Consider the following 56,441-nt stretch of genomic DNA (forward strand, 5'->3'; position numbering starts at 1 on the left):
GGCGAGTGGCAAGCAGCGAGCGATAGACCAGCGAGGCGAACCAGCCCGGGTCACGCTCGGCCGCGCTGCTGCCATGCAGGCGGCCGCTGCGCGCCAGCAGCCAGCCGGCCGGTGACAGCACGCGCGCCTGCACACCCGTAGGCACCAGCTGCGCCAGCTCGCCGGACAGCACCGCCGAGTAGCGGCGCAATGGGCGCGACTCGACGGCCTGCCGATCGCCGCCGCTGCTGGCGTCATAGGCGCCGATACCCAGGCGGCTCGGCGCCGGTTGCCTCGGCAGGCGCAGCTCGACCTGGTAGCCGCTGCCGTCCTCCTGCCAGCTCGCGCCAAGCTGATCGGGCAGGCCGGGCACCGGCGGGTCCAGCGGCAATGCCTGCAGCGGCCCCGGTGCCGCGCTGGCCAGCAGGTAGCGCCGCTGGCCGGCGGCGTTGCCGAGGGCGAGAATCAGATGGTCGGCCAGCAGCGCGTTCGCGTCTTCGGCATCGGCGCGGGTGCGGTGGGTGTCGGCCACCTGCGCATGCAGGTAAAAGCCGTCCGCATCCTCGGCCAGCAACAGCTGTCCGCGTCGCGCGAACGGCTGGCTCCATGGCGTCAGCGGTGCCCAGTCGTCGCCGTAGCCGTCGACGGTGATCGGCGTCTCGGCGCGCTGCACGTACCAGGCCCGGCTCCCGTCCGGCAGCGCTTTCCCGATGACGGCGAGGCTGCGCGCCACCGCCCGCGCAGACGCCGTCAGCGCCTGCGCCTGGCCGTCGCGCAGCAGGTTCTCCATCTGCCGCACGTACAGCCAGCCCGCCACCGGCAGGGCCAGTGTGCACAGCGCGACCAGCAGCAGCTTGCGACGCAGGCTCATGGCACAGGGGTCTGCGCGTGCTGAACATCGATGGTGGACTCGACCAGGTCGTCGCACAGCAGCCGCTGCAGCAATGCGCGCAGGGCCGCGGCATCTCCCGCTGGCGTCAGATGGACACCAGCGAGGTTGCTTATGCCGCAGGCGGGGGTGGTGATCACGGGCACGCCGGCGGCAATTGCCTGCAGCAACGCCCGCGGCGCGTGCTCGACGTGTGCGGGCAATACCACTACGGCAGCGTGAGAGAGCCAATCATCGCGATAGTGGCCCTGCTCCAGCGCAATCCCTCTCCACAGCAGAGGGTCGCTGGCAGCGGAGCCGAGGATTCGCAGTCGACACGGCAATCCACGCAGCGCCTCGGCCAGCTCGCCAGCGCCTTTGCGGGCGAGTGCGCTGGCAGGGAACACCACCAGCGGCGGGTGCACTGCGCCGCGGCTCGCGACGGACGTGGGCATGTCCCACGACAGGAGACGCACTGCGAGCCCGGGCGCGCGACTTGACCAGTGTGCTGCAACGTCGGTATGCGCAGTGATCAGTCGGCGCGCGCCGCGCAGGGCAGCGAGCTCGGCTCGCAGCAGCGCGTCGGGGGCGCGAAAATCTCGCAGTGCGGCACGTGATGTTTCCGGATCGCCAGCGCGCGCGCCGGCCTGGTCCAGTCGACGCTGGATCTCGTCCATCGGCAGCGCCCTGGCAAGTACGTCATACGTCCGCCCGCCAAGCGCGCCCTGCAGCAGCAGATGAGGCAACAGCCCCTGATCGACGACAAGATGCGTGTGCTCGGGTCGAAGATCGCGCCCATACGCGCGTGCAAGCCAGCGCTGGCCGTCCAGCACGCTGGCCTGCCGCTTTCCCGGCTGATTTGCATGCAGGCGCAGCCAGGCCGCGCGGCGCCAGCCGATCCAGACCAGGCGTAGCGCCCTCCATCTCCCGCGACGTACCCGCTCGGGCGAATCGGCCGTTGTCTTGGCGGGCCGGCGGCGAAGCAGACGTCCAATCGAAGCGTGCGGCGTTATCGGCCGCATCCGCTCGGCGGATCCCGCCTGCGTCTGCAGCCATCGCTCGAATTCCGGCACAGCGTCATCGAGCAGCCAGGCGGTGCGTGCACGACCCTGATCGGACAGAGACCGGTGCCGGAAGCAGTCGGCCTGGTCGCAGTTAAGGCAGCTGCGAGCGAGCGCTGAGGTAGACGCCACCGTTGCGGCATTTATCGAACCCGGATTTGTATTGCCCGTCGCTACCCGCAGTGCGAGCACCAGCTCGGTGGCGGTCAAGGTCAGCTCGATACGCCACGCCACCGGCGCGCGAATCCGCAGGTCCACGTAATTCCAGAACACGGTCGCATCGAGTGGCTCACCTTCCCCCGCACCTGCGCGCATGGAATGCGCATGCCGCTCGATCAGCTCGAAACCCGCGCGGTGGGCGCAGGTCGCAAGCGCATTGGACAGCTGACAGATGCCGCCGGCGATGGTGGGAATGATGCAGCCTGCGCGCACTTCGCGCCCCGCCACGAAGCCGCGCGAGCGAGCGGGGCGACCGAGCTGCCGCCAGAAGCTGAGCGTTTCGCCGGCAGGAATTTCGAGCCCGTCGAATGCCTTCGCCGCCAGGCGCAGGTTGTGCACCTTGCCTGCAGTAAGGATGAACTCGCTCTCCGGCTCTGACGGCCACAGCGGCGAGCGCCACTGCGCAACCACCGATGCCGCCGCCAGCGTATTGCCGGCGCGCCAGCGTCGGGACCGGCCGCCGAAGCAGCCGCGCAGACCGTGCAGCAGGACGTGACCCCGTGTGCGCAGCCAGAAGCCAGCTGCCTGCGCGCGTGTCGGCGTCGACCATGCAGGCGCTTGCGGGATCATCTGGCGTTCTTGGAATCCGTGCGATAGCGCGACGCCACCACCACCCGGAAGAAGTCGGCGAGCAAGGCCGCGGCGCCGGGATCGCCATCGTCGAAGCTCATCGACCAGCTCAGGCGCGCGCGTGCACGCTTGCCCGGCTCGCAGAACACCAGGATGTCGTCGATCCGGTCGCTGCCCTGGTAGAGCGAGGCCTTGCACGCCATCGTCGGGTGCCTCACCTCCAGGCGCGACACGGTGCCGTTGGGATCGAGCTGGAGATAGCGCTTGCGATCGGTCTGCACCTCGTCGTCGAGCGTCGCCAGCTTGCTCGGCCATACGTTGAGCACCATCACGCGTTGCGGCTTGCCGCTCCACTCGCCCTGGTACAACACCGCATCGACCCCGATGGCGCGGGCATAGGTGCAGCAGTCGCGCGTCCAGCCGGGTGGGGTGGCGGCAGCCACCGTCCACGCCGGCACGTTGCCGTCGCGCGCGCCCCGGGCAAGCTCGTCATTGGGCGCGGTTGCCGCTTGAGTCAGTGCCGCGACGCCGGCCAGCGCCAGCAGCACGAGCGCGCGCGGCATCAGGGCTTCCACCGGTAGCCCACGCCGTGCACAGTTTCGATGGCATCGAACTCCGGCGCCACCGCGATGAACTTCTTGCGGATGCGCTTGATGTGCGAGGTGATGGTGGCGTCGTCCACCACCAGCTCGGCCTCGCGCATCAGCTGGTCGCGGTTCTTCACGTGGCCGGGGAAGCGCACCAGCGTATGCACCATCCAGAACTCGGTGACGGTGAGCGGTATCTCCTCGCCGTTCCAGGTGATGCGCATGCGCTCGGATTCGAGCTTGAGCGGGCCGTGCTCGATCACCGTCTCGCTCGCCGCCGGCGCCTGCAGCGAGGCGATGCGCCGAAACAGCGCGGCGATGCGCGCGGCCAGCTGATGCAGGCTGGTGTCCTTGCTGAGGTAATCGTCCGCGCCCAGGCGCAGGCCGGAGATCACGTCGAAGTCCGAGTCGCGTGCGGTGAGGAAGATGATCGGCAGCGTGGCCGACTTCGCCCGCAGTTCGCGGCACAGGTCGAAACCGCCTTCGGGCTCGTCGCCCAGGCCGATGTCGATGATCACCAGCTCCGGCAGGCGCATCGCGAAGGCGCTGGAGGCGTCCTGTCGCGAGCCGTAGCCGCGGGTGTCGTAGCCAAAGCGGTTCAATGCCTCGACGTAGTTGGCGCGGATCAGCGGTTCGTCTTCGACGATGGCGATGCTGCGGCCCATGGGACTTCCTTGGCGTGGCGTGGTGGGTGGCGCGCAGCGTGCTATGCGCAACCGGGCGAAGCAAGCCACCGGGAGCCGCTGCCCGCAATTTGCCCCAAGCCATCGCTCTGCGCGCCGCAACGGGTCCCCGGCTGCGCCGCTGGCGGGCGCCTCATGGCCATCACCGCCCCCACTCCTCCGAGAGGTCCGACCATGGCCCGCGCGCCCACCGACCCTGCTGCTGCCAATGCCGAGTTGCATGCCTTTGAACCGCTGCGCGTGTCGCTGGCGATCGGTGCCCTGCTGCTGGGCCTGTTGATGGGCCTGCACTAGGAGCCCTGCTGATGACATTGCACCGCCCACTCCCGTTCGCCTGCGTCACCGATGCCATGGATGACATCGCCGCCCCCTTCGCCACCACACAGGGAAGCGTGGTGGCGCCGGGCTCGCACGAGCCTGATCCAGACTGGCAACCGCTTTAGCGCCGCGCGAGCGGTTGCGGCGTGTTCTTCCCCGACCTTCATGGCCGTTCCTTTTCCCCTCCTCCCGAGGGGAATTTTTTGCCCGGCGCAGGAAAATACTGAACAGCCGGGAACCATCGCCGTCCGACGCGGCTCCAATGCTTCGAGTGGCGTCGCGCCATTGCCGTGGAAACCGCCGTGGCGCGCTGGTTGGCGCAGCGGCGGGCGGCGCCCACTCTGGTGATCTCCCCTGACGTCCGACGACGTTTGTCCCGGTGCCACGTGGCTCCGGGACTTTTTTTGCCGGTAGCGCGACGGTCAGCCGATCGCGGCACGCATCGCGGCGATGGCCGCGGCGTAGTCCGGCGTGTTGAAGATGGCCGAGCCGGCAACGAAGGTGTCGGCACCGGCCGCCGCGATGGCGCCGATGTTGTCCGCGCTGACGCCACCGTCCACTTCCAGCCGGATCGCGCGGCCGCTGTCGTCGATGCGACGACGCACCTCGCGCAGCTTGTCCAGCGCGGAGGGGATGAACTTCTGTCCGCCGAAGCCCGGGTTCACCGACATCAGCAGCACGAAGTCGAGCTTGTCCAGCACGTGGTCGAGCCAGCTCAGCGGCGTGGCCGGATTGAACACCAGGCCGGCCTGGCAGCCGGCGTCCTTGATCAGGCCGATGGTGCGATCGACGTGCTCGCTGGCTTCCGGATGGAAGCTGATCGAGTTGGCGCCGGCATTGGCGAAATCCGGCACGATGCGGTCGACCGGCTTGACCATCAGGTGCACGTCGATGTGCGCGCTGATGCCGTAGTCGCGCAGCGCCTTGAGCACCATCGGGCCCATCGTGAGGTTGGGCACGTAATGGTTGTCCATCACGTCGAAGTGGACCCAGTCGCCGCCGGCGGCGAGCACCTTGGCGGTGTCCTCGCCGAGCCGGGCGAAGTCGGCCGAGAGGATGGACGGAGCGATGATGGGAGCCTGCTTGCTCATGCCGTGACCTGTGTGGTGTGGGGTTGCAGCCGGCCGCCCGGAGAACACTGCAGCGGCGACGGACGGTGATTGGATCGCCGGCGCCGCGGGGCGACCGGCACGATCGGGCGCGGTTACTTGAAGCCCTTCTCGGCCTTGATCCGCTCGTAGGCGGCATTGATCTCGCTGGCGCGCGACTCGGCGCGCTTGCGCATGTCTTCGGGCAGGTCGCCCAGGCGATCGGGGTGATGCTCGGAAATCAGCTTGCGATACGCGCGCTTGATCGCGCGCTCGTCGGCATCGCGGCCGATGCCGAGCACGGTGTAGGGATCGGGCCCGCCGGTGGAGCGATGCGGCGGCACGTAGCCGCCGTTGCCCGCGCCGCCGCGGGGGCCGCTGCCGGCGTTCCAGGCATAGCCCTTCATCGCCATCAGCGCCATCAGTTCCATGTCGCTGATGCGCATGGCAAAGGCCAGCTGGCGCAGGATCGCCATCTTCTCCGGCGGCGGATTGCCCTCGGCGAGCACGGTTTCGATCACCACGTCCAGCACCGGGAAGGCGTGGTCGCGGCGCAGGCCCACCCAGTCACGCAGGCCGTTGATCGCGGGGGCCACGTCGAACTCCGGCTGCTTGCCGGCGTTGAAGCTGGAAATGGCTTCCTGCCGTTGCGCCGGCTCCAGGCCCATGCGCGCCATCAGCCGCTCGGCCACGGCGATCTCCGCCGGCGACACGCGGCCGTCGCTCTTGGCCACCGCGCCGAGCAGCGCGAACAGCGGGCGAATGAACCCGCCGGCCTCGGGAATGGCACTGCGGCGCTGGGTGTAGCGCATGTTGTCCAGCACGAAGCCGATCAGCGCGCCGACCACCGCACCGGGCAGGCCGCGGCCGATGAACAACCCGATCACCGCGAACCAGAAGGTGTAGGTGTAGCTCATGGTTGAGCCACCGGGGTCTGCGCGCTGTACCACTGGGCCAGCGCGTCGAGTTCGGCGTCGCTGACCGGGCCGATGGCCGCACGCATGATCGGCACGTCGCGGCTGCCGTCACGGTAGTGGGCGAGCGCCGTGCGCAGATATTCCAGCCGCTGGCCGGCCAGGTTCGGCGCACCGGGTATCTGCGCCATGCCGCGCTCGCCGTGGCAAGCGGCGCAGAGCCCGAGACGGGCGGGTTTGTCAGGCATCGCGGCCCGGGCGGGCGCCACAGCGGCCAGGCACAGCGCCGCGATCAGTACGGTTCGCATCGGCAACACACGGCATGAAAGACGCGCCAGTCTAACAGCGGCCCCGACGGCCGCGGCCGGGCAGGTGCTGCCGTTACACTATGCCGCGCTGCCCGACCGGAACCGACCCCGTGCCCACTACCCTGCTGCAATCGAACCTGCCCGGCCTGGAATTGATCCACCGCGGCAAGGTCCGCGACGTATACGCGCTCGACGCGGAGCGTCTGCTGATCGTCGCCACCGACCGCCTGTCCGCCTTCGACGTGGTGTTGCCCGATCCGATCCCCGGCAAGGGCGAGATGCTGACGCAGATCTCCAATTTCTGGTTTGCGAAGACCGCGCACCTGGTGCCCAACCACCTGCTCGACGTGCCGCTGGCCGAGGTGCTGCCGCCCGGCACCGATCTGGCCCTGTACGCGAAGCGCGCCGTGGTCACGCGGCGGCTCAAGCCGGTGCCGGTGGAGGCGATCGCCCGGGGTTACCTGATCGGCTCGGGCTGGAAGGACTACCAGCGCACCGGCGCCGTCTGCGGCATCGCGCTGCCGCCCGCGCTGAAGCAGGCGCAGCAATTGCCGGAGCCGATCTTCACGCCGTCGACCAAGGCCGCCGTGGGCGACCACGACGAGAACGTTTCCTTCGAGGCGGTGGTGGACGCGGTCGGGCACGAGCTGGCCGTGAAGGTGCGCGACGCCACGCTGGCGATCTACCGCTGGGCCGCCGCCTACGCCGCCGAGCGCGGCATCATCCTGGCCGACACCAAGCTCGAGTTCGGCACCGATCCGGGCGGCACGCTGTACGTGATGGACGAAATGCTTACGCCGGACTCCTCGCGCTACTGGCCGGCCGACCAGTACCAGATCGGCCTCAGCCCGCCCAGCTACGACAAGCAATTCGTGCGCGACTATCTGGAGACGCTGGACTGGAACAAGACCGCGCCGGGCCCGCACGTGCCGGCCGAGGTGATCGCCGGCACCTCCGCCAAGTACGCCGAAGCGCTGCAGCGCCTGGCCGGCATCCGGCTCGACTGAGCCGACCCCGACCGGAGGCAACGCCATGCGCAGCATGCAGGACTGGCTCGACAGCTACAGCGCGGACCACCAGAACCCTGTCAACCAGCGGCTGCACTGGCTGTGCGTGCCGCCGATCGTGTGGAGCGTGATCGCGCTGCTTTGGACCATCCCCGTGCCGCCGCGCTTCCTGCAGCCGGGCGCGTGGGCGGTACTGGCGATGGTGCTGGCGTTCGGCTGGTACTGGAAACGTTCGCACCGGCTTGCAGGCGCCCTGCTGGTGGCTTTTGCCTTGCTGGCACTGCTCACCGGGTGGGCATTCAACCAGCTCGGCGCGGCGAACCTGCGCTGGCTGGCGCTGGCAGTGTTCGTGGTGGCGTGGATCGGCCAGTTCGTCGGCCACCAGTACGAGGGCCGGCGGCCCAGTTTCCTCACCGATCTCTCCTACCTGCTCATCGGTCCCGCGTGGCTGATGGAAAAGCTGCTGCGGCGGCTCGGATTCAAGGCCAACGCATGACCACCCTGCTCACCCTGCTCAGCACCCTCCTGTGGTGGGTGCTGTACAGCTCGATCTTCGCGCTGTTCTTTTCCCTGATCGCCTGGCCGCTGCTGCGCTGGGCCGAGCGCAGCAACGTGGTGTTCAACCGCGTCTACCTCGCCTGCCTGCTGTGGACGATGGCCGGCATGGCGCTGGTGGCGGGCGTCGCCATCCACGAGGGGCGCGTGCGCCCGCCGTATGGCGCGCTGCTGGCGTCCAACGCACTGCGCGGCGTGCTGGTGGTGGACATGCTGGTCGGCGCGTTGCTGCTGTGGCGGCTGATCCCGCGCGTGGACGCGCGGCGGATCCGTCCCACCAGTGCCTGCATGGCGGTGGCGGCCGTGGTGGCGGTGGCGTTCGGCGTGGCGACCAGCCTGGCCTGACCGGCGAGGCGGCATCGCGGCTCAGGCCGACTGCCGTTCCAGCCAGCGCCAGCCGTAGAACGCCGGTACGCCCAGCGCGATGATCAGCAGACTCATGCCGGCATCACGCGGTGCGTGGATCGAGGTGGCGATGATCACCCCCAGCACCGTCGCCACGAACAGCATCGGCAGCCACGGATAGAACGGCACGCGGTAGGGCGAGGGCTCCTCGGCCAGATAGCGCCGGTACCAGAACAGCGTGGCGATACCGAAGGCGTGCGCCAGCCATTCGCCCACGGTGGTGTAGTCGAGCAACTGCCCGAAGCTGCCGGACAACGTGAGCACGATCGCCCAGGCGCCGAGGGTCGCCAGCGCCACCTGCGGCGCCCGGCTCACCGGATCGAGCCGGCCCACCGCGCTGAAGAACATGCCGTCCTTGCCCATCGTCTGCAGCACGCGGGCGCCGCCGGCGATGGCGATCGCGCAATAGCCGAAGGTGGAGCAGGCAATGCCCAGGGCCATCAGGGTGGCGCCGCGTTCGCCCAGCAGCGCGCGCATGAGATCGGCCGCCGGCGCCTGGCTGGCGGCCAGGCCCGCGTGCCCCAGGCCCGCGAGATAGGCGAAGTTGACCAGCAGATAGCTGCCGACCACGCCGGCCATGCCCAGCCCCAGTGCTCGCGGCAGGGTGCGCTGCGGATCACGCACCTCCCCGGCCAGGTCATTGAGGTAGTGAAACCCGCCGTAGGAGAACAGCACCGGCAGCAGTGCGCCGAGGAAGGCGCCCGGCGCCACCGGGTGCACCTGGTCGATGGCCAGCGCGGTGCCCAGGTGCCCGCGCGCCAGCACCAGGCCGACCACCACCAGCAACATGATCGCGGCCAGCTTGAGCACCGTGAACAGGTTCTGCATCAACGCACCGGCGCGAATGCCGAACAGGTTGATGCCCACGATGAAGCCGATCGCTCCCACCGCCACCGGCTTCACGAAACCGTCCGGAAAACCCAGCGCCGCGCAGAAGTAGTCGGCGAAGGTGGTGGCCACGGCCGCCACGCTGCCCGGGTAATTGATCAGCGCCATGGTCCATCCGAACAGGAACGCCGGCAGCTTGCCGAACGCCTCGCGCAGGTACACATAGGTGCCGCCCGCCTGCGGCCGACGCGCGCCGAGCTCTGCATAGCAGAGCACGCCGGCGAGCGTGAGCAGTCCGCCGATCGCCCAAAGCAGCAACACCTGCCAGCCACCCGACGTGCGCTCGGCCACCGTCGCCGGGGTGCGGAAGATGCCGGCACCGATCACGCCGCCGATCACGATCGAGGCGGCGTCCCAGATGCCGAGGCGGCGAACGTATGCGGGGGCGGTGGATTCGGTGGTCATGCGATGGGCGTCACTGGCGGCAAAACATCGGCGCATAGCCTGACACGGCGGCCGCCATTTGTGCCGCTGCAAGGGGCTCTCGACCCTCGGCGGAGGGTCGTCACGCACATGCGGCTATCGACGGGTCCCGCAGCCGATGTGGTCGGAGCCATGGTCGGCGATGGCAGCAGTCCAGGGCTGCAGCGTGCTGGTGCGGTTACGCGAAGCCTCGTTCATGGACACCGTCTTGCGTCATGGGCAACGCGAACCGCGCCGGTCGACCGTCCGCCCGGCAGACGATTGCCGCATGTCAGCAGCACGCGGGGCTTGCAGGCGGTCTGGAGCCGAAGCGGGCGGGTAACCGGCGCGCTTGCGGGAGGCGGCGCGGCACGCGCTTCCTGTGCGCAGGCGGGAAAGCCAAAGCAGGATTTCGCGCAGACGGATGTCGGCCGGCTCTCGTCGGGCGTGGCAGGCAAGCGGCGTATGTCGGCCTTACCGCACCCTGCGGATCACGAGGTGCTGGCGCCCGCGGCCGCTAGAATCGGCCCCTCATCGCCCGTCCGGATCCACCGTGCCCCACGCATCCACCCCATGTTGAACACGCCTCCCGCACCGATGGCGAAGCGGCCCACGCGCCTGGGCCACCGCCTTTCGCTGGCGGCGGCGCTGATCATGCTCGGCGTCGCGGCGTGGCTGATGCACCGGTACCTGCTGCAGATCCGCTGGCGCGACTTCGCCGCGGCGTGGGCACGCCTGCCGGCCAGCCACATCGCCGGGTCGTTGCTGGCTGCCGGCGTGAGTTTCGCGATGCTGGCGCTGTTCGAGATGCAGGCGGCGCGCCTGACCGTTCCCGGCCGCCTGTCGATGCGGCGCGCCGCGTTCGGTGGCGCGGTCGCCAACGCGTTGGCGAACACGCTCGGCTTTCACGCCATCACCGCCAGCGCCGTGCGCTACCGGGTCTATGGGGCGGCCGGGCTCGGTGCCGGCGACACGGCGCGCATCGTGGGCGTGGCCGGGCTCGGCGTGGGGCTCGGCTTCGCCGTGGTGATCACCGGCGCGCTGTGCTGGGAGCCGGCGATCACCCACGGCTGGGGGCGCTGGCCCGGGCTGGCGCTGCTGGCGGCGCTGGCCGTGCTGCTGGCATGGCTCGGCCGGCGGCCCCGCTCGCTGCGCCTGTTCGGCTGGACGCTGGTGTTCCCCGATGCGCGCAACGCCGCATTGCAGATGCTGATCGGCGCCGTCGAGATGACTGCGGCGATCGCCGCGTTGTACATCCTGCTGCCGCCATCGATCGCGCCGCCCTTCGTCGATTTCCTGCCGATCTACGTCGGTGCGGTGCTGGCCGGGCTGATCAGCCACGCGCCGGGCGGGCTGGGGGTGTTCGAGAGCATCGTGCTGGCATCGTTTACCCAGGCGCAGCGCCCCGATCTGCTCGCGGCCATGCTTTGCTACCGGCTGACCTACAGCCTGCTGCCATTCGTGCTCGGCAGCCTGGCGCTGGCAGCGCACGAGGCGCATCGACGTGTCACCCGTCGGGGCCCGTCGCCTGCCGCGGCTCAGTTGGACGGCGGATAGCGACGGATCAGGCGCTGCTGGCGGAGATGGTGGCGCAACAGCGCCCAGGCGCCGATCGGCTGATGTCCGCGCGCGCGATTGGCCGCGCCGATTGCGAACAGCGCGCGCTGCTTGGCGAAGACCATCGCGTAGACCTGCCGCACGCTGTACTTCGGATCCCATGCGTGCACGGCCTCGGAGCCGGCGCCGTTCACCTCCATGATGGTGAAGCGGCCCTCGCGCAGGTCGGCCAGGGTGGCGTAGCGCACGTCGAAACGGCCCACATGGAACTGTGGCATGTCGCGCGCCAGCGCCTCGACGGTGTCCAGCAAGGGCTCCGTGGCGAACGGCGAACCATCCTCGTAACGACCGCCGATGCGGGTCGAGCCGATCAGCGACAGCCGCACCACTTCGCCCTGCGCCGGCACGCGCAGCGGGTCGAAGTCGCACTGGTGCTCACGCGGCCGCGCCACGGCGCGGCGCAGGCGCTCGTCGGCCGCCACCAGTTCGCCGAGCGTGCGCAGCCCGTCGCCGACCACCTGCGGATAATGGCGCAGCAGGATGCCGAGCAGGCGGCCGCGTGGCTGATCCGGATGGCGCAGGTAGTAGATGCCCGCCTCGCCCGGCTCATCGAGGTAACGCTGCAGCATCAGCGTTTCGCCCGCGGGGAAGCCGGCAAGGTAGTCGGCAAGTGCGGCAACATGGTCCAGCCGCCGCACGCCGAAGCCGCACCAGCCCAGGTCCGGCTTGGCGACCACGGGAAAATTTAGCCCCGCCGCCTGCATCTCGCGCCGTGCGTGATCCAGCGGGTCGCTGCCTGCGACCGGGAACAGCGCATACGGCGCCACCCGGGCCCGTGCGAATGGGCCCATGCCGGCGAAGTACTCCGATTTCGTGTCACCCACCAGGCCCCCGGCGGTGATCTGCGGATTGGCGGCGGACGGCAAGGTGAAGCTGCGGTAGCGCACCCCGAGCCACGCCCACTGCAACACCATCGGCACCAGGTTGAGCCATTTGGGAATGCGCTCGATGGTGCCCGGCCGCGGTTCTGTTGCGGCCGTCACGGTGATGCCGGGGGGGCAGGCGATCGCCGGCTCAGTCACGGCCGAGGATCTCGTACTGGATCGGCTTGAAGGCGAAGTTGTTCGACTGCCCGGCCGAGCAGGCGGTGAGACCGATGAGCAGATCCATCTGCGCCTCGAACACGATGTGGTCGCCGGGACGGCTCAGCGGTGGCTCCACCGTGATGGCGCCGGTGTCCGGATTGACCGGCACGTTCATGAACACGTTGAAGGCGGTCGGGATGGCATCTGCCGCGACTCCGTACGGCGCCAGCGCGGCGGCGAGGTTGCCGAAGCAGCCGCGATGCGGCTCGGCCTCGCCATAGATGATGCGGAACATCTCGGCCGAGCACGGCGAGAGCAGAAAATCGTGGCGGCCCACGGTGTCCTCCACGATCCGCAGCATCACGCCGGAGCGGTTGGAGTAGATCGGATCGCCGGTGGAGAGGTAGATGCGGCTGGCGTAGTCGATGCTGCGACCGGAGGAAATCGCCTCGCCCAGATCGGCGCGGTTGAATGCCACCAGGTCCGCCACCTGCTCGCCTTGCGGATCGATCACCTTCAGTCGCTCTCCGCGACGCAGCTCGAAGGCGACGCCGCTGCGTGGCGCGATGGTGTGGATCATGCGCATCCGCCCCCGTGGCTGCCGCTTGGCGTGCCGGCCGGGAGGCGGCCGTTGCGCAGGCCCGGCGCAGGATACGGGTGATGATGTCCTTGCATGGGTGCTCCTGGTGAAGTGGCCGCTGCGACGGCCGCGCGTGCTGCCCATTGCAGCCTGTCGCGGGCACGCTACGGACGCGAGCGCTGAGCCGATGTGAATGCCCGCGGGCCGCCGCGCGGGCACCGGCACCGGCTCGCTAGAATGGCGCCATCGTCCCGCCGAACCGCTTCGTGCCTCCCACGCTCCGCAAGATCCTGCATGTCGACATGGACGCGTTCTACGCGTCGGTGGAGCAGCGCGATGATCCGTCGCTGCGCGGCAAGCCGGTGGTGGTGGCATGGCGCGGGGCGCGATCGGTGGTCTGCGCGGCCAGCTACGAGGCGCGTCCGTTCGGCGTGCGCTCGGCGATGCCCGCGGTGCGCGCCGAGCGGCTGTGCCCCCAGGCGATCTTCGTGCCGCCGGACTTCGCCCGCTACAAGGCGGTATCGCGGCAGATTCGCGAGATCTTCGCCCGCCATACCGACCTGATCGAGCCGCTGTCGCTGGACGAGGCCTACCTCGACGTGACCGTGACCCGCAGCGCGCTGGGGTCGGCCACGGCAACCGCCGAAGCGATTCGCGCGGCGATACGCGAAGAAACGGGGCTGACCGCCTCGGCAGGCGTGGCGCCCAACAAGTTCCTGGCCAAAATCGCCTCCGACCACCGCAAGCCGGACGGGCTGTTCGTGGTCCGTCCGCACCAGGTGGACGCCTTTCTGCTGCCGCTGAAAGTCGCCCGGCTGCCCGGCGTCGGCAAGGTCATGGAGAGCCGGCTGGCCGAGTTGGGGATCACCACGGTGGCGCAGCTGCGCACGGTGCCCCTGGCGGACATGGAGCAGCGCTTCGGACGCTGGGGCCGCCGGCTGCACGAGCTGTCGCTGGGCATCGATCACCATCCGGTGCAGCCTGAGCGGCTGACCGTGCAGGTGTCGGCCGAGGACACCTTCGAGCACGACCTGCTGCTGCCCGAGCTGGAGCCGCACATACGTCGCCTCGCCGAGAAGACCTGGGCCGGGCATCAGCGCGAACAGGGTCGCGTCGCCCGCACCGTAGTGCTGAAACTCAAGACCGCCGATTTCCAGACCCTCACCCGCAGCCTCACGCCGGCCAGCCGCCCCACCTCGGCACAGGCGCTGGCCGACCTCGCCTGCGCGCTGCGAGAGCGGGTGGACCGAGCGCCCGACACCCGCTATCGACTGGTCGGCGTGGGCCTCTCCGGCTTCGTGGAAGAGGACGCCTACGCGGCGCAGAGCGACCTGTTCGGGCCGCTTCCGGGGGGCTGAGTCCACGGGCACTCCCAGTGCTTGCTATTAAATAGTGCGCTATGTATATTGCAGGCATGGTCAAGACCCAACGCCCCGACGACAGCCACGCTCTGCTGCAACTCGACCGGCAGGTCTGTTTTTCGCTGTATGCAGCGCAGCTGGCGATGACCAAGGTGTACCGCACGCTGCTGGCCGACCTGGGCCTGACGTATCCGCAGTACCTGGTCATGCTGGTGTTGTGGGAAACCGACGCGATGACCGTGTCGCAGATCGGCGATCGGCTGTTCCTCGATTCGGCCACGCTCACGCCGCTGCTCAAGCGACTGGAGGGCGCGGGGCTGGTGCAGCGCCGCCGTGCCAGCCACGACGAGCGTCAGGTGGTGATCTCGTTGACGCCGCAGGGTGAAAGCCTGCGCCAGCGTGCAGCGGACGTTCCCGGCGCGGTGTTTTGCGCGACCGGCTGCGATCGCGACGAGCTGCTGGCCTTGAAGTCGCAACTGGACACACTGCGCCGACAGCTGTCGGGCGCGCAGTAACCAATGCGCATCGAAGCCCCACTCGCTCAATCAAGTAGTACGCGATTTCATCGCACACACTAACAGCGGCAGGTCTGCCGCTCATCAAAGGAGTCATCCATGTCAATCGATACCGTTCTCTACCGTGCACATGCCAAGGCCACCGGCGGCCGCGACGGCCAGGCCACCTCGTCCGACGGCGTGCTCGACGTCAAGCTCAGCACGCCGCGCGAGCTCGGCGGCGCCGGCGGCAGCGGCACCAACCCGGAGCAGCTGTTCGCGGCCGGTTACTCGGCCTGCTTCATCGGCGCCATGAAGTTCGTTGCCGGGCAGCAGAAGATCGCCCTGCCGGCCGACACCACCGTCGAGGGCAGTGTCGGCATCGGCCAGATCCCGGCGGGCTTCGGCATCGAAGTGGCTCTGACCATCACCATTCCGGGCATGCCGCGCAGCGAGGCCGAGGCGCTGGTCGCCAAAGCACATGAGGTTTGCCCCTACTCCAACGCCACGCGCGGCAACATCGACGTGACGCTGACGGTGGCTTGATCGACCCGCGGCGGGTGCTCCAGTGGGCGGGCGCAATCTACACTCGCGCCACATGCCCGCTGCCCTGCCGCCCGTCGATGATCCGGCCCCCTGCCCCGGCCTTCCCCCGCCGGGGCAGTGGTGCCTGTATCTGATCGAATGCGCCAACGGGGCCTGGTACGCCGGCATCACCAATCGGCTAGCGCATCGCTACGCTGCCCATGTGGCCGGGCGGGGGGCGCGTTACACCCGGGCCAATCGGCCGCGACGGCTGCTCGGCTGGCGGCCCTGCGCCGACCGGCGCGCCGCAGCGCGTGCGGAATGGGCGATTCGGCAACTGCCACGCGACCGCAAGCTCGCGTTCCTGCGCCTGCCGGAAGGGCTCGACTGCAGCCCGACAGACGCGGCCAACCCCCGAAAGTAGGCCTATTTCGGCCAAATGGATACCCGCTCGGACCGGTCCACGAAAAAAATGTGTGGACAAGGGGGGTGTACCCCGGGGTACTCTGGCTGAGTAGTGCTTGGGGCAAACTCGTATGCACTGCGTATCTTGCGGCGAGTCTGCCCCACTCCGAGCCGTAAACCTCTCATGTGTCAAAGGTTAAAGTGTTATGTCAAATCGCCAGAGCGGTACTGTCAAGTGGTTCAACGATGCCAAGGGCTTCGGCTTCATCAGCCCGGAAAGCGGTGACGACCTGTTCGTCCATTTCCGCGCCATCCAGGGCACCGGCTTCAAGTCGCTGCAGGAAGGCCAGAAGGTGACCTTCATCGTGACCAAGGGCCCGAAGGGCCTGCAGGCCGACGAGGTTCAGGCAGTCTAATCTGCCTGCTCGGCTCGCCCACTCGGCTTGCCGAGTGTGAAAAAGCCCGCTTCGGCGGGCTTTTTTTTATGCCCGTGATCCGGCGGAACGCGTTGACCCTGCGCGCTCAGGTTTTCCACCCGGCGCCGCGACGCCGGGTGGACAATTGGGCTGCCCTACTTCTTCTTTTTCGGCAGGTACAGATCGGTGATGGTGCCTTCGTAGACTTCCGCCGCCATGCCGACCGATTCGCTCAGCGTCGGATGCGGGTGGATGCTCAGGCCGATGTCGGCCGCCTCGGCGCCCATCTCGATCGCCAGCGTGATCTCCGAGATCAGGTCGCCGGCGTGCGTGCCGACGATGCCGCCGCCGACCACGCGATGGGTTTCCTCGTCGAAGATCAGCTTGGTGAAGCCTTCGGTGCGGTCATTGCCGATCGCGCGGCCGCTCGCAGCCCACGGGAACTTGCCGACCCCCACCTTCAGCCCCTTTTCCTTCGCCTCGCGCTCGGTCACGCCGACCCACGCGATTTCCGGGTCGGTGTAGGCGACCGACGGGATCACCCGCGCATCGAAGTGACTCTTGAGGCCCGCCACCACTTCGGCCGCCACGCGCGCCTCGTGCGTGGCCTTGTGCGCCAGCATCGGCTGGCCGACCAGATCGCCGATCGCGAAGATGTGCGGCACGTTGGTGCGCATCTGCGTGTCGACGTTGATGAAGCCACGCTCGGTGACGGCCACACCGGCCTTGTCCGCGCCGACCTTGCCGCCGTTGGGCGAACGCCCCACCGACACCAGCACGCGATCGAACAACGCGGTGTCGGGAATCGAATCACCCTCGTAGCTGACCTCGATGCCTTTCTTGGTGGCCTTGGCGGCAGTGACCTTGGTCTTGAGGTGAATCCCCTTGAGCTTCTTGCCCAGGCGCTGCGCCAGCGGCTTGATCAGGTCGGCATCGGCACCGGGAATGATCTGGTCCATGAACTCGACCACGGTGACTTCGCTGCCGAGCGCGGAATACACCGTCGCCATCTCCAGCCCGATGATGCCGCCGCCGACCACCAGCATCTTCTTCGGCACGTCCTTCAGTTCCAGCGCACGGGTCGAGTCCAGGATGCGCTCGTCGTCCCACGGGAACATCCCCAGCTTCACCGACTGCGAACCGGCGGCGATGATCGCGTGCTCGAAGCGGATCAGCCGGGCTCCCTCGGCCGTCTGGACTTCCATCTCGTTAGGCGACACGAACGTGCCCACCCCCTGCACCGTGCGCACCTTGCGCTGCTTGGCCATGCTGCTGAGCCCACCGGTGAGCTTGCCCACCACCTTGGTCTTGAAGTCGCGCAGCTTGTCGATGTCGATGCTCGGCTTGCCGAAGCTCACGCCGTGTGCGGCCATTGCCTCGGCCTCGTCGATCACCGCAGCGGCGTGCAGCAGCGCCTTGGACGGAATGCAGCCGACATTGAGGCACACGCCGCCCAGCGTTCCATAGCGTTCGACCAGGACAGTGTCCACGTCCAAGTCTGCAGCGCGGAAGGCCGCGGTGTAGCCGCCCGGGCCGGAGCCGAGCACCACCAGCTTGCACTCGATGTCCGGGGTGCGTCCCGATGCACCCGCCGCCTTCGGTGCAGGCGCCGCGGCGCCGGCTGCAGCCGCAGCGGGCGCCGCCGTCGGGGCGGGCCCCGGTGAAGACTCGGTTGAAGGTGAAGGTGAAGGTGACGGTGCGGGCGTCGCTGCCGCGCTGTCGGCTACCTCCAGCACGGCGATCAGCGCCCCCTCGGACACTTCGTCGCCGACGGCGAGCTTGAGCTCCTTGACGGTGCCGGCGGCGGTGGACGGAATTTCCATCGTCGCCTTGTCCGACTCCAGCGTGATCAGGCTTTGATCCTTGGCGACGGTATCGCCGACGCTCACCAGCACCTCGATCACCGGCACGTTGTCGTGACCGCCGATGTCGGGAACCTTGATCTCGAGAGTGTTGGCCATGGTGTGTTTCCTTCTGGGTGCAGGGGTCAGCGCGGGGCGCCGGATGACGGATCGGCGGGGAGACCGTCGGCAGCGCCGGACGATCGCTCCTCGATATCGCGTTCGACGTCGCGTGCGGCGTCGTTATGGGTAGCCGCGCCAATGTCCCCGTCGGCGTCGGCTTCACTGCGCCCGGGCGGCTCGGTGTGACGCGCCCAGCTCTTTACGTGCAGGTCGCGTTGCGGAAACGGAATCTCGATGCCGTACCGCTCCAGCGCGGTATGCAGCGCCCAGTAGTAAGCGGCGGTGATGGCGCCGACGCGGCGGGTGGCGTCGGCGTTGAGCCAGACCACCAGGGCGAAATCCAGCGAGGAGTCGCCGAAACCGGTCAGCCACACCTGCGGCGCACGCGGGCCACCCAGGCTGAGCGTGAACGGCACCTCGGCAGCGGCTTCCAGCGCGGCCTTCTTCACCAGCTCCTTGTCGGTACCGTAGGCCACGCCGAAGGGGATCTTCTGCCGACGCGCCACTTCGCGCAGGGTCCAGTTCACCACCCGCCCGGTGACGAACTCGGAGTTCGGCACCAGGATGTCGATGTCGTCGTTGGTGCTGATCAGCGTGGCGCGGATGCGGATCTCGCGCACGTGGCCGTGGATGCCTGATGCCAGCTCGACGAAGTCGCCCACCTTGAGGCTGCGGTCGAACAGCAGGATCAGGCCAGACACGAAATTGTTGAAGATCGCCTGCAGGCCGAACCCAAGGCCCACGCCCAGCGCGCCGGCGAACACCGTCATCTTGGCGATCGGGATGCCGGCCACGCCGAGCCCCCACAGCACGCCGATCACCAGCATCAGGTAGCGGACCAGGCGCTCCACCGTGTACAGGGTCGACTGGTTGACGTGCCGGTTGCGCTGACCGTAGCGGTACAGCAAACGCTTGAGCACCGAGATGCCGACCAGGAACAGCGCGAACACCAGCACCCCGGCCAGCACCGAACCCACGGAGACCTGGATGCCGCCGAAGCTGAAACCGCGCTCGAGCAGGTTGCTCACCCGGTCCGCGCCCCGCTGCAGCGCCGTGGGATCTTCTGGATCAGGCACCACGCCGCGCGCCGTCAGGAAGTCGGAAAGCCGCACCGGACCGGACCGTCGTCGTTACAGCAACAGGCGGCGGATGTCGCCCAGCTGCTGGGCCAGGAACGCGGCGAAGCGTGCCGCCAGTGCGCCATCGATGACGCGGTGGTCGTAAGACAGCGACAGCGGCAGCACCAGCCGCGGCGCGAACTCCTTGCCGTTCCACACCGGCTTCATGGCCGCCTTGGACACGCCCAGGATCGCCACCTCCGGCGCATTCACGATCGGTGTGAACGCGGTGCCGCCGATGCCGCCCAGCGAGCTGATCGAGAAGCAGCCGCCGGACATGTCAGCCGGGCCGAGCTTCTTGTCGCGCGCCTTCTTCGAGATCTCGCCCAGCTCGCGCGCCAGGTCGAGCAGGCCCTTCTTGTCGCAGTCGCGGATTACCGGCACCACCAGACCATCGGGCGTATCCACGGCAATGCCGATGTGAAAATACTTTTTCAGCGTGAGCTTTTCACCGGCTTCATCAAGCGACGCATTGAAGCGCGGGAACGCCTTCAGCGCCGCCACCACCGCCTTGATCTGGAACACCAGCGGGGTGACCTTCAGATCCTTGTTCTCCTCGCCGAGCTTCTTGCGGAACGCCTCCAGCTCGGTGATGTCGGCATCTTCGTGCTGGGTGACGTGCGGGATCATCGCCCAGTTGCGCGCCAGGTTGGCACCGGAAATCTTCTGGATGCGCGACAGCGGCTGCTCCTCGATCTCGCCGAACTTGGCGAAGTCCACCTTGGGCCACGGCAGCAGGTTGAGCCCGCCAGCGCCGGCCAGCGGTGCGCCCGCGACCGGCCGGGCGCCCGACGCCAGCGCGTGCTTGACGTAGGCGCTGACGTCTTCGCGCTGGATGCGCCCGCCGCGCCCGGAACCCTTCACCTGGGTCACGTCCACGCCCAGCTCCCGCGCGAAGGCGCGGATCGCCGGGCTGGCGTACGGCGCATCCCCGGGCATCACGATCCTTGCATCGAACGGCGGGCGCGCCTGCGGCGCCACATCACCTTCGGGCGCGTTGCCGGGAAGCACGCCACGCGCCGCCACCGGCGCCGGCTTCTCCTCGACCTTCGGGCCACCCTGGCCGATCGGCTTGGCCGCCGCGGGTGCCGGTGCCGGCGCAGCGGCGGCGCCCTCGGCCTGCACCAGCGCAATCAGGCTGCCTTCGGCCACCTCGTCGCCCACCGCGAGCTTGATCTCCCTGATCACGCCGGCGAACGGCGCCGGTACTTCCATGGTGGCCTTGTCCGACTCCAGCGTGACCAGGCTCTGGTCCTTGCTGACGGTGTCGCCGGCTTTCACCAGGATCTCGATCACCGGCACGCTGTCGAAATCGCCGATGTCCGGAACCCGCACTTCACGCACGCCGCCGTCCGCCGTGGCCGCGGGAGCGGATGCGGCCGGAGCAGGTGCGGGGGCGGGGGCGGGGGCAGCAGCCGCCGCGGCGGTGGGCGCTGCCGCGGGCGCCGATGCAGCGGCCGCATCGTCGGCCTCGATCATCGCGATCAGCGAGCCCTCGCCCACCTCGTCACCGACCTTGAGCTTGAGCTCCCTGATCACGCCTGCGAACGGCGCCGGCACTTCCATGGTGGCCTTGTCCGACTCCAGCGTGATCAGGCTCTGCTCCTTCTCCACCCGGTCGCCGACGCTGACCAGCACCTCGATCACCGGCACCTTGTCGCCGCCGATGTCTGGAACGAGTGCTTCTTTGAGAGCGGCCATGGGGACTCCTGGAGTGCGGGGCGGGATGGGGAGCGGGCCGCGCGGAACGGGCCTCGGCAAGGCTTCCATCATAACCAAGGCGCGCAACCGGCGGGACTGAAAACGTGTGCAACGGCTCCGTTCGCCCACGTATGGCATGACCTTGGGCGCATGTCCGCGACCGATGCAGGCCCTAAGCTCGAGCACACGGACGCCGCTGCCGCGGCGCAGGAGGGACCCATGCTGGCCATTCGCGACCTCTCCAAGACGTACGCCAACGGCGTGCGCGCCCTGCGCGAGGTCACGCTGGACGTGCCGCACGGCATGTTCGGCCTGCTCGGTCCCAATGGCGCCGGCAAGTCGACGCTGATGCGCACCATCGCCACGCTGCAGGACCCCGATCGCGGCAGCATCACGCTGGACGGGCAGGACCTGCTGGCGGACAAACCCGCCGCGCGCCGACTGCTCGGCTACCTGCCGCAGGAATTCGGTGTCTATCCCCGGGTCTCGGCCGAAGCCATGCTCGACCACTTCGCCGTGCTGAAAGGCGTGGTCGCGCGCGGCGAACGGCGCGACCTGGTGCAGACGCTGCTGCGCAAGGTCAATCTGTGGGACGTACGCAAGCGCAAGCTGGGCACGTTTTCCGGCGGCATGCGCCAGCGCTTCGGCATCGCCCAGGCACTGATCGGCGACCCGCGCCTGGTGATCGTGGACGAGCCCACCGCGGGCCTGGACCCGGAAGAGCGCAATCGCTTCCTCAACCTGCTGGCGGAGATCGGCGAGCGCACGGTGGTGATCCTCTCGACGCACATCGTGGAAGACGTCACCGACCTGTGCCCGCGCATGGCGATCATCGGCCAGGGCCAGGTGCTGCTCGCGGGCGAACCGCTGGAGGCGATCGCCAGCCTGCAGGGCCGCGTATGGCGGCGCACGATCGAGAAACACGAGCTGGACGGCTATCGCGCCCGCATGACCATCCTCTCCACCCGCCTGCTGGCCGGTCGCACCCAGGTGCACGTGCTCGCCGACGGCTCGCCCGGCGAGGGCTTCGTGGCCGTGGCGCCGGACCTGGAGGACGTGTACTTCGGCCGCCTGCGTGCGCAGGCCACCGCCAAAGCCGCCTGACCCACGTCCGCGCGCAGGAACGCCCGCATGCTTTACGAAATCTTCCGCTTCGAGTGGCGCCAGCAGCTGCGGTCTCCGCTGCTGTGGATCGTCGCGGCGGTTTTCGGTGCCATGGCCTTCACCCTGACCAGCACCGACGCGGTGGCGCTCGGTGGCGCCACCGGCAACGTGCTGCGCAACGCACCGATCGTGACGGTGCGACTGATGGCGGTGCTGACCGTGTTCAGCATCTTCCTGGTGGCGCTGTTCTTGGCCGGCGCAGCGCTGCGCGATTTCGAGCAGCGCACCGCCGAGCTGATGTTCACCACGCCGGTGTCGCGCAGCGCGTACCTGGGTGGGCGTTTCCTCGCCGGCTACCTGGCGTGCCTGGCGATCCTGGCGGTGTGCGCGGCCGGCCTGCTGCTCGGCTCGCTGATGCCGTGGCTGGAAGCCGCGCGGCTCGGGCCGGCGCGCGCGGTCGGCTATCTGTGGTCGTTTGCGGTGATGGTGATGCCGTCGATGCTGTTCATCGCCGGGCTGCTGTTCCTGCTGGCCACCACCACGCGCTCGCTGCTGGCCACCTACGTCGGCGTGGTGATGTATTTCGTGCTGCAGCTGGTCAGCGGCATGCTCACCCGCGACGTCGACAATCACGTGCTGGCCGCGCTGCTCGATCCGTTCGGCGGACGCACGCTGGCGATCGTGACGCGCTACTGGTCGGCCGACGAACTCAACCACCTGCTGCCGCCACTGACCGGCCTGCTGCTGTTCAACCGCCTGCTGTGGGGCGGCGTCGGACTGGCGCTGTTCGGCGCGGCAATGGCGCTGTTCCGGGTCGATCGCGAGGGTCTGTCATTGCCGCGACGCAAGCCGCGACCCGAGCCGCCGATGCTCGGCGCGGCGAGACCGGCCATGGCAGGCGTGGCCAGCGTGACGCCCGCGGACGGCTGGCGCGTGCGCGTGGCGCAGCTGCGCGCGCAGTGGGCGTTCGACACGCTGGCGGTGCTGCGCGGCGTGCCGTTCCTGATCATGCTGATCCTGGCGCTGGTCAACGTGCTGGCGATCCTGGCGCTGTCCGGCCAGATCTACGGCACCGCCACCTACCCGGTCACCCACCGCATGCTCGAGACGGTGCGGGGCGGCTTCCAGGTGATGCTCTACATCATCCTCACCTTCTACGCCGGTGAGCTGGTATGGCGCGAACGCAGCGCGGGCGTGGCCGAGGTGAGCGATGCCTTTCCCACCGCGGACTGGGTGCCGCTGGTGGCCAAGCTGCTGGCGCTGTTCGCGGTGGTCGTGACGTTCCTCGTGGTGGGCGCGGCGGTGGCGCTGGGCTGGCAGCTCGCGCACGGCTACACCGCGCTGGAGCCCGGCCTCTACCTGGCCACGCTGGCACTGGACGCGGTGCCGTACCTGCTGCTGTCGACGCTGGCAGTGTTCGTGCAGGTGCTGTCCAACAACAAGTTCCTCGGCTACCTGCTGACGATCGTATGGCTGGCGGCCAGCCTGATCGGCTTCGACCTGCTGCACTGGGACCATCACCTCTACAACTTCGGCACGGCACCGGCCACGCCGTATTCGGACCTCAACGGTTTCGGCCATTTCCTGCCCGCTGCCCTTTGGTTCTACGGCTACTGGAGCTGTCTGGCGGTGGCGATGGTGGCGACCGCGGCGCTGTTCTGGGTGCGCGGCACCGGGCAGTCGTGGCGCGAGCGCCGGCGTGAGGCACGCGCGCGCTTCCGCGGCGCGGTGCGCGTGGTGATGGTGGCGGCGCTGCTCGCGTTCGCCAGCCTCGGTGGGTGGATCTTCTACAACACCAACATCGTGAACACCTATCGCAACAGCGAGCAGGCCAGCCGGGAGAGCGCCGACTACGAGAAGAAGTTCGCCCGCTATCGCACCCTGGCCCAGCCGCGCATCACCGCCGTGGACGCGGATGTCGACCTGGACCCGCGCGCCCGCCGCCTGCGCATCGTGGCGCACATGACGCTGGTGAACCGGCACGACACGCCGATCCGTGAGCTGCACGTCAACACCGACACCGACTTCACCACCACGCTGTCGTTCGCCGCGCACGACCTGGTGGAGCAGGACGCGACTCTCGGCTACGCGATCTATCGCCTCGAGACGCCGCTGGCGCCGGGAGCCTCGATGCCGTTCGACGCCACGCTCGAGTACGCACCGGAAGGCTTTGCCAACAGCCCGCAAGGCAGCTTCCTGGCCCACAACGGCACCTTCTTCAACAGCACCGTGCTGCCACGGTTCGGCTACCAGCCGGACCGACAGCTCACCGACCGCAACTCCCGCCGCAGGCAGGGACTGCCGGGCGACGTGCCGCGCATGCCGGCGCTCGGCGACGAGGCCGCGCGGGCCAACACCTACATCAGCAACGATTCGGACTGGATCCATTTCGAGACCACCATCGCCACCGCCGACGACCAGATCGCGATGGCGCCGGGATATCTGCAGAAGGATTGGCACGCGGGCGGCAAGCACTACTTCCGTTATGCGATGGACAAGCCGATGCTGGATTTCTTCTCCTGGATCTCGGCGCGCTACGCGGTGCAGACCGACCGCTGGCGCGACATTCCGATCGAGGTCTACTACAACCCGGCGCACCGCTGGAACGTGGACGACATGATCCGCAGCGCGAAGGATTCGCTGGCCTACTACGAGGCGCATTTCACGCCGTACCAGTTCCGCCAGCTGCGCATCCTGGAGTTTCCCAACTACGCCAGCTTCGCGCAGTCGTTCGCCAACACCATTCCATTCTCCGAGTCGGTAGGTTTCATCGCCGACCTGCGCGACCCGGCGAAGATCGACTATCCGTACTACATCACCGCGCACGAAGTGGCGCACCAGTGGTGGGCGCACCAGGTGATCGGCGCGAACATGCAGGGCTCGACCATGCTCAGCGAGTCGCTGGCGCAGTACTCGGCGCTGATGGTGATGAAGCAGCGCTACGGGGCGCAGCAGATGCGCCGCTTCCTGCGCTACGAGCTGGACAACTACCTGGCCGCGCGCGCCGGCGAGCCGGTGCAGGAGGAGCCACTGGCCAGGGTGCAGAAAAGCCAGACCTACATCCACTACCAGAAGGCGTCACTGGTGTTCTACGCGTTGCAGGACTACATCGGCGAGGACACGCTGGACGGCATCCTCAGGCAGTTCCTGCATGACAAGGCGTTCCAGCAGCCGCCCTTCACCACCTCGCAGGAGTTCATGGACTACCTCAAGCGCGGCACCGATCCGAAGTGGCACGCGCTGATCGACGACCTGTTCTGGAAGATCACCTTCTACGACAACCGCACCACGGCAGCGACCGCACGCAAGCTCCCCGATGGCACCTACGAAGTGACGCTTGCCGTGCACGCGGGCAAGGCCTACGTCGACGGCACCGGCCGCGAGACTGCCGCCACCCCGGACGAGCCGGTGGATATCGGAGTGTTCGGCGCCTCGCCCGGCAAGGGGCTCGATGGCCCGCCGCTGTACCTGCGCAAGCGGGTGCTGCCGCCGGGCGACAGCACCCTGACCGTAGTGGTCGATGCATTGCCCGCCGAGGCAGGCGTGGACCCTTACAACAAGCTGATCGACCGCATTCCCGCCGACAACCGCCGGGCGGTGACGCTGCCGTAGCGCTGGCCGCGGCGCGGGGGGGCGTCAATCCGCGGGGCGGGTGGTGACCGGGACGCTGCCCTGCACCACGGTGAGCTCGCGCTGCGGGAACGGAATGCTGATGCCAGCGGCGTCGAACGACTCCTTGATGGCACGCAGCAGGTCGGTCTGCGCCGCCCAGAAGTCCGCCGACGTGGCCCAGGCGCGGATCACCAGATCCACCGAGCTCTCGCCCAGTGCATTCGTCCACACGCCGGGAGCGGGATCTTTCAGGATGCGCGGATCCGCCTCGAACAGCCGCTCGATCTCGGCGATTGCCGCGCCGATGGAATCCTTGTATCCGATGCCCACGGTGAGCTCGAACCGACGGGTGCCGCGGCGGTTGAAGTTGATGATCGCGTCGGCGCCGACCTTGGCGTTGGGAATCACCGCCTCACGGCCATCGGGCATCACCAGCTGCGTGTACATCAGGTTGATCGCATCGACTGACCCGAGCGTGCCGCCGATATCGACGAAATCGCCGACACGGAAGGGCCGGAACAACGCCAGCAGGACGCCCCAGGCGAGGTTGCTGAGCGATCCCTGCAACGACAGCCCGATCGCCAGCCCGGCCGCCCCCAGCGCCGCCACGAGCGGGGCTGAAGGCACGCGGAGAATCTGCAGCACATACACCAGCAGCAGCGCGATCAACACGCCGTAGAGCAGGTTGCGCAGAAAGCTGGTCAGCGTGACATCGAGCTTGGCGCGGCCCAGCGCGCCTTCGGCGACGTGCGCGATGCGCCGCGCCACCCAGATGCCGAGCAGCAGCACGACCAGCGCCTCCACCACGTGCAACCCGATTTGCGTGGCCTGGTCCAGGTAAAAGGAAAAATCGTGCGACGCAGGAGCGGTCGCGGCGGCGTCCGTGGGTGCGAATACGACAGCGCGCATGGGCGTGGCCTCCTTGAAGAATCGCACCAGCGTAGCAGCGGGCGGATCGACCGGGACAGCCAGGTGCGTCTCGGCAGCGCGTGCGCCGGGCAAAAAAAACGCCGCTCGCAGGGGGACTGCGACCGGCGGGGGGAAGTGTGGTGCGCGTCAGCGGGTGGCGACGCGATCCTTCGCATCGTCGTCGTCGCGATCGGCTGCACGCTCGATCAATTGCAGCGGCGAGCCGTCGGCCAGGCGGAACTGCAGTTGCTGCTGCAGCGTATCGAGCGAGGCCAGCCGCGGACACAACGCCTGCGCCCGCGCGTCGAGCTTGTCGGCGCGGGCATCGACTTCGCGGTCGATGGTCTTGTCGAGCGAATCGGCACGCGCTTCGAGTGCGGCGATCCGCGCCTGATCGCCGCTGAGCGCGGCCTTCACCGCACCGGCGGTGACGGTGCCGACCAGCTCGGAAACGGCGCTCTCCATGCCGTCCTCGACCAGGTCTTCCATGTCCGAGTGGGTCCATAGGCCGGCGCCGATGCCCCTGTCGATGCGCTGCATTGCTTCGGCCCGCGCGCGATTGAGCTTGACCAGTAGGCGCTGGCGCTCATCGGCCGTCTCGGCAAAGGTGGTGGCCACGGTGGTCATGGCGGCAAAGCCGATGTCCAGCCCTTCCCGGGCAATACCCGCGATCTCGGGCAACAGGGCACGCACGGATGCCTCGTACTGGCGCAGCCGTTCGGCGTCCGCCGCGGTCACGGTGGCGTCATGGCCGTCCACGCGCAGGTGGCCGTCATGCATGAACACCGTGGCGGGGGTGCCGTCGTCGCGGCTGAAGGCGATGCCCGCGGCATTGACGCGCACGTCGTAGTCGGTGCTGAAGCTGCACTGGTCCGTGTGCATGTGGCGCTCGTGCGCCTGTGCCTGCGTGCCCAAGGTGATGCCGATGGCGAGCGCTAGCAGCGAGAGAGTCTTGCGCATGTGCGTGTCCCCGATGACGGCGGCGATGCCTGCCTGCCTGCCTGCGAACACAGCATGCGTGGCCGGCACTCGCCGGCCATGGGCCAGGCGTCATGCCGTGCCATCAGTCATTGGCGAGCGCCAGCGGATCCCCTCAGCGTGCCGCGGCGGCGAGGCTGTGCATGTCCAGGTGCACCGCCTGCAGTTGCGGCAGCAGCCGGCGCAAGGTGGGCGCGTTGTCCGGCGTGGCCGCGCCGACGGTCTGCTCGAACAACTGCAGCACGGCCGCCTCGCGCCGTGCCAGCAGCCGGATCCACTGATCGTCCCGCAGCGGCGCGCCGTGCATCCACAGCGACGTCAGTCGACGCTGCAGCGGCCCGCTCCAGCGGCCACGGCTGGCTGGCCGACGGCCGCTCGCCGCGGCCTGGGTCTGCAGGTCGATAACGAGCAGCTCCAGCGCAGCCGCAGTCTCCTGCAACACCACACGAAGCCCCGGTTCCGAGACGTTCCGCGCCGCATGCTGGCACAGCCGCTGCAGATCGATGCAGCGGCGGATCAGCGCGTTGTACGGCGGTGGCGACGCCAGCGACATGTCGACCGGCTCCTCGGATGGCTCGGGCAGATCGCCATGCTGATCCTGCCGGACTTAGCGGGGACTAAACTGCGTCGACGTCTCGCGCAGGCCTTTAGCCGCCGTTTGCTTTGCGCCTTCAGCGCGCGTCGAGCTGGAGCAACCGCAGCGGTTGCCCATCCGCACCGCGCACGCCCTGCTGCAGCTCTGCCAGCCGCTCGATCGACGGGCACAGCGCATCCACCTGCGGCGCCAGCGCCTGCATCCGCCGCTCCAGTCTCGGCCGCAAAGCGGTGGCCAGGTCTGCGGCCTGGTCGCGCAGGCGCGCGGCGGTTTCCAGATCGCCGCTCATGGCCGCCTGCAGCGCCTGCTGACCCAGGTCGCCGGCCACGATCGGCGATAGGTCGGCGACGATGCGGTTGGCCAGCTGCTCGGCAGCACCGCCCTGCCAGTCATGGGTGCTGTTGCTGCGATCGATGCGCTGGCGGACCTCGGCGGCATCGGCGGTCAGCTGTCGATCCAGCGCCGCTTGCGCGGCGGCGCTCAGCTGCATGCCCGCGGCCTCGGCGCGCAGCGCCTGCACCGCCATGTCCACCGCGTGTCGCCCGACCGTGCGCACCCGCGGCAGCAGGTTGCGCAGCTCGCGCTCGAACACGGCCAGCCGGTCCTGGTCCTCCGCTCGCAGCGACACCGCCGCGCCATCGGCGCGCAGCGCACCGTCGCGCAGCACCAGTTGCTGCGGCGCCGGCGCGGGTCGGTCGAAGATCAACCGGTCCGGCTGCACGGTCAGGTCGTAGCTACTGCTGGCATGGCAGCGGGTGGCGAACTGCTGTGCATGTAGCGAGGCGCCAACGAGAAACAAAGGCAACAGCAGAAGGTGGGCAGAGCAACGCATGGAGATTCCGGCGGCAAACGGGACGCCCATCGATACCCACCTGCCAGCCAACCCACACTGAACCCGAGCGCCCGCCAGGGCGATCGCGCTAGCTAGGGCCGGCGCCGGCGGAACTGTGCCCGCACGCTGTCGCGCCCCAGTTGCCACACCAGCCAGCCCATCAGCAGCGCACCGGCGGCGTCGAAACCCAGTGACAGGTGCACGCGCCGCGCTTCGTCGGCCAGGCGGACCGCCATGCCGGGCGCATGCGGCAGCGCATGCCACGCGCCCCATTGGCGGTACAGCAGCGCGCCACTTGCCAGCAACGTCGCCGCGAGCAGTGCCAGCGCCACGCGAAGCGGCAGGCGAGACCACCCCTGGCGCAGGATGGCAGCGGCACACAACACGACCAGGACCGCGGCCGCGATGAAGTACGCCAGGTCCCAGCCCAGCATGGTGTGCAGCGCAGAGCGGCCGGCGGGGTCCAGGTCCGGGCTGGCCAGCACCGCCCACACGCGCTGCGCATGCACGCCGTACTGCAGGGCGCCGAACGCACCGAGCAGCAGGATCAGCCAGAGCGCAAGCCGCCAGAACGCGAACCTCCCCGCGGAGTCGCTGTGCAGCGTCACGGCCGCGCCTTCATATCCGCAACGGGCCTGGGTGAGTGGGGGCAGTGGCGCATCGAAAGCATCCGGCAGCGGTGGCAAGAGCGCCAGTCTACCGCCGCAACAAAAAACGGGCGCCCGAAGGCGCCCGTTTTGCCTGTGCGACGCCGGCACCTGCCGGCGCCGCAGCCATCGTCAACGGCGGCTGATGGTGAACTTGCCCACCGAAATACCGAGGTTCACGCCCTCGCCGGTGCCGGCGAGCGCCAGCGAGGTGGTGCCCTTGGTCAGCACCTGCGCGGTGCTGCTCTTGACCATGCCCGCTTCGGCGCCCGCCTGGGCGTAATCGCCGAACACGTCGTTGATGCTGTGCACCTTGCTGATCTCGCCCTTGCCGTTGTCGATGTGGTACTTGCCGGCGGTCAGGCCACCACCCACCACGGTGATCTTCACCGGCGCGGACTGGCCGTTGTCGCAGGTCACCATGCCGGTGCCCTCGGCGTGCTTGTAGAGGATCGACCAGCCGGACAGGTTATAGGTGAGGTCGCATTTGACACTGGCCTCGGCGGCGCGGGCGCCGGTGGCGCCCATCGCACCGGTAGTGGCCAGCAGCAGGGCAGCGAGGGCGAAGTTGCGCTTGATCATGGTGATCTCCTTGGGTGTGCATCGCATGGAACCGCGGGTGCGGACGGCGCCTCCGATGGGCGCCAGGTCCGCGGTGGGGCGGAGCATCGACAGCCAGACGTGACGAACCTGTGCAGCGCGGCTGAGCGTTCAGTGAGCGCACGATGCCGCCGCGCCGCCCGCTCGCGTCCGTTCACATTCGGCCGCGGTCGGGGCGATCATCGTGTCCCTCATCGCCCGTGGAGAACCGCTGCCGTGGAACCTGTTGCCCGTCCTTCTTCGCGCCGCGCCCGGCATGTCCTCGACCAGACCTGGACCGTGGTGCGACTGACGGTGGACGGCTTCGGTCACGACGAGCTGAGCACGCGTGCGGCAGCGCTGGCGTTCTACTCGGCGCTGTCGTTCGCCCCGCTGCTGGTGCTGCTGTTGTGGGTGGTGACTTCGCTGGAGCCGAGCTGGCAACGCGAGCTGGTGCAGTCGCTGCAGCGACTGGTGGGGCCGCGCGCCTCGGACGCGGTCACGCTGGTGCTGGACAACGCGCGCCAGCGGCCGGGGGTAGGCAGCTGGGCGGGCCTGATCGGGCTGGCGGTGACCCTGCTCGGCGCCTCCGCCGTGTTCGCGCAGTTGCAGGGGGCGATCAACCGGGTCTGGAACCTCGAGCCCCGGCCCGGCGGCGCGATCCGCGACTGGCTGCGCGCCCGCATGATGGCGCTGGGCCTGCTGCTGTCGCTGGCGTTCCTGATGGTGGTGTCGTTCGCGGCCAGCGCGTTGATCGCAGTGTTCGTGCGCGGCGACACGCTGATCTGGCAGGCGCTGGAGGCGCTGATCGCACTGGCGATCTTCTCGGCCGTGTTCGCGGCGATCTTCAAGGTGGTGCCCGACGCGCTGATCGGCTGGCCCGACGCTTTGGTCGGCGCGGGCCTGACCGCGGTGCTGTTCGCCGTGGGCAAGTTCGGGATCGGGCTCTACCTGTCGCACAGCGATGTCGGCGGCGCCTACGGTTCGGCCGGCGGCGTGGTGGTGCTGCTGGTGTGGGTGTACTACTCCGCGCTGATCCTGCTGCTGGGCGCCGAGCTGACCCAGTCGGTGGCGCAGGTGCGGGGGCGGCCGATCGTGCCGCGTCCGCATGCGGCCAGTCGCGACACGCCGTCGCCTGGCGCTTGAGGCGGTCGAAGTTCTGAGCCGACGCCGGGCCCCATCGAGTTGGCCGGCTGCGACCCACCGAATGCCGGGCGCACCGGCTCCACGAACGAGGCACCGCGCGGCTCTTGCGCGCCGTGCATGGCATCATCGGGCCACGGCAATCATGCGACGCGGAGGTGTCCGATGATCAGGTATGCACTGGTGGGCTACGACGGCTCGGACACATCCAAGCGGGCGTTCGAGCTGGCGATCGGCCTGGCGCGTGCGTGCAGTGGCCGGGTGCGCGTGGTGTCGGTGCTGCAGGTGACCGAGGCGGGTGCCGATGCCTGCGCCCTGATGATGGCCGACTCCGGCGCGAAACGCGCGCAGGAACTGCTGGACGAACTGGTGACGCTGCAACCGGATGCGGCCGCGCTGGTCGATGTGGAACTGGCCCACGGCAGCCCCGGCGACGTGTTGATCAACCAGGTATCCGAACACGGCTGCGATCACGTCGTGATCGGCCACACCGATCGCGGCGCCCTCGCCCGCTGGCTGCTGGGGTCGGTCTCCGGCGACGTGCTGGCACGCTCGCACGTGCCGGTGACGGTGGTGCGCTAGGCACCACCGTCATCGGGGAGGTTACGCGGCGTCGCGCAGCGAGGCCATGTCGATCACGAAGCGGTACTTCACGTCGCTCTTGAGCATGCGCTCGTAGGCCTCGTTGATATCCTGGATGCGGATGGTCTCGATCTCCGACACGATGTTGTGCTCGGCGCAGAAGTCGAGCATCTCCTGGGTCTCGGCGATGCCGCCGATCAGCGATCCGGCCAGCGAGTGGCGGCCGAAGATCAGCGCGCCGCCCTGCACCGTCGGCGGCACCTCCGGCAGCCCCACCAGCACCATGGTGCCGTCGCGCTTGAGCATCTGCAGGTAGCCGTTGAGGTCGTGCGGCGCCGACACGGTGTCCAGGATGAAATCGAAGCTGCCGGCGTGCTGCTTCATCTGCCCGGCATCGTTCGACAGCACCACCTCGTCCGCACCCAGCCGCAGCGCATCCTCGCGCTTGGACGGCGAGGTGGTGAACTGCACCACGTTGGCGCCGAACGCGTGCGCCAGCTTCAGCGCCATGTGGCCCAGGCCGCCCAGGCCAATCACGCCGACCTTGCTGCCCTTGCCCACCTTCCAGTGCTTGAGCGGCGAGTAGGTGGTGATGCCGGCGCACAGCAGCGGTGCCACGGCGGCAAGGTCGAGCTTGTCCGACACGCGCAGCACGAACGCCTCGTCCACCACGATCTGGGTGGAATAGCCGCCCTGGGTCGTGCTGCCGTCGACGCGGTCCTTGCTGGCGTAGGTGAAGGTGGCGCCCTTCATGCAGAACTGTTCCAGGTCGTCACGGCAGTTGCTGCACTCGCGGCACGAGTCGACCATGCAGCCGACGCCGGCCAGGTCGCCCTGCTTGAACCGGGTCACCGCCTTGCCGGTGCGCAGCACGCGGCCGACGATCTCGTGACCGGGAACGATGGGGTAGTCGCCGGTGCCCCACTCGTCGCGCACCGTGTGCAGGTCGGAGTGGCAGACGCCGCAGTAGAGGATCTCGATCACCACGTCGTTGTCGCGCGGCTCGCGGCGCTCGAAGCGGTACGGTGCCAGCGGAGCACGGGCGGCGGATGCGGCATAGCTGAGGGTGGGGATCATGCAGGCTCCTGGGTATGGATACGAACGAAACGGGAAAGCGGTGGCGCGCCCGGAAGGGCAGCCTGCGGATGTGGGGTCGGCCCGCGTTAATTCCAATTGACAAGCCAGGCCGTATCCTTGGTCACCGTTTTGTCATGCAACCCGGGGCGGCTTCCGCTCCCGGTCAAGGACCAGCCCGTTGAACTACAGCCAGACGCTGCCGTGGACGCTCGAGAGCATCGACTTCAGCCAGATCGACAAGTCGCGTATCCGCCACAACGAGGACCTGTTCTTCCTGCTGTGCAGCTCGTCGTTCGTCGAGAGCGGCTCGGACCTCTATACGCACAATCTGGTCGACCACTTCGCCGGTGACGAGGCACTGCAGACCTGGCTCAGCCAGCACTGGGAGCACGAGGAACTGCAGCACGGCCGGGCGCTGTCCACTTATGTGCGCACGGTGTGGCCCGAGTTCGACTGGGATGCCGGCTTCAAGGCGTTCTGGGACGAGTACGGCGCGGTCTGCACGTCAGAACAACTGGAGTCCTCGCGCGGGCTGGAGCTGGCCGCGCGCTGCGTGGTGGAGACCGGTACCGCCAGCCTCTACCGCGCGCTCAACGACATCACCGACGAGCCGGTGCTCAAGCAGCTCACCAATCACATCAAGAGCGACGAAGTGCGCCACTACAAGCACTTCTACCAGCACTACCGGCTGTACCGGGAGCGCGAGGGATTCGGTCGCACCAAGGTGTTCCGGGCGATCCTGCGCCGGGTCAACGAGATCAAGAGCGAGGACAGCGACATCGCGCTGCGCCACGTCTTCAACCAGTGTTACCCGGGCGGCAGCGACTCGCAGTTCCGCCAGATCAGCAACCGCGCCCAGGGCCTGCTGCGGCGGAACATCCCCGCCGAGATGACGGTAAAGATGCTGCTCAAGCCGCTGGACCTGCCGATGCGCCTGCAGAACGCGCTGGAAAAGCCGCTGGCGAAGATCGCCGAGAAGCTGTTCCTGCACTGAGCCTGCGGGCCCGCCTGCCAGCCATGGGGCGGCAGGCCGCTACCGGGCCTGACTGGCCGTATCGCGCGGCTTTTCCTCGATGCTGCGCCGCTGCGCCTGGCTGGCCTTGAGCTTCTTCACGTCGACGGGACGGATGTCGGTGATGAAGCACGGGAAATCACGCCGCCCGGTCAGCACCTTGTCGAAGCCCACGCTTACCTCGTGGATGTTCGAGGTGAGCCCGATCGCATTGGTGTATTCGAGATCCGTGCAGCCGCTCACGGTAAGCAGCCAGGCCTCGTTTGGCCGCGTATAGACGGCCAGCAGGTCGTTACCCAGCGGCTCCCACGACCACAGGTTGTTGAAGAAGCGGAAACTGCGCTGGCTGGGGCCCGCGGCCGCCTCGTAGTCGGCACGCCGCTCGCCCTCGCGCTGGGCCGGCGGCACGCTGGAGCACGCCGCCAGCAGCACTGCCAGAACAACACCCGAACCGAGCCGCTGCCAAACCTTTCGTACGCTCATTTGCGCTCTCCCGTGCGTTGTCCCCGCGACTACTTCCTGCCCTTGGGCAGGGGCAGCCATTTGGCCGGATCAAACCCGCCTACCTCGTACACCAGTTCTTCGCTCTTGCCGTCGTCCCTCGGGGTAACGGTGAGAGTGATCTTCTGTGCCTTTTCCAGCAACGCGATGAATGCCTTGTCGTCCTTGATCATCAGGGCCGGCTCGCCGCTGGGCGGGGCGAACGCCTTGATCCCCATCGCCTTGCCGTCGACCTTGGCCGGGAGCGTGCAGGTGCCCTTGCAGACGAACCCCTTGCCACTGCCGAACAGGAACGCGTTCTGGCCCCATTGGGTATGGCGACGAAGCACCAGCCGCACCTTGTCCGCGCCCACCGGCTTGCTGGTGTAGATCACCGCGGTGGACTGGGTGCCGCCGGACATCGGCGACACCTGGTACAGCCACAGGGCAGCGAGCCGGCTCTTCTCGGCGTTCTCGTGATAGCGCTTGCTGATCTCCGGAAGCGTCTGCTGCACCTCCTTCGCGGCGGCGCTGTCCGGGTAGTCGTGCACGATCTTCTCGCCGAAGGTGGTCGCCATCTCGTCGTTATGGATGCGCACCAGCTGACGATAGGTGTCCAGATCCTGCGCGGCGGCGGCATCAGCGGATGCCTGCGCCGCCGGCTTGGCGGCATCGGACGCATGGCCGCCCTGCTGCGAGCAGCCGCCGATCAGCAGGACGAGGCCAAGCGCGGGCACGAGGAGTCGGAAGGGAACAGGCGACATGGCGAACATCCACGGCAGGAAACAGACCCCTAGAGTGGAACGAGCCGCGCCGCAGGTGCAACCGCGGCCCCTGCGACCACGCGCGCACCGCACGGCCGCCGCGATGGCTGGCCGGGGCGCGGCGAGGGCCGGATAATCGGCGTCCCCGCAAGGATCACTGATGCCGCCCTCTCCCTCGCCCCACGCGGAGGCGCTGTTCAAGCACCGCCCCTTCGCCGCGTTCTGGTTCGCCCGCGTGGCCTCGGGCTTCGGCTTCCAGATGCTGTCGGTGGCGGTGGGCTGGCAGATCTACGCGATCACCGGCCGCGCGCTCGACCTGGGCCTGATCGGCCTGGCGCAGTTCATCCCCTCGGTGCTGCTGGCGTTGCCGGCCGGCCACGTGGCCGACCAGTTCGAACGTCGCCGCATCGTGTTGCTCGGCCAGGTGGTGGAGTGGGTGGCGATCGCGCTGCTGGCCGCGCTTACCCTGATGCACGGCATCCACGAGGCCGGCATCCTGGCGCTGGTGTTCGTCATAGGGGTAGCCAAGGCGTTCGAGTTTCCGGCCATGCAGTCGATGCTGCCGGCGCTGGTGCCTGCGGCGATCCTGCCCCGAGCGATGGCGGTGAACGCCTCGGCCGGCCAGGCGGCGATGATCATGGGGCCGGCGCTTGGCGGCTTTCTCTACGTGGCCGGTCCGGGCGTGGTCTACGTGACCGCCGGCGCGCTGTACCTGGTCTCGGTGGTGCTGATGGCCAAGCTGCGCTACGAGAGCGCACCGCCGCGACGCGAGCCGGCCACGCTGAAGACGGTGTTCGCCGGCGTTCACTTCATCCGCCGCCGGCCGGACGTGCTGGGCGTGATCTCGCTGGATCTGTTCGCGGTGTTGCTGGGCGGCGCCACCGCGCTGCTGCCGATCTTCGCCAAGGACATCCTGCACACCGGGCCGTGGGGCCTGGGCCTGCTGCGGGCGGCGCCGGCGGTGGGCGCGCTGGGCATGTCGCTGTGGCTCGCCCGCCGCACGATGCGCCAGCGCGTGGGCGTGATCATGTTCGGCTCGGTGGCGGGCTTCGGCGCCGCCACGCTGGTGTTCGCGCTGTCGACCTCGCTGTGGCTGTCGATGGCGGCGCTGTTCGCGCTGGGCGCGTTCGACATGGTGAGCATGGTGATCCGCGGTGCGCTGGTGCAGCTGGATACGCCCGACGACATGCGCGGCCGGGTCAGCGCGGTCAACGCGATCTTCATCAACACCTCCAACCAGCTGGGCGAGTTCGAGTCCGGCATGCTGGCGGCGTGGCTCGGTGCGGTGCCGGCCACGGTGATCGGCGGCGTCGGCACGCTGGTGGTGGTGGGGCTGTGGATGGTGATGTTTCCCACCCTGCGCAGGCGCCAGCGCCTGCACGAGACGCCCGAGCCGATGGTCGAGCCGGCGGTGGACACGGTGTGAGTTCCTCGCGCGGTGATGGCGGCAGTGGCAGCCGGGCCGATCGTGCCGCTAGCATCGGCCGATGACCACGCCCCCTCCGCTTCGCGCATTCCGTCCGCTGGCCGCCGCTTTCCTGCTGGCCGCTGCGTCCTCCCCCCTGCTGGCCGCCGAGGGTCCGCAGATCGCGGTGAGCTTCGCCGCGTCGGCGCACCCCAAGCCGATCACCGGCCGCGTCTACGTGGCCGTGAGCCGTGATGACAAGGCGCCGCCGATCGAGCAGGCCGACATCACCGGCGTGCCGCTGTTCGGGCACAACGTCAGCGCGTTGGCACCGGGCCAGCTAGCCGCCATCGACGCCGGCGACGACGGCGCGCCGCTGGCCAGCCTGCGCGACCTGCCCGCGGGCGACTACTGGATGCAGCCATTCGTCAACGTCTACACCGAGTTCAAGCGCGCCGACGGCCACACGCTGTGGATGCACATGGATCAGTGGGAAGGCCAGGACTGGAGGCATTCGCCCGGCAACCTCTACGGCAAGCCGGTGAAGGTGCACTTCGATCCGGCCGCGGCGACGCCGATCCACCTGGTGGCCGATCAGGTGATCGCACCGATCCCGTTCCCCGAGGACAGCGCTCAGGTCAAGCGCTTCCGCATCCAGAGCAAGCTGCTGAGCAAGTTCTGGGGTCACCCGATCTACCTCGGCGCCACCGTGCTGCTGCCGAAGGGCTACGCCGAGCATCCCGACGTGCGCTATCCGGTGGTCTACGACCAGGGCCACTTCAGTACCGACGCGCCGTTCGGCTTCGAGCGCAAGGACTCGAAACTGCGCACGTTCTGGCTGGATAAGGCAAAGAAGCCGCGCGTCATCGTGGTCACGCTGCAGCATCCGTCGCCCTACTACGACGACTCCTACGCCGTGAACTCGCCCAACGAGGGCCCCTACGACGATGCGATCCACCAGGAGCTTTACCCGGAGATCGCGCGCCGCTTCCGCACTATCGAGCAGCCGTGGGCACGCATTCTCACCGGCGGCTCCACCGGCGGCTGGATCGCGGTGGCGCAGCAGCTGTTCCATCCGCGCTACTACGGCGGCAGCTTCGCGATGTGCCCGGACTCGCTGGATTTTCGTCATCACCAGGTGGTGAACATCTACGACGACGCCAATGCCTACACCATCGACAAGGGCTGGGTGAAAGTGGAGCGCCCCGATACGCGCCAGCCCGACGGCAACATCGACGCCATGATGAAGGACGAGAACCACTACGAGCTGGCCGTCGGCGACCACTCGCGCTCCGGTGGGCAATGGGACATCTGGGAGGCCGCGTGGGGCCCGATCGGCACCGACGGCTATCCGCAGCGGATCTGGGACAAGCGCAGCGGCGCCATCGACCACCAAGTAGCCGACTACTGGAAGCAGCACTTCGACCTGCGCCATCTGCTGGAAAAGAACTGGTCCACGCTGGGGCCGCTGGTCACCGACAAGCTGCACATCTACGTCGGCGATGCCGACACCTACAACCTCAACATGGGCGTGCGGGCGATGGATGCGTTCCTGCAGAAGGCGACCCACCCGAGCTTCCAGGGCTCCATCACCTACCAGCCCATGGCGCCGCACTGCTGGGGCCCGCGCGGCGAGGAGCTCTACGGCACCATGACCGGGTTCATGCAGGCCCACGCGCCGCAGGGCAGCGCCGACTGGATCTACTAGCCGTCGGTGACCCGGCGGCCGGCCGTCGACGCCGCGACTACCGCCGCGCCGGGAACATGCGTCAGGTCCTTGCCGGAGGCACACCCATGCTGCGCTGTCGTCCACACCGTGCCGTCGCGATCGCTCTCGCATTGGCCGCCATGTCGGCCATGCCTGCCGATGCGGCGATCCGGCCGCATGCGCGCACCTGGACCAATCCGCTGGACGTGGACTACCGCTACAACTTCGAGCAGATGAACCAGGGCATTTCCTACCGCACCGGCGCGGACCCGGCGGTGGTGCGCTACGACGGCGCGTACTACCTGTTCCAGACGCTCGCCGACGGCTACTGGCACTCCAGCGACCTGGTGCACTGGGATTTCGTCAAACCTGACAAGTGGCCGTTCGACAGCGAGGTGGCGCCGGCCACCCTGGTCGCCGACGGCAAGCTGTTCCTGCTGCGCTCGACCACCGAGCCAACACCGCTGCTCTACTCCACCGACCCGGCGCACGGGCACTGGCAGTTCTGGACCCGACTGATGCCGCCGCTGCCGAATGCGGTGACCTCGGCCACCGAATACCGGATCAAGCCGGGCCAGCTGCCGCCGGGCCCGTGGGATCCGGGCCTGTTCCAGGACCGCGACGGCAAGGTCTACCTGTACTGGGGCTCGTCCAACATCTACCCGCTGTACGGCCAGGAGATCGACCTCAAGCTCGACGACGAGGCGCAGGGCGAGGGCAAGCGGCTGGCCTACCTGGGCCAGACCCACACCCTGCTGCAGCTGCATCCGGACCAGCACGGCTGGGAGCGCTTCGGTCGCGACCATAGCGACGCCTCTGTCCTGCCGTTCGTGGAAGGTGCCTGGATGAACCGCCACGGTGACCGCTACTACCTGCAGTACGCCGCGCCGGGCACCGAGTACAACGCCTACGCCACCGGCGTCTACGTGGGCGAGCACCCGCTCGGGCCGTTCACCTATGCCCCGTACAACCCGGTTGCGTACAAGCCGGGGGGCTTCGTCGAAGGCGCCGGTCACGGCTCCACCTTCGAGGACGCCTACGGCAACCTGTGGAACACCGGCACCAACTGGATCGGCCTGAACTGGAACTTCGAGCGGCGCATCGACCTCTATCCCGCCGGCTTCCACGACGACGGCCAGATGTGGGTGGATACCCGCTTCGGCGACTTCCCGCAACGCATGCCGGACCACAAGCTCACACCCGGTGAAAGCACGTTCACCGGGTGGATGCTGTTGTCCTGGCACAAGCGCGCCATCGCCTCCTCGCAGATGCCCGGTCACGCGCCGGGGCAGGTGACGGACGAGAACCCGCGCAGCTTCTGGCTGGCGTCTTCCGACACGCACGGCCAGACACTCACGCTCGACCTTGGCGGCGCGCGCACAGTGAACGCGATCCAGGTCAACTACGCCGACCATCAGTCCGGCCGCTACGGCGACGCACCGGACTTGGTCACCCAATTCGTGCTGGAAGGCTCGATCGACGGCCTGCGCTGGCAGACCCTCGCCGACCTTGCGCACGAGACACGCGATCACGCCAACGCCTATGTCGAACTCGATGCGCCCGCGAACGTGCGCTACGTGCGTTACGTGCACCGCCATGTCGGCGCCAGGCACCTGGCGATTTCCGACCTGCGCGTGTTCGGCCACGCGGACGGGCCGCTCCCGCCCGCGCCAGTGCTGGTCTCGGCGAGCCGCGACACGGACACCCGCAACGCCACCATTACCTGGAAGCCAGTGCCCGGCGCGGTTGGCTACAACGTGCGCTGGGGCCTCAGTGCCGAGCGTCTGCACCAGACTTACCAGCGCTTCGCCGACCAGCCGACCACGCTGCAGCTGCGCGCGCTGAACAGGGGCGTGCGCTATGTGGTTGCCGTGGAGGCGTTCGACGAGCGCGGCGTGTCCGCACTGTCGCGCACGATCACGCTGGAGCCCTAGAAAAAGGGAACACTACCGCTGCGACGGGTTCGGTGACGACGCCGGCTTCGTGCACACGTCGGCCGTCCTCACCCCGCCCGTGCTGTCGCTGGCGAACTCCCGGTCGCGAGGCCACCAGCACTGCCCAAAGGCCTCAGCGGCGCGTGGTGATGCCCCGGCCGCACGACGCCGGCGGGACTGATGGCGTCAGGCGCGGGGCCGGCCGTCACGGCCCGCCATGGCGATACGCGACCGGGCCGATCACTTGCCGAGACCCGGCCTTGCGACACGCCGCCCGATCCGCTCTGATGGCCGGATGATCACACTCCACCACCTCAACAACTCGCGCTCCCAGCGCATTCTCTGGCTGCTCGAGGAGCTCGGCATCCCGTACCAGGTCACCCGCTATCAGCGCGATCCGAAGACCATGCTGGCGCCGCCGGAGCTGCGGGCGGTACACCCGCTGGGCAAGTCGCCGGTGATCACCGACGGCGCGCAGACCGTGGCCGAGTCCGGTGCGATCGTCGAGTATCTCGCCGACCGCTACGGCAGCGCATTGATTGCGCCCCACGGCACGCCCGAGCGACTGCGCCAGAATTACTGGCTGCATTACGCCGAGGGCTCGGCGATGCCGCCCCTGCTGCTCAAGCTGGTGTTCCAGCGGGTGGCGACGACGCCCGCGCCATTCTTCGTCAGGCCTGTCCTCAAGGGAGTGGCTGGCAAGGTGCAGGCGGGGTTTGTCGATCCGCAGATCGCCGCGCACCTGGCCTATCTGGAGGACGAACTGGGCCGGCACCCATGGTTCGGTGGCGAGCGCTTCAGCGTGGCCGACATCCAGATGAGCTTTCCGCTGGAGGCCGCCGCTGCCCGAGGCGGCCTGAACGCGAACGCCCAGCATCCCCGGCTCGCGGATTTCCTGCAGCGCATCCACGCGCGCCCGGCCTATCAGCGCGCGCTGGCACAAGGCGGCGAGTACCGGCTCGGCTAGAGCCACCCTGCCCAGCTGAACGCCAGCGTCGCGTTCCGGACGCTATCGACGCGTCGCTCACGCCGCGCGGGGCAAGGTATCGGTCCGACAGTCACCCGGCGCTCCGCGTGGGCGCTTACCGAGGAGCCGACCGCCATGAGCAGAACCCGCGATATCGAACGCAGCCTCCATGAATCCACCGCGCACCTCGGCAACCGAGTTCGCCAGTACGCCAACGGTGCCGCCAGCGGCGCGCACGACCTGGTCGAACGCGGTCGCCACGCAGGCAGCCGCTTCGGCCGTCGCGGCGAGAGCTACCGCCGCCAGATGGGTCGCGCGGCCGAGGATTTCGCCGACGAGGCAAGCTACCAGTACCGCCGCCTGCGCCGGCAGGTGAATCGCCACCCGGCAGCGACGGTGGCGATCGTGGCCGGCACCATCGGCGCGTTCCTGCTGCTGCGCAAGGCGTTGAGCAGCCGCGACGAGGATTGATAGCCCCGCGCCGGGCAACGCCCGGCAACCCAACAAAAAGCCCGCCTCACGGCGGGCTTTTTGCTGTCTGCCGCGGTGAGCGGCTACACCGTGAGCGGGTTGGGCTTGTCCGGGTTGAGCTTGTACTCCTTGATCGCCCGCGCCACGTCCTTGGCGTTGACCTTGCCGTCCTTCGCCAGTGCCGCCAGCGCGGCATGGGCGATCCAGTAGCGATCCACCTCGAAGAAGTCGCGCAGGTGCGCACGGGTGTCCGAGCGGCCGAAGCCGTCGGTGCCCAGCACCGTGTAGCGCATGCCCTCGGGAATGAACGCGCGGATCTGGTCGGCGAATTCACGCACGTAGTCGGTGGCGGCGATGACCGGACCGGCAGCGCGCTCCTGCAGCAGGGCGGTGACGTACGGCACGCGCTGCTCGGCTTCCGGATGCAGGCGGTTCCAGCGCTCGGCGTCGAAACCGTCGCGGCGCAGCTCGATGAAGCTGGGGCACGACCAGACGTCGGCGCAGACGCCGAAGTCCTTCTCCAGCAGCTCGGCCGCGGCGATCACCTCGCGCAGGATCGTGCCCGAGCCCAGCAGCTGCACGCACGGCGCCTTGGACTTGCCCTTGCCCTTGCCGCCGGCACCTGCGCCGCCGTCGCGGAACAGGTACATGCCCTTGATGATGCCTTCCTCGCACCCGGCCGGCATGTCCGGGTGCTGGTAGTTCTCGTTCATCACGGTGAGGTAGTAGTAGATGTCTTCCTGCTCGGCCATCATGCGGCGCGTGCCGTCCTGCAGGATGACCGCCACTTCGTAGGAGAAGGTGGGGTCGTACGACTTCACGTTGGGGATCGCGCCCGACATCAGGTGCGAATGGCCGTCCTCGTGCTGCAGGCCCTCGCCGTTGAGCGTGGTGCGGCCGGCGGTGCCGCCGATCAGGAAGCCGCGCGCGCGCATGTCGCCGGCGGCCCAGCACAGGTCGCCGATGCGCTGGAAACCGAACATCGAGTAGTAGATGAAGAACGGCAGCATCGCCACGTTGGAAATGCTGTAGCTGGTCGCCGCGGCCATCCACGCGCCCATGCCGCCGGCCTCGGAGATGCCTTCCTGCAGCACCTGGCCCTTCTGGTCCTCGCGGTAGTACAGCAGCTGGTCGGCGTCCTGCGGACGGTACTTCTGGCCAAACGGCGCGTAGATGCCGATCTGCCGGAACATGCCCTCCATGCCGAAGGTGCGTGCCTCGTCGGCGACGATCGGCACCACGCGCTCGCCCAGCTGCTTGTCGCGCAGCAGCAGATTGATGCCGCGCACCAGCGCCATGGTGGTGGAGATCTCGCGCTCGCCGCTGCCCTTGGTGATCTGCTCGAACGCCGACAGCTCCGGCGCCTTGAGCTTGGCATCGGCGGTGCGGCGGCGCTGCGGCAGCGCCCCGCCGAGCGCGCGGCGCCGCTCGAGCATGTACTGCACTTCCGGCGAGTCCTTGCCCGGGTGGTAGTACGGCACGTCGGCCAGCTTGTCGTCCGGCACGGCGATGTTGAAACGGTCGCGGAAGTGCCGCACTGCCTCGGCGTCGAGCTTCTTCTGCTGGTGGGTCGGGTTCTGCGACTCGCCCGCCGCGCCCATGCCGTAGCCCTTGACCGTCTTGGCCAGGATCACCGTGGGCTGGCCCTTGGTGTTCACTGCCGCGTGGTACGCCGCGTACACCTTGTGCGGATCATGCCCACCACGGTTGAGGCGCCAGATGTCGTCATCGGACAGGTTGGCGACCAGCTGCGCGGTTTCCGGGTACTTGTTGAAGAAGTTCTCGCGCGTGTACTTGCCGCCAAACGCCTTGCAGGCCTGGTACTCGCCGTCGACGGTTTCCATCATCAGCTTGCGCAGCTGGCCGGAGGTGTCACGCGCCAGAAGCGGATCCCAGTAGCTGCCCCAGATCACCTTGATGGCGTTCCAGCCGGCGCCGCGGAACACGCCCTCGAGCTCCTGGATGATCTTGCCGTTGCCGCGCACCGGGCCGTCGAGCCGCTGCAGGTTGCAGTTGACCACGAAGATCAGGTTGTCCAGCCCCTCGCGCCCGGCCAGCGAGATCGCGCCCAGGCTCTCCGGCTCGTCGGTCTCGCCGTCGCCCAGGAAGCACCAGATCTTGCGGTCGCTCTTGGGGATCAGGCCGCGGTGCTCGAGGTATTTCCAGAACTGCGCCTGGTAGATCGCCTGGATCGGACCCAGGCCCATCGACACCGTCGGCACCTGCCAGTAGTCGGGCATCAGCCACGGATGCGGATAGGACGAGAGGCCGCGGCCCTTGCCGGCCACTTCCATGCGGAACAGGTCCATCTGTTCCTCGCTGATGCGGCCCTCGAGGAAGGAGCGGGCGTACACGCCGGGGCTGGAATGGCCTTGGTGGAACACCAGGTCGCCCGGGTGATCGGCGCTGGGAGCGCGCCAGAAGTGGTTGAAGCCCACGTCGTACAGCGTCGCCGACGAGGCGAAGCTGGCGATGTGGCCGCCCAGCTCGCCGGGCTTGCGGTTGGCGCGCACCACCATCGCCATCGCGTTCCAGCGGATCAGCGTGCGGATGCGCCATTCCATGGTGGCGTCGCCGGGGCTCTTGGCCTCGTTCGGCGCGGCAATGGTGTTGACGTACTCGGTGGTCGGATCGAACGGCAGGTAGCCGCCGGCGCGCCGGGTGGAGTCGACCATCTTCTCCAGCAGGTAGTGCGCGCGCTCCGTGCCGTCATGGCTGATGACCGCGTTGAGCGATTCGATCCACTCCCGGGTTTCGGTGGGGTCGATGTCCTGGTGGAGGATGTCGTCGAGCTGGTCCATGAAAGTCTCCGCGGCGTCGGGGCACGCCTGCATGGGGGTGCATCGTCGGGTGCGATGCAGCAGTAATCGAGTTTAGCGGCCGCGCGAGGCGGCCGCCAAATGGACGTCCATGCGCACGCGCATGGACACGGCGGGGATCATCCGCCGGACCATCAACCGGCGCGGGCGGCCTGTGCAGCGCGGATCTGCGCATCCACGGCGGCCACCGCGGTCATGTTGACTACCCGCCGCGCGGTCGAGGCCGGCGTGAGGATGTGCGCGCTCTTGTCCACGCCCATCAGGATCGGACCGATCGCCACGCCGTCGGTCATCACCCGCACCATGTTGTAGGTGATGTTGGCAGCGTCGAGGTTCGGCATCACGAACAGGTTGGCGCGGCCGGTGAGGGTGGTGTGCGGGAACATCCGCCGGCGCAGCGTTTCGTCCCACGCGGTGTCGGCCTGCATCTCGCCGTCCACCTCGAGCTTCGGGTAGCGCTCCTTGAGGATCTGCCAGACCTTGCGCATCTTGGCCGCGCTGGCGTTGTCGTGACTGCCGTAATTGGAGTGCGACAGCAGCGCCACCTTCGGCTCGATGCCGAACAGCTTCAGGCGATAGCTCGCCTGCAGCGTGGCCTCGGCGATCTGCTCGGCGCTGGGGTCGACCTGCACGTGGGTGTCGACGAAGAACCAGGCGCCGCGGTCGTTGATCACGCCGGTCATCGCCGAGGTGCACTGCACGCCCGGGTCCAGGTCGAACACGCTGCGCAGGTAGCCGAGCTTCTTGTGGAAGCGGCCGACCAGCCCGCAGATCAGCGCATCGGCCTCGCCACGCTCGACCATCAGCGCGGCGATCAGGGTGGAGCGCGAGCGCAGCAGGTTCTTCGCTGCCGCCGGGGTCACGCCGCGGCGCTCGGTCAGCGCGTGGTACTGCTGCCAGTAATCGTTGAAGCGCGGGTCGTCGTTGATGTTGGTGAGATCGAAATCCACCCCCTCGCGCATGCGCAGGCCCAGGCGCTGGATGCGCGCCTGGATCACGTCGGGCCGGCCGATCAGGATCGGGTAGGCCATGCGCTCGTCGATCACCGTCTGCACCGCGCGCAGCACCACTTCTTCCTCGCCCTCGGCATAGGCCACGCGCTTGCGGTCCATCCTCGCGCGGTCGTACACCGGCTTCATCAGCAGGCTGGTGCGGTAGATGAACTGGCCGAGCTTTTCGCGGTAGGCATCCATGTCGGCGATCGGCCGCGTGGCGACGCCCGAATCCATCGCCGCCTGCGCCACCGCCGGCGCCAGCATCACCAGCAGGCGCGGGTCGAACGGGCGCGGGATGAGGTACTCCGCACCGAACGAAGGGACTTCCTCGCCGTAAGCGCCCGCGAGGTCGGAGGCCTCCATCCGGGCCAGCGCGGCGATCGCCCGCACGCAGGCCAGCTTCATCGCCTCGTTGATGCCGGTGGCGCCCACGTCCAGCGCGCCACGGAAGATGTACGGGAAGCACAGCGCGTTGTTGACCTGGTTCGGGTAGTCCGAGCGGCCAGTGGCGATGATGCAGTCCGGGCGCACCGCCTTGGCATCGGCCGGCGAGATCTCCGGGTTCGGGTTGGCCAGTGCCAGGATCACCGGCTTGTCGGCCATCGCCGCGACCATCTCCGGCTTGAGGATGCCGCCGGCCGACAGGCCCAGGAACACGTCGGCGCCGGCCACGATCTCGGCCAGCGTGCGCTTGTCGGTGGTGCGCGCGTAGCGCGCCTTGTCCGGGTCGAGCTGCTCGCGGCCGGTGTAGATCACGCCCTCGCGGTCGTAGGCGAGGATGTTCTCGGGCTTCAGGCCCAGCGCCACCAGCATGTCCAGGCAGGCGATGCCCGCCGCACCGGCGCCGGCAGTGGCCAGCTTGACGTCCTCGAGCTTCTTGCCCACCACTTCCAGCGCATTGAGCACGGCGGCACCGACGATGATCGCGGTGCCGTGCTGGTCGTCGTGGAACACCGGGATCTTCATCCGCTCGCGCAACTTTCGCTCGACGATGAAGCACTCCGGCGCCTTGATGTCCTCGAGGTTGATGCCGCCGAAGGTCGGCTCCATCGCCGCGATGATGTCGACCAGCTTGTCCGGATCGCGCTCGTTCAACTCGATGTCGAACACGTCGATGCCGGCGAACTTCTGGAACAGCACGCCCTTGCCTTCCATCACCGGCTTGCCTGCCAGTGGGCCGATGTCGCCCAGGCCGAGCACCGCGGTGCCGTTGGTGATCACCGCCACCAGATTGCCGCGTGCGGTGAGCTCGCTGGCCGCGTTGGGGTCCTCCACGATGGCCTCGCAGGCATACGCGACGCCGGGCGAGTAGGCCAGCGCCAGATCGCGCTGGGTAACCATCGGTTTGGTCGCGCTGACCTTGATTTTGCCGGGCGGGCAAAGCCGGTGGTATTCGAGCGCAGCCTGCTTGAGTTCCTCGGGGGGATTGGCCATGGGGCGGGTCGTGGGTCCGGAAGCGAAGAGCCCAGATGGTATCACCGCGCTCCCTCGCCCCCGGTGTGCGACGCCGCCCTGCGACAGCACCTCACAGTCCCAGCGAGAGCTCCTCGGCCTGTACCTCGCCCATGTGGATGCGGTTGGCGAACAGCGAGAACGCGAGCTTGCCGGCCAGCCCGTGCACGTGCTGCATCCACGGCGGCAGCCAGCGCGGGGGCAGGATAGCGCCGGAGGCGAAGTGCGGCTCCAGCGTGATCACGTCGTGCAGCGCCAGCTTGCCCGCGAACAGGTGCCGCAGCAGGTCCATGCGGCGCTGCTTGAGCGCCCAGCGGAAGAACGTGTGCACCGCCAGCAGCCCGGCCAGGTACACGTTGTCCTTGGCGAATGCGGCGCCGCCGGTCAGCGGCACCCCGCGGAACACGCGCTGGGTGGAGTGGAAACTGTCGCCCGGCGTCTGTCCACAATCGCGGAAAAAACGGTACACCTCGACGAAGTCCGCCCCGCGCAAGGCCATGTCGATGGCCAGGATGCGCAGGCTGATCCGCTTGAGCCGGGTGATGTCGATGGCGCCGGACATCAGCTCGGCGAACACCGCCAGCCCTTCCTGCGTGGCGGTGACGCGGGGCGAGGTACGCGCCAGCGAGGCCAGCAGTGGCTGACGGCGACCGTTCAGCGCGGTCAGCGAGTGCACCAGCGCCTCGTGCGCCAGCAGCTGGTGGCGGTCGTAGTCGCTGAAGGCGGTGTCGCCGCGCAGGCGTATGCGGGTGGCGCCGGCGGCGGCCTTGGCAGTGAGTTCGGGGTCCACCTCCACCACGATCACACCGGGGCCGAAGAACCCGTCCAGCGTCTGCGCCAGGTCCGCGCGCAGGGCCTCGGCGGGAATGTTCACGATGACGTCGTCATTGATGAGGTCGGCGCCCAGCTCGTCGGCCAGCTCGGCGAAATAGCGGGCCGCGTCGAGGTTGCTGCGCCCGCTGCCGGGAATGGCATCGCCAGGGTGGCCGTACAGCACGATCGACGGCGCGGTGACCCGCTCGGTCCCCACCGCCTCGAGCATCTCCGCGGCAATGCGCCAGGATTCGGCGCTGCGGCACAGGTATTCGCCCAGGGGATCGTCATGCCCCGCCTCGCGCTCGATCGCCGCCAGCTCGGCGCGCGCCGCGGACAGGTCCGGGGCGACGTAGCTAACCTGCGGCAGGCTGAAGCGGCCGGCGCTGTAGGCCTCGATCATCTGCCGCTCCAGCGACGCGGGCCACGCCACCGTCGGCAGGATGCGGATGGGCCGGACGGCGGCCAGCAGCCGCTGGTCGAGCACCCGGTAACGGCTCAAGTCCGCGTTTGGCGGGGCCTCCATCGCGTCAGCCACCGGGGCCGGATCGCGCGCCGCCGGAGCCGGCGGGCAGTGCGGGCGCGGCCGCAGGCATCCGCGGGTCAGTCGCGCTCGCGCTGGCCGCGATGGCCGTGCGGGCGATCGATCGGACGGCCGCCGCGCTGGCGCCGCAGTTTTGCTTCCAGCGTGGCGGCCTGGTCCTCGCGCTCGTCGCGCAGCTTGAGGTAGTTGCGCCACCGCTCCGGCTCGAGCTCGCCGCTGTCGAGCGCACGCTGAACCGCGCAGCCGGGCTCGCTGCCGTGACCGCAGTCGGCGAAGCGGCAGGTCTCAGCCAGCGCCTCGATGTCGGCGAACAGGTCGAGGTTCTCCTCACCGGTGAGCTTGAGCTCGCGCATGCCCGGCGTGTCGATCAGGCAACCGCCGGTGGGCAGCTGCAGCAGCGCGCGGAACGTGGTGGTGTGGCGCCCCCGGCTGTCGTGCGCGCGCACCTCGCCGGTGGCCAGCTTGTCGGTGCCCAGCAGGGTGTTGGTGAGGGTGGACTTGCCCGCGCCGGAGGAGCCCACCAGCACCGCGCTGTCGCCACGCTTGAGGTAGGGCGCGAGCACGGCGATGCTGTCGCGGTGCTTGCCGTTGATCGCGTGCACGGGAGTGGTCGCCGGCAAACGTTCGCGCAGTTGCGCCACGCGCTCGGCGGCGTCCGCGAGCAGGTCCAGCTTGCTCAGCAACACCACCGGCTGCGCGCCGGAATCCTCGATCAGCGAGAGATAACGCTCGATGCGCGCGGGATTGAAGTCACCATCGAGCCCGGTCAGCACCAGCACGTAATCGATGTTGGTGGCGATCACCTGGCGCTCGTACCGCTCGCCGGCGGCTGCGCGCGACAGGACCGTACGGCGCTCCTGCACGCGCTGGATATGCGGCGGCGCACCCGGCTCGAACTCGACGAAGTCACCCACGGCGGGGCGCTCGGACGGATCGAGCCCGCGCTTGAGGAAGTGCCCGGCCGGCTGCGCGCCGAACACCTGCTCGCCATCGTGCAACTCGTAGCCGGCACGGTGCTGGGCGACCACACGGGCCAGTCGCATGCCGCCCGGCGGCAGCACCTCGCCGCGCCAGCCGATCAGGCGCAGGCGTTCAATGATGGGAGCGTCGCTCATGATGGTCCGATTATGCCCTGCCCGGCGGGCGACCGACATCCGCCCCGAATTCGGCCGCGCAGCACGGCGCGTGCCGGTATCGACGCTGTTAGCATGCGCCCATGCCGGCGGCAAGCGCCGGTGCAACAAGGCATGAGGACTTGACGGCGTTGGCTTCGATCACACCCAGCACGCACCTGGCGAACGTGCGCTACGAAATCCGCGGTGCCCTGACCCGCCGCGCGCGCGAGATGGAAGCCGAAGGGCTGCCGATCATCAAGCTCAACATCGGCAATCCGGCCCGCTACGGTTTCGAGACGCCGCCCCACCTGCGCGCGGCCATCGCCGGCCATCTCACCGACAGCGAAGCCTACGGCCACGAGCAGGGGCTGGAAGAAGCGCGCGCCGCGATCGTGGCGCAGCAACGCGCGCGCGGCGCGCACCGGGTGAGCGAGGAGCGGGTGTTCATCGGCAACGGGGTCAGCGAACTGATCGACATCAGCCTGCGCGCGCTGCTGCAGCCGGGCGACGAGGTGTTGCTCCCGAGCCCGGACTATCCGCTGTGGAGCGCCGCCACCATCCTCAACAGCGGCACGCCGCGTTACTACCGCTGCCTGCCCGGCAACGATCACCTGCCCGACCCGGCGGAAGTGGAATCGCTGATCACCCCGCGCACGCGCGCACTGGTGCTGATCAACCCGAACAATCCCACCGGCGCAGTCTACCCGCGCGCGCTGCTGGAGCAGCTGGTGGCCATCGCCGCGCGCCATCGCCTGCTGCTGCTGTGTGACGAGATCTATGACGAAATCCTCTACGACGGTGCGGTGTTCCAGCCGTTGGCGGAAGTCGCCGGCGAGGTGCCGTGCCTCAGCTTCGGCGGATTGTCCAAGGTGCACCGCGCCTGCGGTTACCGGATCGGCTGGATGAGCCTGTCCGGCGACCCGGCGCGCACGGCCGATTACCGCGACGCGCTGCAGCTGCTGGCGGCGCTGCGCCTGTGCGCCAATGCCACCGCCCAGTGGGCGGTGGCGCCTGCGCTGCAGGGCGCACCGACGATCCACGCGCTGACCTCGCCGGGCGGCCGCCTGCACGAGGCGCGGCGGGCGGTCATCGACGGTGTGGCGGCCAGCGACTTCCTGGAGCTGGTCGCCCCTGCGGGCGCGTTGTATGCGTTCCCGTCCGTGCGCGCGGACCGCATCGCGCAGTTCGACGACGGCGACTTCGCGCTGCGCCTGCTGGAACGCGAGTCGGTGCTGGTGGTGCCCGGGGCGAGCTTCAACGTGGCCGGCAGCCGGCAGTTCCGGCTCACCCTGCTGCCGGAGCCGGCCGAGCTCAGCGAGGTGTTCGTTCGGATCGAGCGGGTGCTCGCCACCATGGCGGCCGAGCAGCCGGTGCGCGGCACCGCCGCGGCGATCGCCTGAGTCGCGCCGGCATGACGCAGGCGGTGGCTGGCTCGGGCGCGAGGCTGCGCTATCTGGCGCTGGGCGACTCCTACACGATCGGCGAGGGTGTCTTGCCGGACGAGCGCTGGCCGATGCAGCTGGCGCGCCAGTTGCGTGACGCCGGCGTGGCCGTGGCCGAGCCGCAGATCATCGCCACCACGGGCTGGACCACCGACGAACTGGCCGCGGCCATCGCCGCTGCCGCCCCCGCTCCGGCCGACCTGGTGACGCTGCTGATCGGCGTCAACAATCAATACCGCGGCCGTGACGCGGCGGAATACGGCGCGCACTTCGCCGCTCTGCTGGCCGGCGCGATCAGCCTGGCCGGCAACGCGGCCCGGGTGGTGGTGGTGTCGATCCCGGACTGGGGGGTGACCCGCTTTGCCCGCGAGCACGGGCACGACGCCGCCGTGATCGGCGCGGCGCTCGACCAGTTCAACCGCCTGGCGCAGGCCGAGACCGAGGCGCACGGCGCCCACTTCGTCGACATCACCGGCCTCTCGCGGGCGCATCCGCACGAGCTCGCTGCCGACGGCCTGCATCCGGACGGCCGCCAGTACGCCCGCTGGACTGCGCGCATTGCGCCGGTGGCGCACGCCGCGCTTTCCTGAGTCGCGCAACCGCACTGCAACCTCGGCGCCATCGCGCGGTGATCGATCGTGGCGACACTGGCGCCCCGGAACACCACCGGGAACCGACGCCATGGCCACCTTCCGCTGCCGCAGCGCCTTCATATCGGATGCGCACCTGGGCACGCCCGACTGCAAGGCGCGCTACCTGCTCGATTTCCTGCGCCAGCTGCGCTGCGAGCAGCTGTACCTGGTAGGCGACATCATCGACCTGGAGGCACTCGGCAAGCGGATGGGCTGGCACCCGGATCACGGCGCGGTGGTCGCCGAGGTGCTCGCCATGGCCCGACGCGGCGTCGCCGTGACCTATATCCCCGGCAACCACGATGCGGCGCTGCGCGGACTGTCCGGGCAGGACTTCGGCGGCGTGCGCATCGCGCTGGATGCCGTTCACGAGGGCGCCGACGGGCGCCGCTACCGGGTCAGCCACGGTGACGAATTCGACCCCGAACACGTCGGCCGCGGCTGGATGCTGCACCTGGGCGAGGCGATGCATCGCTTCATCTGCTGGAGCAACCGCCGCGTCAACGCATGGCGTCGGCGCATGGACATGCCGTACCTGCCGCTGTCGATCATCGTGAAGTCGCACGTGGGCAAGGCGCTGGCGTACATCCGCGCCTACGAGGAGCGGGTGGCTGCCGATGCCCGCGAGCGCGGGTTCGACGGCCACATCTGCGGCCATATCCACTTCGGCCAGGTCCGCGATATCGACGGCGTGCTCTACCTCAACGACGGCGACTGGGTGGAACATTGCACCGCGCTGGTGGAGGACCACACCGGCGCGATGGAGCTGATCCACTGGAGCGAGCAGCGCACGGCGCTGGGCCGCGCCAGTCGCGAGCTGGTGCTGCCCTCGCCCGCTACCGCGCTGGCCATGGCGCCGCTGGCGAGCCGCCGGCGTGATCTGGCCGCACTGCGTCCGGCAGCGTGATCAGTTGCGCATCAGCACGCCAGCGACCCGCGCCGACAGCCCGCGCGGCATCAACCGCGTGGCGTGCGCCATCACCGCGTTGGCCCAGCCGGTGATGATGCCGCTGCGCCCGCCGAGCATGGCGGCCACGCCCTGCCGCGCCACGGTCGACGCCTGCATGCGGGTGAGGCGCTGATACCAGGTGGGGCGCTGGCCGGCCACGGCGAAGAACTGCGTTGCGGTCACCCCGGGCGAGACCACCGTGCAGCGCACGCCGGTACCGCGAAGCTCCACGTCCAGCGCATGCGAAAGCTGCAGCACGTAGCTCTTCGCCGCCGCGTAGGCGGCGTAGGTGGGAGTCGGCTGGAATGCCCCGGTGGAGGCCACCTGCAGCACGCGGCCAAACCCGCGCGAGCGCATCGCCGGCACGAACAGCCGGGTGAGGTGGGTAAGCGCCACCACGTCGACCGCCAGCATGGCATCGAGCCGTTCCCACTCGGTGTCGGCAAACGGACCGAACACGCCGAAGCCGGCGTTGTTCACCAGCACGTCCACCGTCAGGCCATCGCGCTCCAGCTGCGCGGCGAACGCTTCGCGGGCCACGGCGTCGGCCAGATCCACGCAGCGCACGTGCACGGTGGCGCCGGCCGCGCGCAGCTCGCTGGCCAGCGCCTGCATCGGCGCCTCGCTGCGCGCCGCCAGGATCAGTACTGCGCCGCGCGCGGCCAGCTCGCGGGCGAACTCGATGCCCAGCCCGCTGGATGCACCGGTGACGAGCGCGGTGCGCCGCTCGAGGGAAACCGTCATGTCGAAGACCCCACGGCGCCCTGCATGCCACGCACCACCGTCGCCAGCAGGGCCTGCAGCTCGGGGGCGAAATCGATCAGGAAGCCGGCCAGCGCGGGGTCGGACCGAAGCGCCGCGTGCAGCGGTGCCGGCGGTGCGGCCATCTGCGCCAACCCCGGCACTATCGCCTGCAGCCACAGCAGCAGCCGCGTGCCACAGCCGGCAGGCAGGTCCAGCGTCCGCTCCAGTGCCCCGCCGCTGCGGGCGACCCGCTCGGCCAGCCGGCGTTTGAAGGCAAGCACCTCGTCCACCGGAACGTTGGTCTCAAGCACGGCATGCAGCACCGCCACCAGGCGCAGGAAGAGCGGTCGCGCCGCCAGTTCCCTGGCCGCCCAGACGGTCCATGCATCCGCCGCGGGGGGCGACGGCGCGCGGTATGCATCCAGCGCGTCGAACCAGTTCTCGTAGTGCTCGGCCAGCAGCGAGAGGAACAGCGCCTCGCGCGTGGGGAAATAAAGGTAGGTGGTGCCCTTGGCTACGCCCGCGGCCACCGCCACCGCGCTCATGGTGATCATCTCGTACGGCTGGCGCTCGAGCAGGCGCAGCGCGGCGGCGAGGATCTCGCGACGTCGCTGCGCCTTCATGTCCACGCTGACGGCGCGGCGGCGCGAGCCCGGCGCGGCGGGGGCTTTAGTGACCACGGGTCATTTATAAATGACCCATGGTCACTACGCAAGCAGGGCTTGCCATCAGGCGCCCGCGCTACCATGTAGCGCTCTTGTGTACTCCCATGGAAAAACCAGCATGTCCCTCGATCCGGCGACCCGCGAACGCATCCAGTCCCTGCTCAGCGCGCACCGCGTGGTGCTGTTCATGAAGGGCAACCGCCAGCAGCCCATGTGCGGCTTCTCGGCCGCGGCCACCAACACGCTCAACGAGCTGCTGGGCGACTACCACACCGTCAACGTGCTGGAAGACCCGGAGATTCGCGAGGGCATCAAGATCTACGGCGAGTGGCCCACCATCCCGCAGCTCTACGTCGAAGGCGAGCTGGTCGGCGGCTCGGACATCATTCGCCAGATGTACACCAGCGGCGAACTGCACACGCTGTTCGGCGCCGCGGCACCAGACCGCACGCCGCCGGAGATCACCATCACCGACAAGGCCGCGCAGATGATCCGCCAGGGCACGGCAGAGGCCCAGGGCGTGGCGATTCACCTGGAGATTGGTCCGGACCACAGCGCCGGCTTCCAGCTGGCCCCGGCGGGCGACCACGACATCATTGCGGTGTCCAACGGCCTGGAGATCCATTTCGACCCGGCCAGCGCGCGGCGCGCGAAGGGCATCGTGATCGACTGGGTGTCCACCGTTCAGGGCGAGGGATTGAGCCTCAAGTTCCCCGGCGCGCAGGAGATCAAGTCGCTGACCGTGCAGGAGCTGCAACAGCGCCTGGCGGCCGGCGACATCACCCTCGTCGACGTGCGCCCGGCCAGCGGCCGTGCGCAGGCCGCGCCGCTTGCGCAGGCGCGTGTGCTGGACGAGGAAGGTGATACCCTCGCCGCCCTGCCCAAGGACGCCCCCATCGCCTTCATCTGCCACCACGGCGTCTCCAGCCGCGCCGCTGCCGAGCGCTTCGCGGCCCACGGCTTCAGCCAGCTGTTCAACGTCGAAGGCGGCATGGACGCCTGGGCCGCGGAAATCGACCCCAGCGTTCCGCGCTACTGAGTCGCGTTGCGACGCGTGGTTCGATTCAGACAAACGGCGCCCTGGGGCGCCGTTTGTCTTGGCAGGTGCCAGCGTCGCTCAGGTAGACGCCGCAGGCAGCTCGCACGCTGCATTGAAATCACCGATCGCCTGGACAAGATCCGTCACCGCCGCCTGTTCCGCCGCGGTGAGATCGGGATTCCAGCTATCCAGGATCAGCACCACGCGGGTGGCCTCGCTGCGGTTCCAGGCCTCGTGCTCGAAGGTGTCGTCGAAAGTGACGCAGCTTCCTTCCCGCCACGCATGGACCTGCCCGCCCACGCGCAATGCGCAGTCGGCCGGCACGATCAGCGGCAGATGGGTGACCAGCCGTGTGTTGGTGACGCCACGGTGCGGCAGGATGTGCGTGCCCGGCCGCAGCACCGAGAACAGCGCCTCCGGCGCATGGCCGCGGATCCGCACCAGCGGCGCAGCATCGAGCAGGGCGCTGGTGCGGGGGCAAGCGGCGCAGTGCGCGTCATAACGCGCACCGTGGCGGTGGAAGAAGTAGGCATCCCAGGCGGCATCATGACCAGGCGACGCACCGAGCATCGACTGCGCCTGCGCCGGATCGTCCACGCCAAGAAAAGACTCCAGCGGCTGCTCGCCCGCAAGCACTGCCAGCAGCTCTTCACGCACCCCTGCTGCGCCGGCCTCCAGCGCCTCGTGCCACGGAAAACGCTGGCGCGGATAGAACGGCTGGCTGGGCACCTCGGGGAAATACAGGAACAGCGGACGCTGCCTCGGATCGATCGCCGGCATCGCCTCAAGCCCCAGATGGATCGCCAATGCGCGGTCCACACGTCGCAACTCCGAACGTCCGTAACGCTCGCGCAGTGGCTCCAGCGCCACGTCGAACAGCCGCTTGCGCCCCACGTTGGCGTAGTTCATCGCGTACTTCACCGGCTCGCGCAGCGCCGGTGCCGTAGTGGCGTCACTGAGCCAGCGGCCCTGCTCCTGGGCACTGCGCACCGCCATGAAGAAGGCCCGCAGCGCCTCGTCTGGCCGCCCGAGCTGCTCCAGCGCGATGCCCAATCGGAGCCGAGCGAGGAACATCCGCGGCGCCAGCGCCAGGGCACGGTGCAAATGCGCAGCCGCGGCCTCGAAATCGCCGACGGCGAGCTGCGCACAACCGAGCTGGTGGGCCACCCCCGCATGCGAAGGATGAGCCCGCTCCGCGCGGCTGAGCAGCATCATGGCCTGCGGCGCATTGCGGCGGGTCAGTTCACGGTCGGCCAGGAAAAGCAATGCATCGGCGTCGTCAGCCACCAGCTCGAGCAGCGCCCGATAGCTCGCCTCCGCGGCTGCGAACAGGCCTTCCTTCAGCTGCATGCGTGCGGCTTCTCGCAGAGATGCC

52 protein-coding genes are annotated in these 56,441 nt (G+C 68.8%); 23 read left to right on the forward strand and 29 right to left on the reverse strand.

Annotation, left to right across the window (positions count from 1 at the left end; translation table 11 throughout):
- The 7 genes from VFG40_RS06320 to VFG40_RS06350 all read right to left on the reverse strand — a co-directional run.
- A partial coding sequence (locus VFG40_RS06320) for a DOMON domain-containing protein (protein ID WP_525931237.1) occupies window positions 1-850 on the reverse strand: 850 nt, incomplete at its 3' end.
- Entirely contained in the window at window positions 847-2,697 is a 1,851-nt protein-coding gene (locus VFG40_RS06325) for a VanW family protein (protein ID WP_324896393.1), read from the reverse strand. The genes VFG40_RS06325 and VFG40_RS06320, both read right to left, overlap by 4 nt.
- The gene (locus VFG40_RS06330) at window positions 2,694-3,260 is read right to left on the reverse strand and encodes a hypothetical protein (protein WP_324896056.1); all 567 of its coding nucleotides are present in this window, start codon (window positions 3,258-3,260) and stop codon (window positions 2,694-2,696) included. The genes VFG40_RS06325 and VFG40_RS06330 overlap by 4 nt, the downstream gene beginning before the upstream one ends.
- Window positions 3,260-3,949 (reverse strand): proteobacterial dedicated sortase system response regulator, encoded by a 690-nt coding sequence (gene pdsR / locus VFG40_RS06335; RefSeq protein WP_324896058.1) that lies wholly within the window; start codon window positions 3,947-3,949, stop codon window positions 3,260-3,262. The genes VFG40_RS06330 and pdsR overlap by 1 nt, the downstream gene beginning before the upstream one ends.
- A 758-nt stretch (window positions 3,950-4,707) precedes the next feature.
- Complete coding sequence (rpe, locus tag VFG40_RS06340; RefSeq protein ID WP_324896060.1) at window positions 4,708-5,376, reverse strand: ribulose-phosphate 3-epimerase; 669 nt, start codon at window positions 5,374-5,376, stop codon at window positions 4,708-4,710.
- A 113-nt stretch (window positions 5,377-5,489) separates the two neighbouring features.
- Window positions 5,490-6,290, reverse strand: a complete 801-nt coding sequence (djlA, locus tag VFG40_RS06345) for a co-chaperone DjlA (RefSeq protein WP_324896062.1) — start codon at window positions 6,288-6,290, stop codon at window positions 5,490-5,492.
- Window positions 6,287-6,595 (reverse strand): c-type cytochrome, encoded by a 309-nt coding sequence (locus tag VFG40_RS06350; RefSeq protein WP_324896064.1) that lies wholly within the window; start codon window positions 6,593-6,595, stop codon window positions 6,287-6,289. The genes djlA and VFG40_RS06350 overlap by 4 nt, the downstream gene beginning before the upstream one ends.
- 110 nt (window positions 6,596-6,705) lie before the next feature.
- Here VFG40_RS06350 and VFG40_RS06355 point away from each other — a divergent pair, with 110 nt between their 5' ends.
- From VFG40_RS06355 to VFG40_RS06365, 3 genes are read left to right on the forward strand one after another with little or no spacing between them, the layout of a single operon-like run.
- A complete protein-coding gene (locus tag VFG40_RS06355) occupies window positions 6,706-7,602 on the forward strand; it encodes a phosphoribosylaminoimidazolesuccinocarboxamide synthase (RefSeq protein ID WP_324896066.1) in 897 nt (298 codons plus the stop codon).
- A 25-nt stretch (window positions 7,603-7,627) separates the two neighbouring features.
- A complete protein-coding gene (locus VFG40_RS06360) occupies window positions 7,628-8,098 on the forward strand; it encodes an Mpo1 family 2-hydroxy fatty acid dioxygenase (RefSeq protein ID WP_324896068.1) in 471 nt (156 codons plus the stop codon).
- A complete protein-coding gene (locus VFG40_RS06365; RefSeq protein WP_324896070.1) occupies window positions 8,095-8,502 on the forward strand; it encodes a hypothetical protein in 408 nt (135 codons plus the stop codon). The genes VFG40_RS06360 and VFG40_RS06365 overlap by 4 nt, the downstream gene beginning before the upstream one ends.
- Window positions 8,503-8,523: 21 nt before the next feature.
- Here the strand turns inward: VFG40_RS06365 and VFG40_RS06370 are convergent, their stop codons facing one another.
- Window positions 8,524-9,855, reverse strand: coding sequence for an APC family permease (locus VFG40_RS06370; protein WP_324896072.1), 1,332 nt, complete (start codon window positions 9,853-9,855; stop codon window positions 8,524-8,526).
- 570 nt (window positions 9,856-10,425) lie between these two features.
- Here VFG40_RS06370 and VFG40_RS06375 point away from each other — a divergent pair.
- Window positions 10,426-11,409 carry a putative bifunctional lysylphosphatidylglycerol flippase/synthetase gene (locus VFG40_RS06375; protein WP_324896074.1) on the forward strand — a complete coding sequence of 328 codons (984 nt, stop codon included), beginning with the start codon at window positions 10,426-10,428 and terminating at the stop codon, window positions 11,407-11,409.
- On the opposite strand, the gene VFG40_RS06380 is transcribed toward VFG40_RS06375, so the two are convergent.
- Together VFG40_RS06380 and VFG40_RS06385 are read right to left on the reverse strand one after the other, a co-directional pair.
- Window positions 11,391-12,491 (reverse strand): ATP-grasp domain-containing protein, encoded by a 1,101-nt coding sequence (locus tag VFG40_RS06380; RefSeq protein WP_324896076.1) that lies wholly within the window; start codon window positions 12,489-12,491, stop codon window positions 11,391-11,393. The genes VFG40_RS06375 and VFG40_RS06380 overlap by 19 nt on opposite strands.
- Window positions 12,484-13,074 carry a DUF1989 domain-containing protein gene (locus tag VFG40_RS06385; protein ID WP_324896078.1) on the reverse strand — a complete coding sequence of 197 codons (591 nt, stop codon included), beginning with the start codon at window positions 13,072-13,074 and terminating at the stop codon, window positions 12,484-12,486. The genes VFG40_RS06380 and VFG40_RS06385 overlap by 8 nt, the downstream gene beginning before the upstream one ends.
- 266 nt (window positions 13,075-13,340) lie before the next feature.
- Here VFG40_RS06385 and dinB point away from each other — a divergent pair, with 266 nt between their 5' ends.
- The 5 genes from dinB to VFG40_RS06410 all read left to right on the forward strand — a co-directional run bounded on the left by dinB (window position 13,341) and on the right by VFG40_RS06410 (window position 16,275).
- Window positions 13,341-14,432 carry a DNA polymerase IV gene (gene dinB, locus VFG40_RS06390; RefSeq protein ID WP_324896080.1) on the forward strand — a complete coding sequence of 364 codons (1,092 nt, stop codon included), beginning with the start codon at window positions 13,341-13,343 and terminating at the stop codon, window positions 14,430-14,432.
- A gap of 56 nt (window positions 14,433-14,488) precedes the next feature.
- The gene (locus VFG40_RS06395; RefSeq protein ID WP_324896082.1) at window positions 14,489-14,950 is read left to right on the forward strand and encodes a MarR family winged helix-turn-helix transcriptional regulator; all 462 of its coding nucleotides are present in this window, start codon (window positions 14,489-14,491) and stop codon (window positions 14,948-14,950) included.
- A 99-nt stretch (window positions 14,951-15,049) separates the two neighbouring features.
- Entirely contained in the window at window positions 15,050-15,475 is a 426-nt protein-coding gene (locus VFG40_RS06400; protein ID WP_324896084.1) for an organic hydroperoxide resistance protein, read from the forward strand.
- 52 nt (window positions 15,476-15,527) lie between these two features.
- Entirely contained in the window at window positions 15,528-15,878 is a 351-nt protein-coding gene (locus VFG40_RS06405) for a GIY-YIG nuclease family protein (protein ID WP_324896086.1), read from the forward strand.
- A gap of 187 nt (window positions 15,879-16,065) precedes the next feature.
- Window positions 16,066-16,275 (forward strand): cold-shock protein, encoded by a 210-nt coding sequence (locus VFG40_RS06410; RefSeq protein WP_324896088.1) that lies wholly within the window; start codon window positions 16,066-16,068, stop codon window positions 16,273-16,275.
- Between the two features lie 155 nt (window positions 16,276-16,430).
- On the opposite strand, the gene lpdA is transcribed toward VFG40_RS06410, so the two are convergent.
- Genes lpdA through aceF form a run of 3 tightly spaced genes read right to left on the reverse strand, consistent with a single transcriptional unit; the run spans window position 16,431 to window position 21,058 of the window.
- On the reverse strand, window positions 16,431-18,236 hold the full coding sequence (gene lpdA / locus VFG40_RS06415) for a dihydrolipoyl dehydrogenase (protein ID WP_324896090.1): 1,806 nt from the start codon (window positions 18,234-18,236) through the stop codon (window positions 16,431-16,433).
- 26 nt (window positions 18,237-18,262) lie between these two features.
- A complete protein-coding gene (locus tag VFG40_RS06420; protein ID WP_324896092.1) occupies window positions 18,263-19,315 on the reverse strand; it encodes a mechanosensitive ion channel family protein in 1,053 nt (350 codons plus the stop codon).
- A gap of 54 nt (window positions 19,316-19,369) precedes the next feature.
- A complete protein-coding gene (gene aceF / locus VFG40_RS06425; protein ID WP_324896094.1) occupies window positions 19,370-21,058 on the reverse strand; it encodes a dihydrolipoyllysine-residue acetyltransferase in 1,689 nt (562 codons plus the stop codon).
- 219 nt (window positions 21,059-21,277) lie between these two features.
- On the opposite strand from aceF, the gene VFG40_RS06430 reads away from it, so the two are divergent.
- Window positions 21,278-22,162: an ABC transporter ATP-binding protein gene (locus VFG40_RS06430; protein ID WP_324896096.1), complete on the forward strand. Its 885-nt coding sequence runs from the start codon at window positions 21,278-21,280 to the stop codon at window positions 22,160-22,162.
- Window positions 22,163-22,189: 27 nt separating this feature from the next.
- The gene (locus VFG40_RS06435) at window positions 22,190-25,774 is read left to right on the forward strand and encodes an ABC transporter permease/M1 family aminopeptidase (protein ID WP_324896098.1); all 3,585 of its coding nucleotides are present in this window, start codon (window positions 22,190-22,192) and stop codon (window positions 25,772-25,774) included.
- A 24-nt stretch (window positions 25,775-25,798) separates the two neighbouring features.
- Here VFG40_RS06435 and VFG40_RS06440 read toward each other — a convergent pair whose 3' ends face one another.
- The 6 genes from VFG40_RS06440 to VFG40_RS06465 all read right to left on the reverse strand — a co-directional run bounded on the left by VFG40_RS06440 (window position 25,799) and on the right by VFG40_RS06465 (window position 30,317).
- A complete protein-coding gene (locus tag VFG40_RS06440; RefSeq protein WP_324896100.1) occupies window positions 25,799-26,683 on the reverse strand; it encodes a mechanosensitive ion channel family protein in 885 nt (294 codons plus the stop codon).
- 147 nt (window positions 26,684-26,830) lie between these two features.
- Window positions 26,831-27,643 (reverse strand): DUF2884 family protein, encoded by an 813-nt coding sequence (locus VFG40_RS06445; protein ID WP_324896102.1) that lies wholly within the window; start codon window positions 27,641-27,643, stop codon window positions 26,831-26,833.
- 133 nt (window positions 27,644-27,776) lie between these two features.
- A complete protein-coding gene (locus tag VFG40_RS06450; protein WP_324896104.1) occupies window positions 27,777-28,214 on the reverse strand; it encodes a ferritin family protein in 438 nt (145 codons plus the stop codon).
- A gap of 118 nt (window positions 28,215-28,332) precedes the next feature.
- Entirely contained in the window at window positions 28,333-29,088 is a 756-nt protein-coding gene (locus VFG40_RS06455) for a DUF2884 family protein (RefSeq protein WP_324896106.1), read from the reverse strand.
- A 92-nt stretch (window positions 29,089-29,180) separates the two neighbouring features.
- Window positions 29,181-29,696, reverse strand: coding sequence for a hypothetical protein (locus VFG40_RS06460; RefSeq protein WP_324896108.1), 516 nt, complete (start codon window positions 29,694-29,696; stop codon window positions 29,181-29,183).
- Between the two features lie 171 nt (window positions 29,697-29,867).
- A complete protein-coding gene (locus VFG40_RS06465) occupies window positions 29,868-30,317 on the reverse strand; it encodes a hypothetical protein (protein WP_324896110.1) in 450 nt (149 codons plus the stop codon).
- Window positions 30,318-30,551: 234 nt separating this feature from the next.
- Here VFG40_RS06465 and VFG40_RS06470 point away from each other — a divergent pair, with 234 nt between their 5' ends.
- Together VFG40_RS06470 and VFG40_RS06475 are read left to right on the forward strand one after the other, a co-directional pair.
- Complete coding sequence (locus VFG40_RS06470; protein WP_324896112.1) at window positions 30,552-31,460, forward strand: YihY/virulence factor BrkB family protein; 909 nt, start codon at window positions 30,552-30,554, stop codon at window positions 31,458-31,460.
- Between the two features lie 162 nt (window positions 31,461-31,622).
- A complete protein-coding gene (locus VFG40_RS06475) occupies window positions 31,623-32,039 on the forward strand; it encodes a universal stress protein (protein WP_324896114.1) in 417 nt (138 codons plus the stop codon).
- A gap of 21 nt (window positions 32,040-32,060) precedes the next feature.
- On the opposite strand, the gene VFG40_RS06480 is transcribed toward VFG40_RS06475, so the two are convergent.
- Window positions 32,061-33,116, reverse strand: a complete 1,056-nt coding sequence (locus VFG40_RS06480; protein ID WP_324896116.1) for an NAD(P)-dependent alcohol dehydrogenase — start codon at window positions 33,114-33,116, stop codon at window positions 32,061-32,063.
- Window positions 33,117-33,294: 178 nt separating this feature from the next.
- Between VFG40_RS06480 and VFG40_RS06485 the strand changes: the two genes are divergently transcribed.
- On the forward strand, window positions 33,295-34,110 hold the full coding sequence (locus tag VFG40_RS06485) for a ferritin-like domain-containing protein (RefSeq protein ID WP_324896118.1): 816 nt from the start codon (window positions 33,295-33,297) through the stop codon (window positions 34,108-34,110).
- A gap of 39 nt (window positions 34,111-34,149) precedes the next feature.
- Here the strand turns inward: VFG40_RS06485 and VFG40_RS06490 are convergent, their stop codons facing one another.
- Together VFG40_RS06490 and VFG40_RS06495 are read right to left on the reverse strand one after the other, a co-directional pair.
- The gene (locus VFG40_RS06490) at window positions 34,150-34,611 is read right to left on the reverse strand and encodes a DUF6491 family protein (RefSeq protein ID WP_324896120.1); all 462 of its coding nucleotides are present in this window, start codon (window positions 34,609-34,611) and stop codon (window positions 34,150-34,152) included.
- A 29-nt stretch (window positions 34,612-34,640) separates the two neighbouring features.
- Window positions 34,641-35,372, reverse strand: coding sequence for a hypothetical protein (locus VFG40_RS06495; protein ID WP_324896122.1), 732 nt, complete (start codon window positions 35,370-35,372; stop codon window positions 34,641-34,643).
- 160 nt (window positions 35,373-35,532) lie between these two features.
- On the opposite strand from VFG40_RS06495, the gene VFG40_RS06500 reads away from it, so the two are divergent.
- The 5 genes from VFG40_RS06500 (at window position 35,533) to VFG40_RS06520 (ending at window position 41,857) form a co-directional block, all read left to right on the forward strand.
- Entirely contained in the window at window positions 35,533-36,798 is a 1,266-nt protein-coding gene (locus VFG40_RS06500) for an MFS transporter (RefSeq protein WP_324896124.1), read from the forward strand.
- Between the two features lie 61 nt (window positions 36,799-36,859).
- Window positions 36,860-38,485: an alpha/beta hydrolase-fold protein gene (locus tag VFG40_RS06505; protein WP_324896126.1), complete on the forward strand. Its 1,626-nt coding sequence runs from the start codon at window positions 36,860-36,862 to the stop codon at window positions 38,483-38,485.
- A gap of 140 nt (window positions 38,486-38,625) precedes the next feature.
- Window positions 38,626-40,419: a family 43 glycosylhydrolase gene (locus VFG40_RS06510; RefSeq protein WP_324896128.1), complete on the forward strand. Its 1,794-nt coding sequence runs from the start codon at window positions 38,626-38,628 to the stop codon at window positions 40,417-40,419.
- 295 nt (window positions 40,420-40,714) lie between these two features.
- A complete protein-coding gene (locus VFG40_RS06515) occupies window positions 40,715-41,386 on the forward strand; it encodes a glutathione S-transferase family protein (protein WP_324896130.1) in 672 nt (223 codons plus the stop codon).
- 135 nt (window positions 41,387-41,521) lie between these two features.
- Entirely contained in the window at window positions 41,522-41,857 is a 336-nt protein-coding gene (locus tag VFG40_RS06520; protein WP_324896132.1) for a hypothetical protein, read from the forward strand.
- A gap of 83 nt (window positions 41,858-41,940) precedes the next feature.
- Here VFG40_RS06520 and aceE read toward each other — a convergent pair whose 3' ends face one another.
- The 4 genes from aceE to rsgA form a co-directional block, all read right to left on the reverse strand.
- On the reverse strand, window positions 41,941-44,658 hold the full coding sequence (gene aceE / locus VFG40_RS06525) for a pyruvate dehydrogenase (acetyl-transferring), homodimeric type (RefSeq protein WP_324896133.1): 2,718 nt from the start codon (window positions 44,656-44,658) through the stop codon (window positions 41,941-41,943).
- Window positions 44,659-44,810: 152 nt separating this feature from the next.
- A complete protein-coding gene (locus tag VFG40_RS06530) occupies window positions 44,811-47,105 on the reverse strand; it encodes an NADP-dependent malic enzyme (RefSeq protein ID WP_324896135.1) in 2,295 nt (764 codons plus the stop codon).
- Between the two features lie 91 nt (window positions 47,106-47,196).
- Window positions 47,197-48,462 carry a peptidase MATCAP family protein gene (locus VFG40_RS06535; protein ID WP_324896137.1) on the reverse strand — a complete coding sequence of 422 codons (1,266 nt, stop codon included), beginning with the start codon at window positions 48,460-48,462 and terminating at the stop codon, window positions 47,197-47,199.
- A gap of 77 nt (window positions 48,463-48,539) precedes the next feature.
- Window positions 48,540-49,595: a ribosome small subunit-dependent GTPase A gene (rsgA, locus tag VFG40_RS06540; protein WP_324896139.1), complete on the reverse strand. Its 1,056-nt coding sequence runs from the start codon at window positions 49,593-49,595 to the stop codon at window positions 48,540-48,542.
- A 149-nt stretch (window positions 49,596-49,744) separates the two neighbouring features.
- Between rsgA and VFG40_RS06545 the strand changes: the two genes are divergently transcribed.
- From VFG40_RS06545 to VFG40_RS06555, 3 genes are all read left to right on the forward strand, one after another.
- Window positions 49,745-50,995 carry an aminotransferase class I/II-fold pyridoxal phosphate-dependent enzyme gene (locus VFG40_RS06545; protein WP_324896141.1) on the forward strand — a complete coding sequence of 417 codons (1,251 nt, stop codon included), beginning with the start codon at window positions 49,745-49,747 and terminating at the stop codon, window positions 50,993-50,995.
- Window positions 50,996-51,006: 11 nt separating this feature from the next.
- Window positions 51,007-51,627 carry an SGNH/GDSL hydrolase family protein gene (locus VFG40_RS06550; protein ID WP_324896143.1) on the forward strand — a complete coding sequence of 207 codons (621 nt, stop codon included), beginning with the start codon at window positions 51,007-51,009 and terminating at the stop codon, window positions 51,625-51,627.
- Window positions 51,628-51,718: 91 nt separating this feature from the next.
- Window positions 51,719-52,576: a UDP-2,3-diacylglucosamine diphosphatase gene (locus tag VFG40_RS06555; RefSeq protein ID WP_324896145.1), complete on the forward strand. Its 858-nt coding sequence runs from the start codon at window positions 51,719-51,721 to the stop codon at window positions 52,574-52,576.
- Here VFG40_RS06555 and VFG40_RS06560 read toward each other — a convergent pair whose 3' ends face one another.
- Window positions 52,577-53,362 (reverse strand): SDR family NAD(P)-dependent oxidoreductase, encoded by a 786-nt coding sequence (locus VFG40_RS06560; RefSeq protein ID WP_324896147.1) that lies wholly within the window; start codon window positions 53,360-53,362, stop codon window positions 52,577-52,579.
- On the reverse strand, window positions 53,359-54,042 hold the full coding sequence (locus tag VFG40_RS06565; protein WP_324896149.1) for a TetR/AcrR family transcriptional regulator: 684 nt from the start codon (window positions 54,040-54,042) through the stop codon (window positions 53,359-53,361). The genes VFG40_RS06560 and VFG40_RS06565 overlap by 4 nt, the downstream gene beginning before the upstream one ends.
- Window positions 54,043-54,145: 103 nt before the next feature.
- Between VFG40_RS06565 and grxD the strand changes: the two genes are divergently transcribed.
- The gene (grxD, locus tag VFG40_RS06570; protein WP_324896151.1) at window positions 54,146-55,066 is read left to right on the forward strand and encodes a Grx4 family monothiol glutaredoxin; all 921 of its coding nucleotides are present in this window, start codon (window positions 54,146-54,148) and stop codon (window positions 55,064-55,066) included.
- Between the two features lie 78 nt (window positions 55,067-55,144).
- On the opposite strand, the gene VFG40_RS06575 is transcribed toward grxD, so the two are convergent.
- The gene (locus tag VFG40_RS06575; RefSeq protein ID WP_324896153.1) at window positions 55,145-56,416 is read right to left on the reverse strand and encodes an aspartyl/asparaginyl beta-hydroxylase domain-containing protein; all 1,272 of its coding nucleotides are present in this window, start codon (window positions 56,414-56,416) and stop codon (window positions 55,145-55,147) included.
- Window positions 56,417-56,441: the final 25 nt, after the last annotated feature.

It is taken from the genome of Dyella sp., from assembly GCF_035685805.1.
Lineage (GTDB): Bacteria > Pseudomonadota > Gammaproteobacteria > Xanthomonadales > Rhodanobacteraceae > Dyella_A.

Bases quoted from the DNA above. Each gene is read 5' to 3' on its own strand.
- VFG40_RS06325 (WP_324896393.1), bottom strand. From the start codon at position 2,697: ATGATCCCGCAAGCGCCTGCATGGTCGACGCCGACACGCGCGCAGGCA.
- VFG40_RS06330 (WP_324896056.1), bottom strand. From the start codon at position 3,260: ATGCCGCGCGCGCTCGTGCTGCTGGCGCTGGCCGGCGTCGCGGCACTG.
- pdsR (WP_324896058.1), bottom strand. From the start codon at position 3,949: ATGGGCCGCAGCATCGCCATCGTCGAAGACGAACCGCTGATCCGCGCC.
- rpe (WP_324896060.1), bottom strand. From the start codon at position 5,376: ATGAGCAAGCAGGCTCCCATCATCGCTCCGTCCATCCTCTCGGCCGAC.
- djlA (WP_324896062.1), bottom strand. From the start codon at position 6,290: ATGAGCTACACCTACACCTTCTGGTTCGCGGTGATCGGGTTGTTCATC.
- VFG40_RS06350 (WP_324896064.1), bottom strand. From the start codon at position 6,595: ATGCGAACCGTACTGATCGCGGCGCTGTGCCTGGCCGCTGTGGCGCCC.
- VFG40_RS06360 (WP_324896068.1), top strand. From the start codon at position 7,628: ATGCGCAGCATGCAGGACTGGCTCGACAGCTACAGCGCGGACCACCAG.
- VFG40_RS06365 (WP_324896070.1), top strand. From the start codon at position 8,095: ATGACCACCCTGCTCACCCTGCTCAGCACCCTCCTGTGGTGGGTGCTG.
- VFG40_RS06370 (WP_324896072.1), bottom strand. From the start codon at position 9,855: ATGACCACCGAATCCACCGCCCCCGCATACGTTCGCCGCCTCGGCATC.
- VFG40_RS06375 (WP_324896074.1), top strand. From the start codon at position 10,426: ATGTTGAACACGCCTCCCGCACCGATGGCGAAGCGGCCCACGCGCCTG.
- VFG40_RS06385 (WP_324896078.1), bottom strand. From the start codon at position 13,074: ATGATCCACACCATCGCGCCACGCAGCGGCGTCGCCTTCGAGCTGCGT.
- VFG40_RS06395 (WP_324896082.1), top strand. From the start codon at position 14,489: ATGGTCAAGACCCAACGCCCCGACGACAGCCACGCTCTGCTGCAACTC.
- VFG40_RS06400 (WP_324896084.1), top strand. From the start codon at position 15,050: ATGTCAATCGATACCGTTCTCTACCGTGCACATGCCAAGGCCACCGGC.
- VFG40_RS06405 (WP_324896086.1), top strand. From the start codon at position 15,528: ATGCCCGCTGCCCTGCCGCCCGTCGATGATCCGGCCCCCTGCCCCGGC.
- VFG40_RS06410 (WP_324896088.1), top strand. From the start codon at position 16,066: ATGTCAAATCGCCAGAGCGGTACTGTCAAGTGGTTCAACGATGCCAAG.
- lpdA (WP_324896090.1), bottom strand. From the start codon at position 18,236: ATGGCCAACACTCTCGAGATCAAGGTTCCCGACATCGGCGGTCACGAC.
- aceF (WP_324896094.1), bottom strand. From the start codon at position 21,058: ATGGCCGCTCTCAAAGAAGCACTCGTTCCAGACATCGGCGGCGACAAG.
- VFG40_RS06430 (WP_324896096.1), top strand. From the start codon at position 21,278: ATGCTGGCCATTCGCGACCTCTCCAAGACGTACGCCAACGGCGTGCGC.
- VFG40_RS06435 (WP_324896098.1), top strand. From the start codon at position 22,190: ATGCTTTACGAAATCTTCCGCTTCGAGTGGCGCCAGCAGCTGCGGTCT.
- VFG40_RS06440 (WP_324896100.1), bottom strand. From the start codon at position 26,683: ATGCGCGCTGTCGTATTCGCACCCACGGACGCCGCCGCGACCGCTCCT.
- VFG40_RS06445 (WP_324896102.1), bottom strand. From the start codon at position 27,643: ATGCGCAAGACTCTCTCGCTGCTAGCGCTCGCCATCGGCATCACCTTG.
- VFG40_RS06450 (WP_324896104.1), bottom strand. From the start codon at position 28,214: ATGTCGCTGGCGTCGCCACCGCCGTACAACGCGCTGATCCGCCGCTGC.
- VFG40_RS06455 (WP_324896106.1), bottom strand. From the start codon at position 29,088: ATGCGTTGCTCTGCCCACCTTCTGCTGTTGCCTTTGTTTCTCGTTGGC.
- VFG40_RS06465 (WP_324896110.1), bottom strand. From the start codon at position 30,317: ATGATCAAGCGCAACTTCGCCCTCGCTGCCCTGCTGCTGGCCACTACC.
- VFG40_RS06475 (WP_324896114.1), top strand. From the start codon at position 31,623: ATGATCAGGTATGCACTGGTGGGCTACGACGGCTCGGACACATCCAAG.
- VFG40_RS06480 (WP_324896116.1), bottom strand. From the start codon at position 33,116: ATGATCCCCACCCTCAGCTATGCCGCATCCGCCGCCCGTGCTCCGCTG.
- VFG40_RS06490 (WP_324896120.1), bottom strand. From the start codon at position 34,611: ATGAGCGTACGAAAGGTTTGGCAGCGGCTCGGTTCGGGTGTTGTTCTG.
- VFG40_RS06495 (WP_324896122.1), bottom strand. From the start codon at position 35,372: ATGTCGCCTGTTCCCTTCCGACTCCTCGTGCCCGCGCTTGGCCTCGTC.
- VFG40_RS06500 (WP_324896124.1), top strand. From the start codon at position 35,533: ATGCCGCCCTCTCCCTCGCCCCACGCGGAGGCGCTGTTCAAGCACCGC.
- VFG40_RS06505 (WP_324896126.1), top strand. From the start codon at position 36,860: ATGACCACGCCCCCTCCGCTTCGCGCATTCCGTCCGCTGGCCGCCGCT.
- VFG40_RS06510 (WP_324896128.1), top strand. From the start codon at position 38,626: ATGTCGGCCATGCCTGCCGATGCGGCGATCCGGCCGCATGCGCGCACC.
- VFG40_RS06515 (WP_324896130.1), top strand. From the start codon at position 40,715: ATGATCACACTCCACCACCTCAACAACTCGCGCTCCCAGCGCATTCTC.
- VFG40_RS06520 (WP_324896132.1), top strand. From the start codon at position 41,522: ATGAGCAGAACCCGCGATATCGAACGCAGCCTCCATGAATCCACCGCG.
- aceE (WP_324896133.1), bottom strand. From the start codon at position 44,658: ATGGACCAGCTCGACGACATCCTCCACCAGGACATCGACCCCACCGAA.
- VFG40_RS06530 (WP_324896135.1), bottom strand. From the start codon at position 47,105: ATGGCCAATCCCCCCGAGGAACTCAAGCAGGCTGCGCTCGAATACCAC.
- VFG40_RS06535 (WP_324896137.1), bottom strand. From the start codon at position 48,462: ATGGAGGCCCCGCCAAACGCGGACTTGAGCCGTTACCGGGTGCTCGAC.
- rsgA (WP_324896139.1), bottom strand. From the start codon at position 49,595: ATGAGCGACGCTCCCATCATTGAACGCCTGCGCCTGATCGGCTGGCGC.
- VFG40_RS06550 (WP_324896143.1), top strand. From the start codon at position 51,007: ATGACGCAGGCGGTGGCTGGCTCGGGCGCGAGGCTGCGCTATCTGGCG.
- VFG40_RS06555 (WP_324896145.1), top strand. From the start codon at position 51,719: ATGGCCACCTTCCGCTGCCGCAGCGCCTTCATATCGGATGCGCACCTG.
- VFG40_RS06560 (WP_324896147.1), bottom strand. From the start codon at position 53,362: ATGACGGTTTCCCTCGAGCGGCGCACCGCGCTCGTCACCGGTGCATCC.
- grxD (WP_324896151.1), top strand. From the start codon at position 54,146: ATGTCCCTCGATCCGGCGACCCGCGAACGCATCCAGTCCCTGCTCAGC.
- VFG40_RS06575 (WP_324896153.1), bottom strand. From the start codon at position 56,416: ATGCAGCTGAAGGAAGGCCTGTTCGCAGCCGCGGAGGCGAGCTATCGG.